Annotated in this window: 42 protein-coding genes; 26 read left to right on the top strand and 16 right to left on the bottom strand. The window is 71.6% G+C overall.

Features of this window, described 5'->3' with window-relative positions; translation table 11 throughout:
* Window positions 1–1,133: AAA family ATPase (locus OO014_RS10200; RefSeq protein WP_272462205.1), on the bottom strand; the 1,133-nt coding region annotated here is incomplete at its 3' end.
* A gap of 1 nt (window position 1,134) precedes the next feature.
* Window positions 1,135–2,331 (bottom strand): exonuclease SbcCD subunit D, encoded by a 1,197-nt coding sequence (locus OO014_RS10195; protein WP_272462204.1) that lies wholly within the window; start codon window positions 2,329–2,331, stop codon window positions 1,135–1,137.
* Window positions 2,332–2,431: 100 nt separating this feature from the next.
* Here OO014_RS10195 and OO014_RS10190 point away from each other — a divergent pair, with 100 nt between their 5' ends.
* Entirely contained in the window at window positions 2,432–2,902 is a 471-nt protein-coding gene (locus tag OO014_RS10190; protein ID WP_272462203.1) for a VOC family protein, read from the top strand.
* 211 nt (window positions 2,903–3,113) lie between these two features.
* Here OO014_RS10190 and OO014_RS10185 read toward each other — a convergent pair whose 3' ends face one another.
* Both OO014_RS10185 and OO014_RS10180 read right to left on the bottom strand, forming a co-directional pair.
* Entirely contained in the window at window positions 3,114–3,497 is a 384-nt protein-coding gene (locus tag OO014_RS10185; protein WP_272462202.1) for a phage holin family protein, read from the bottom strand.
* A gap of 5 nt (window positions 3,498–3,502) precedes the next feature.
* Entirely contained in the window at window positions 3,503–4,591 is a 1,089-nt protein-coding gene (locus OO014_RS10180; protein WP_272462201.1) for a 6-phosphofructokinase, read from the bottom strand.
* Between the two features lie 162 nt (window positions 4,592–4,753).
* On the opposite strand from OO014_RS10180, the gene hisC reads away from it, so the two are divergent.
* Together hisC and OO014_RS10170 are read left to right on the top strand one after the other, a co-directional pair.
* Complete coding sequence (gene hisC, locus OO014_RS10175; protein ID WP_272462200.1) at window positions 4,754–5,860, top strand: histidinol-phosphate transaminase; 1,107 nt, start codon at window positions 4,754–4,756, stop codon at window positions 5,858–5,860.
* A 26-nt stretch (window positions 5,861–5,886) separates the two neighbouring features.
* Window positions 5,887–6,648, top strand: a complete 762-nt coding sequence (locus OO014_RS10170) for a hypothetical protein (protein ID WP_272462199.1) — start codon at window positions 5,887–5,889, stop codon at window positions 6,646–6,648.
* Between the two features lie 39 nt (window positions 6,649–6,687).
* Here the strand turns inward: OO014_RS10170 and OO014_RS10165 are convergent, their stop codons facing one another.
* On the bottom strand, window positions 6,688–7,131 hold the full coding sequence (locus OO014_RS10165; RefSeq protein ID WP_272462198.1) for a nitroreductase family deazaflavin-dependent oxidoreductase: 444 nt from the start codon (window positions 7,129–7,131) through the stop codon (window positions 6,688–6,690).
* Between the two features lie 85 nt (window positions 7,132–7,216).
* Entirely contained in the window at window positions 7,217–7,726 is a 510-nt protein-coding gene (locus tag OO014_RS10160; RefSeq protein WP_272462197.1) for an SRPBCC family protein, read from the bottom strand.
* A gap of 94 nt (window positions 7,727–7,820) precedes the next feature.
* On the opposite strand from OO014_RS10160, the gene OO014_RS10155 reads away from it, so the two are divergent.
* The 4 genes from OO014_RS10155 to OO014_RS10140 all read left to right on the top strand — a co-directional run bounded on the left by OO014_RS10155 (window position 7,821) and on the right by OO014_RS10140 (window position 12,078).
* The gene (locus tag OO014_RS10155) at window positions 7,821–8,306 is read left to right on the top strand and encodes a winged helix-turn-helix transcriptional regulator (RefSeq protein ID WP_272462196.1); all 486 of its coding nucleotides are present in this window, start codon (window positions 7,821–7,823) and stop codon (window positions 8,304–8,306) included.
* A 187-nt stretch (window positions 8,307–8,493) separates the two neighbouring features.
* On the top strand, window positions 8,494–9,648 hold the full coding sequence (gene pdhA / locus OO014_RS10150) for a pyruvate dehydrogenase (acetyl-transferring) E1 component subunit alpha (RefSeq protein WP_272462195.1): 1,155 nt from the start codon (window positions 8,494–8,496) through the stop codon (window positions 9,646–9,648).
* Entirely contained in the window at window positions 9,648–10,634 is a 987-nt protein-coding gene (locus tag OO014_RS10145) for an alpha-ketoacid dehydrogenase subunit beta (RefSeq protein WP_272462194.1), read from the top strand. Before pdhA ends, OO014_RS10145 begins: the two co-directional genes overlap by 1 nt.
* 25 nt (window positions 10,635–10,659) lie before the next feature.
* A complete protein-coding gene (locus tag OO014_RS10140) occupies window positions 10,660–12,078 on the top strand; it encodes a dihydrolipoamide acetyltransferase family protein (RefSeq protein WP_272462193.1) in 1,419 nt (472 codons plus the stop codon).
* Between the two features lie 28 nt (window positions 12,079–12,106).
* Here the strand turns inward: OO014_RS10140 and OO014_RS10135 are convergent, their stop codons facing one another.
* Window positions 12,107–13,345 (bottom strand): glycosyltransferase 87 family protein, encoded by a 1,239-nt coding sequence (locus tag OO014_RS10135; RefSeq protein WP_272462192.1) that lies wholly within the window; start codon window positions 13,343–13,345, stop codon window positions 12,107–12,109.
* Window positions 13,346–13,496: 151 nt separating this feature from the next.
* Window positions 13,497–15,575 (bottom strand): MDR family MFS transporter, encoded by a 2,079-nt coding sequence (locus tag OO014_RS10130; protein WP_272462191.1) that lies wholly within the window; start codon window positions 15,573–15,575, stop codon window positions 13,497–13,499.
* Window positions 15,576–15,649: 74 nt separating this feature from the next.
* On the opposite strand from OO014_RS10130, the gene OO014_RS10125 reads away from it, so the two are divergent.
* On the top strand, window positions 15,650–16,243 hold the full coding sequence (locus tag OO014_RS10125) for a TetR family transcriptional regulator (RefSeq protein WP_272462190.1): 594 nt from the start codon (window positions 15,650–15,652) through the stop codon (window positions 16,241–16,243).
* 13 nt (window positions 16,244–16,256) lie between these two features.
* Here OO014_RS10125 and OO014_RS10120 read toward each other — a convergent pair whose 3' ends face one another.
* Window positions 16,257–16,607 (bottom strand): TraR/DksA family transcriptional regulator, encoded by a 351-nt coding sequence (locus tag OO014_RS10120; RefSeq protein ID WP_272462189.1) that lies wholly within the window; start codon window positions 16,605–16,607, stop codon window positions 16,257–16,259.
* 124 nt (window positions 16,608–16,731) lie between these two features.
* Between OO014_RS10120 and OO014_RS10115 the strand changes: the two genes are divergently transcribed.
* On the top strand, window positions 16,732–18,189 hold the full coding sequence (locus tag OO014_RS10115) for a hypothetical protein (RefSeq protein ID WP_272462188.1): 1,458 nt from the start codon (window positions 16,732–16,734) through the stop codon (window positions 18,187–18,189).
* Window positions 18,190–18,226: 37 nt separating this feature from the next.
* Window positions 18,227–19,492: an Nramp family divalent metal transporter gene (locus OO014_RS10110; protein WP_272462187.1), complete on the top strand. Its 1,266-nt coding sequence runs from the start codon at window positions 18,227–18,229 to the stop codon at window positions 19,490–19,492.
* A gap of 3 nt (window positions 19,493–19,495) precedes the next feature.
* Here the strand turns inward: OO014_RS10110 and OO014_RS10105 are convergent, their stop codons facing one another.
* On the bottom strand, window positions 19,496–20,086 hold the full coding sequence (locus OO014_RS10105; RefSeq protein ID WP_272462186.1) for a TetR family transcriptional regulator: 591 nt from the start codon (window positions 20,084–20,086) through the stop codon (window positions 19,496–19,498).
* 90 nt (window positions 20,087–20,176) lie between these two features.
* Here OO014_RS10105 and OO014_RS10100 point away from each other — a divergent pair, with 90 nt between their 5' ends.
* From OO014_RS10100 to OO014_RS10075, 6 genes are all read left to right on the top strand, one after another.
* Window positions 20,177–21,244, top strand: coding sequence for an ABC transporter permease (locus OO014_RS10100; protein ID WP_272462185.1), 1,068 nt, complete (start codon window positions 20,177–20,179; stop codon window positions 21,242–21,244).
* A 73-nt stretch (window positions 21,245–21,317) separates the two neighbouring features.
* On the top strand, window positions 21,318–22,478 hold the full coding sequence (locus OO014_RS10095; protein ID WP_272462184.1) for an acyl-CoA dehydrogenase family protein: 1,161 nt from the start codon (window positions 21,318–21,320) through the stop codon (window positions 22,476–22,478).
* Entirely contained in the window at window positions 22,478–23,536 is a 1,059-nt protein-coding gene (locus OO014_RS10090; protein WP_272462183.1) for an acyl-CoA dehydrogenase family protein, read from the top strand. Before OO014_RS10095 ends, OO014_RS10090 begins: the two co-directional genes overlap by 1 nt.
* Window positions 23,537–23,597: 61 nt before the next feature.
* Window positions 23,598–24,380 (top strand): enoyl-CoA hydratase-related protein, encoded by a 783-nt coding sequence (locus tag OO014_RS10085; RefSeq protein ID WP_272462182.1) that lies wholly within the window; start codon window positions 23,598–23,600, stop codon window positions 24,378–24,380.
* 155 nt (window positions 24,381–24,535) lie between these two features.
* Window positions 24,536–25,672: an MFS transporter gene (locus OO014_RS10080; protein WP_272462181.1), complete on the top strand. Its 1,137-nt coding sequence runs from the start codon at window positions 24,536–24,538 to the stop codon at window positions 25,670–25,672.
* Between the two features lie 158 nt (window positions 25,673–25,830).
* A complete protein-coding gene (locus OO014_RS10075) occupies window positions 25,831–26,568 on the top strand; it encodes a GAF and ANTAR domain-containing protein (RefSeq protein ID WP_272462180.1) in 738 nt (245 codons plus the stop codon).
* 21 nt (window positions 26,569–26,589) lie between these two features.
* On the opposite strand, the gene OO014_RS10070 is transcribed toward OO014_RS10075, so the two are convergent.
* Window positions 26,590–27,396, bottom strand: coding sequence for a sigma-70 family RNA polymerase sigma factor (locus OO014_RS10070; RefSeq protein ID WP_272462179.1), 807 nt, complete (start codon window positions 27,394–27,396; stop codon window positions 26,590–26,592).
* 117 nt (window positions 27,397–27,513) lie between these two features.
* Window positions 27,514–28,386, bottom strand: a complete 873-nt coding sequence (locus OO014_RS10065; protein ID WP_272462178.1) for a maleylpyruvate isomerase family mycothiol-dependent enzyme — start codon at window positions 28,384–28,386, stop codon at window positions 27,514–27,516.
* Window positions 28,387–28,412: 26 nt separating this feature from the next.
* Here OO014_RS10065 and OO014_RS10060 point away from each other — a divergent pair, with 26 nt between their 5' ends.
* From OO014_RS10060 to OO014_RS10030, 7 genes are all read left to right on the top strand, one after another.
* A complete protein-coding gene (locus OO014_RS10060) occupies window positions 28,413–30,443 on the top strand; it encodes a cytochrome c oxidase assembly protein (protein ID WP_272462177.1) in 2,031 nt (676 codons plus the stop codon).
* Between the two features lie 123 nt (window positions 30,444–30,566).
* Window positions 30,567–30,752 (top strand): DUF6767 domain-containing protein, encoded by a 186-nt coding sequence (locus tag OO014_RS10055; protein ID WP_272462176.1) that lies wholly within the window; start codon window positions 30,567–30,569, stop codon window positions 30,750–30,752.
* 42 nt (window positions 30,753–30,794) lie between these two features.
* A complete protein-coding gene (locus OO014_RS10050) occupies window positions 30,795–31,610 on the top strand; it encodes a carbon-nitrogen family hydrolase (protein WP_272462175.1) in 816 nt (271 codons plus the stop codon).
* Window positions 31,607–33,460 (top strand): NHL domain-containing thioredoxin family protein, encoded by a 1,854-nt coding sequence (locus OO014_RS10045; protein WP_272462174.1) that lies wholly within the window; start codon window positions 31,607–31,609, stop codon window positions 33,458–33,460. Before OO014_RS10050 ends, OO014_RS10045 begins: the two co-directional genes overlap by 4 nt.
* Window position 33,461: 1 nt before the next feature.
* Window positions 33,462–34,325, top strand: coding sequence for a hypothetical protein (locus tag OO014_RS10040; RefSeq protein ID WP_272462173.1), 864 nt, complete (start codon window positions 33,462–33,464; stop codon window positions 34,323–34,325).
* A 47-nt stretch (window positions 34,326–34,372) separates the two neighbouring features.
* Complete coding sequence (locus OO014_RS10035) at window positions 34,373–34,630, top strand: DUF6458 family protein (RefSeq protein WP_272462172.1); 258 nt, start codon at window positions 34,373–34,375, stop codon at window positions 34,628–34,630.
* An 85-nt stretch (window positions 34,631–34,715) separates the two neighbouring features.
* Window positions 34,716–36,104, top strand: coding sequence for an acyltransferase family protein (locus OO014_RS10030; RefSeq protein ID WP_272462171.1), 1,389 nt, complete (start codon window positions 34,716–34,718; stop codon window positions 36,102–36,104).
* Between the two features lie 7 nt (window positions 36,105–36,111).
* Here OO014_RS10030 and OO014_RS10025 read toward each other — a convergent pair whose 3' ends face one another.
* A complete protein-coding gene (locus OO014_RS10025) occupies window positions 36,112–37,116 on the bottom strand; it encodes a GNAT family N-acetyltransferase (protein ID WP_272462170.1) in 1,005 nt (334 codons plus the stop codon).
* 66 nt (window positions 37,117–37,182) lie between these two features.
* A complete protein-coding gene (locus tag OO014_RS10020; RefSeq protein ID WP_272462169.1) occupies window positions 37,183–39,045 on the bottom strand; it encodes an acyl-CoA dehydrogenase in 1,863 nt (620 codons plus the stop codon).
* 301 nt (window positions 39,046–39,346) lie between these two features.
* On the opposite strand from OO014_RS10020, the gene OO014_RS10015 reads away from it, so the two are divergent.
* Together OO014_RS10015 and OO014_RS10010 are read left to right on the top strand one after the other, a co-directional pair.
* Window positions 39,347–39,607, top strand: coding sequence for a hypothetical protein (locus OO014_RS10015; protein WP_272462168.1), 261 nt, complete (start codon window positions 39,347–39,349; stop codon window positions 39,605–39,607).
* A 94-nt stretch (window positions 39,608–39,701) separates the two neighbouring features.
* Window positions 39,702–42,425, top strand: coding sequence for an AAA family ATPase (locus OO014_RS10010; protein WP_272462167.1), 2,724 nt, complete (start codon window positions 39,702–39,704; stop codon window positions 42,423–42,425).
* On the opposite strand, the gene OO014_RS10005 is transcribed toward OO014_RS10010, so the two are convergent.
* Both OO014_RS10005 and OO014_RS10000 read right to left on the bottom strand, forming a co-directional pair.
* Window positions 42,412–43,056 (bottom strand): alpha/beta hydrolase, encoded by a 645-nt coding sequence (locus OO014_RS10005; RefSeq protein WP_272462166.1) that lies wholly within the window; start codon window positions 43,054–43,056, stop codon window positions 42,412–42,414. The genes OO014_RS10010 and OO014_RS10005 overlap by 14 nt on opposite strands.
* The gene (locus tag OO014_RS10000; RefSeq protein WP_272462165.1) at window positions 43,053–43,688 is read right to left on the bottom strand and encodes an NADPH-dependent F420 reductase; all 636 of its coding nucleotides are present in this window, start codon (window positions 43,686–43,688) and stop codon (window positions 43,053–43,055) included. Before OO014_RS10000 ends, OO014_RS10005 begins: the two co-directional genes overlap by 4 nt.
* 87 nt (window positions 43,689–43,775) lie before the next feature.
* Here OO014_RS10000 and OO014_RS09995 point away from each other — a divergent pair, with 87 nt between their 5' ends.
* A complete protein-coding gene (locus OO014_RS09995) occupies window positions 43,776–44,228 on the top strand; it encodes a MarR family winged helix-turn-helix transcriptional regulator (protein WP_272462164.1) in 453 nt (150 codons plus the stop codon).
* The last annotated feature ends 91 nt before the right edge of the window (window positions 44,229–44,319 follow it).

Raw genomic sequence — 44,319 nt, 5'->3', positions numbered from 1 at the left:
ATCTCGCGGGTCGTCGACGCGGCGACGCGCAGCTCCGCGGCGGTGAGCTCACGGTGCTCCGGGTGCAGGCGCGACCGGGCCGTTGTGACGGCTGCCTCGGCCCGCTTGAGGGCGGCCTCGCTCTGGGCGAGGGTGCGGACGGCTCCGGCGACCGGTCGGGCCTGACGGGCCCGGGCCACGGCTGCCCGCAGTCGCTCGAACTCCACCGCTCGGGCACCGAGCGACTCGTCCTCGCGCTGCAGCTCGAGGAGCCGCTGACGCCGCTGGCGGCGCAGCTTGGCGGCACTGACCATGTCGGCCATCTGCTGGTGTGCCTCGATCGCCTCGCGGCTGGCCTTGGCCGCGTGGCGCTCGCGCGTGGCCAGCTCGTCCACGACCTGGGCCAGTTCCTCGTCGAGGTCGGCCGGTGCGGCCTGCGCGAGGGCGACCAGGGCGTCGCGCTGCTCGGCGTCGATGCCGGCGGAGACGGAGAAGGCGTGGATGCAGTCGCGGATCTCCGCGACCGCGCCCTGGCGGCGCGCCTGCGCGAGGCGGCCCGCCTCGACGATCTCGTCCTGGACCCGGCGGAAGAAGGCCGTGCCGAAGACCTTCTCGAGGAGCTTGCCCTTCTCCTCGGACTTGGCCCTCAGGAACGTCGCGAACTCGCCCTGGGGGAGGATCACCGTCTGGACGAACTGGTCCCGGGTCAGGCCGACCGCGCGGGTGATCTCGTCGTCGCAGTCGCCGATGTTGGTCGAGAGCAGCTCGCCCCCGTCGAGGTCGTCCGGGCTCGCGATCCGCCACAGCTTCACCGAGGGCTGCTGCACGGTGAGGCCGGTGCCGCGGGACTTGGGCCGCTCGAAGCGGGGCGTGCGGCGCACGCGGTAGAGGCCCGACTGGGTCTCGAAGACGAGGGTCACCACCGGGATCTCACGGGGGTCGGCGTGGTGTGAGTGGATCCGCTCGACGTCCGCGGACTGCTGCGCCACCTTGCCGTAGAGCGCGAAGGTGATCGCGTCGATGATCGTCGACTTGCCGGACCCGGTCGGGCCCTCGAGCAGGAAGAGGCCGGCGCGACCGACGGCGCCGAAGTCGATGACCTCGGTGCCGGCAAACGGCCCGATGGCGGTCATCTCCAGGCGGTGCAGCTGCATCTCAGGCCACCTCCTGCGCCTCGGCCAGCGCCTGGGCCTTGACGGCCGCCTCGTAACCCTCGACGAAGCGCGTGATCTCGCCCTCGCTGGCCTCGGCCTTGGTGACGTAGGCGATGAAGTCGGAGCCGAGCTCCCGCGGGTCGCGCTCGCTGACGGCGGTGGTGCCGCGGACGCCGCGCTCGACCTTGGCGTCGGGCTCGTGGAACACCTGCAGGACGTGCGGGAAGCGGGACTTGAGCCGGTCCATCAGGGAGTCGGGCCGGACGCGGTCGGTGAGGGTCGCACGGACCCAGGCATCCTCGTGCGGAGCGTGGGCCGGGTCGGCGAGCAGGTCGTCGAGGGTGCCGCGCAGGGTCGCCATCGCCCGCGGCTGCTGGATCTCGATCGGTGTGACGACGGCTGGACCCGTCGCAGGGAGGTCGACGAGGAGCACGCACTTGGTGTGGTCCTGCTCGGAGAACGAGTAGCGCAGCGGGGAACCGGAGTAGCGCACGACCGACCCCTCGGCGCACTCCGGAGCCTGGGGCCCGTGCAGGTGGCCGAGCGCGGCGTAGTCGATGCCTTCGAAGACGGTGCCCGCCACGCGGTCGACCCCGCCGACCGCGATCGATCGCTCGGAGTCGCTCGGCTCGGCGCCGGCGACGAAGGCGTGGGCGACGACGAGGGACCGGACTCCCGGACGCGCGGCGAGGTCCTCGCGGATCCGCTCGCACGCCGCCCCGACGACGGCCTGGTGCGACCGGGGGAGGAGGTCGCCGCCCCGGGCCAGGGCGGACCGGGCGTGGTCGACGTCGAGGTAGGGGATCCCGTAGATCGCGGCCCGGACACCGTCCGAGCCGTCGAGGAGGACGGGCAGGTCGATCATCGAGATGTCGGTGATCATCCGGATGGTGTCGCGGAACAGGCCCGCGCCGTAGCCGAGCCGGATCGCCGAGTCGTGGTTGCCGGACGTGACGACGACGGTGGTGACCTGGGACAGCCGTGACAGCGTCCACTCGAAGAGCTGGACCGACTCGACGGGCGGCACGCCGCGGTCGTAGACGTCGCCGGCGACGACCACCGCGTCGACCGGCACCCCGTCCGGCGGGTCCTCGACGAGCTCGCAGATCCGCTCGAGCACGGCGGACTGCGCCTCGTGGAGGTTCACGCCGTGAAGGGTGCGCCCGAGGTGCCAGTCCGACGTGTGCAGCAACCGCATGCCACGAAGGTAGGACGCAGCGCCGACAGCCTCCTCCCGGACACGCCATGGACACGCCACGGACCCGCGTTGTCGGTGGTCGGGGGCAGCATGGGTGAGCATGAGCCGAGAGTTCCAGGTGACCTTCGACGCGGCTGACCCGATCAGCCTGAGCCTCTTCTGGGCGCAGGCCCTCGACTACGTCGTGCAGCCGCCGCCCGGCAGCGACCTGCCGCCGGAGACGCCGGCCCCCGACGTGCTGGACGCGTGGACCGCCTTCCTCACCGCGACCGGCGTGCCACCCGAGCGGCACCGCTCGGCCTCGGCGATCGTCGACCCGACGGGCGAGCGACCCCGGGTCTTCTTCCAGCAGGTCCCCGAGCCCAAGACCGCCAAGAACCGGGTGCACCTGGACGTGCGGGTGGCGCCCGGCCTGGAGGGAGACGCGCGAATGGCCGCCCTCGAGGCCGAGTGCGAGCGGCTGGTTGCCCTGGGCGCCAGTCGGACCCGTCGCTTCGAGCCGGCGCCGCCGATGTCGGCCGGGTTCATCGTCATGGCCGACCCCGAGGGCAACGAGTTCTGCCTCGACTGATGGAAACTGACGGACCGCGAGCGCCCGGCGCGGGACGACCGTTGCTCGTGGTTGGCCGCGTCCAAGCGCCATGCCGTGCGAGCGGTTGCCGGGTGCTCCGCATCAGGGCGAGAAACGGTCGTTCGGAGCCCGGCCGCCCAGCCCGCCACGTGCGTGAGCCCGCCTCCTCGTGCGGAGGCGGGCTCAGCGGCATACGGCGGAAGGGGCTTGCTCAGTCCTTGGGGTTGAAGAAGCCCAGGATCATCGACACGAAGGTGATGATGAGCGAGCCGAGGATCGCGTCCCAGAAGAAGCTCTCCACGTGGAAGGCGAGGTCGAACTTGTCGGCCAGCCACGAGGTGAGCTGCAGCATCAGGGCGTTGATGATGAAGACGAACAGTCCGAGCGTCAGGATGATGAAGGGCATCGAGACGAGCTTCGCGATCGGCCGGACGAACGTGTTGAGCACCCCGAAGATCAGCGCCACGAGCAGGACCGTGCGCACGATCGACGCGGTGTCGGCCGAGTCCCCGAAGGTGATCCCGTCCACGAGGAGGGCGGCGATCCACAGCGCGACGCCGTTGATGACGGTCTTGATCACGAAGTTCAGCAGCATGGCGGTCAGTCTTCCACGCGCTCAAGCCGATCGGCGGTGATGCCGGGGTACTCGTCGCCGGGGATCCTCGGCTGGAACATCGTGTTGAGGCGCAGCATGTCGCTGTCGACCATCTTGAGCTGCCCGACGGCCTCCTTGATCGGCACCCGCACGATGTGTCCCTGCTGCAGGGCGACCATCTCGCCCCATGCGCTGTCGAGGGCCGCCTCGACCGCGGCCACGCCGAACCGCGTCCCGAGGACCCGGTCGAAGGCCACCGGCGAGCCGCCGCGCTGGATGTGCCCGAGCGCGGTCATCCGGCTCTCGATGCCGGTCCGGCCCTGGATCTCGCGGGCGAGGATCGAGCCGATGCCACCGAGGATCTGGTGGCCGTACTTGTCCATCTCCGGCTCGGGCAGCTCCATCGTGCCGGGCTTGGGCAGGGCACCCTCGGCGACGACGATGATCGTCGCGAAGCGGCCCTTGCGGTGCCGGTGGACGATGCGCTCGCAGACCTCGCCGATGTCGAACGGCTCCTCGGGCACCAGCGTGATCGCGGCGCCGCCGGCGAGGCCGGACCAGATGGCGATGTGCCCGACGTGGCGGCCCATCACCTCGACGACGAGGACGCGGTGGTGCGACTCGGCCGTGGTGTGGAGCCGGTCGATCGCGTCGGTGCAGATCTGCACGGCGGTCTGGAAGCCGAACGTCATCTCGGTCAGGGAGATGTCGTTGTCGATGGTCTTGGGCACGCCGACGACGGGGAAGCCGTTCTCGTGGAGCCGGGCGAGCACGCTCATCGAGCCCTCGCCGCCGATGCCGATGATCGCGTCGAGGCCGTGCCGGTCGTAGGCCTTGCGGACCTTCTTCAGGCCGTCCTCGAACGCGAACGGCTGGTCGCGGCTCGTCCCGAGGATGGTGCCGCCGAGGGGGAGGATGCCGCGGCAGCGGTCGACGTCGAGGAGCTCGAAGTCGTTGTCCATCACGCCGCGCCAGGCGTTGCGGAAGCCGACGACCGTGCTGTCGTAGGTCACCTCGGCGGCGCGGACCGCGCCCCGGATGACGGCATTGAGGCCGGGACAGTCCCCGCCCCCCGTGAAGATGCCGATGCGCATGTGCAGCGTCCTTCGTGTGTGGGCATGCAAATGAGTCGAGGCGGCGTTGGCGCGACAGTGTGAGCCTAGCCACACCAAGCCGTATGCCGCTGCGCTGGGTCCACGGGTCGGGACCCCGCCGCTCCTCCCACCCTCTCTCGGCCGTTCTCTAGAGTGGGCCGCATGAGCGACGACGCTGTGCTGCCCGCTGCTGCCTCCCCGACCGTGCGGCTGCGCCAGGTCCTCGGGCAGATGCCCGACTACAAGCCGGGCAAGCCGGCCGCGGCGGCCGCCGGGGTGACGCCGTACAAGCTGTCGTCCAACGAGAACCCCTACGGCCCCCTGCCGTCCGTGCTCACCGCGATCACCGAGGCCGCCATGTCGGTGAACCGCTACCCGGACATGGCCGTGGTCGGTCTGCGCGAGCGCCTGGGCCGGGCGCTCAGCGTCTCCTCGGACTGCATCGCCACGGGCACCGGCTCGGTGGCCGTGCTCGCTCAGATCGTCCAGGCCGCGTGTGACGCCGGGGACGAGGTCATCTTCGCGTGGCGGTCCTTCGAGGCCTACCCGATCGTGACCCAGCTCGCCGGTGCGACGCCGGTGATGGTGCCGCTCGACGACCAGGCCCGCCACCGCCTCGACGCCATGGCCGACGCCATCACCGAGCGGACCCGAGTCGTGCTCGTGTGCACGCCGAACAACCCGACGGGTCCGACGGTGCATCGCGCCGAGCTCGACGCCTTCCTCGACCGGGTGCCGAGCGACGTCATCGTCGTCATCGACGAGGCCTATGTGGAGTTCGTCCGTGACCCGGAGGCGGTGCGGGGGCTCGAGGTGTGGCGCGAGCGGCCCAACGTCGTCGTCCTGCGCACCTTCTCCAAGGCGTACGGCCTCGCCGGGCTGCGGGTCGGCTTCGCGGTGGCGCACCCCGAGGTCGCGGCGGCGATCCGCAAGACGGCGACGCCGTTCGGGGTCAACTCGCTGGCCCAGGTCGCCGCGGTCGCCTCGCTCGACGCCTTCGACGAGCTCAACGAGCGGGTCGAGTCGATCGTCGCCGAGCGGGAGCGCGTCATCCGGGCCCTGCAGGACCAGGGCTGGAAGCTGCCCGAGTCGGACGCGAACTTCGTGTGGTTCCCGCTGGGGGCCGACTCGACGGCCTTCTCCGAGGCGTGCGAGGCCGCCGGCCTGATGGTGCGCCAGTACGGCGACGACGGGGTGCGCGTCACCATCGGTGAGGCGGAGGCCAACACGCGCCTCCTCGAGGTGGCCGAGCAGTTCGGGGCGCGCTAGACCGGAGACCCGACGAGGAGGGTGTCATGGCCGGGCTGGTCCGAGGCAGGGTCCTGGGCGGCACCCTGGCGCTGGCAGGGGTCCTCGCGCTCGTCCCGTCGGTGTTCTGGCCCACCTCCAGCTACACCCAGCCGGGAATCACACTCGGCGACGGGGTGACCCGGGATCTGGTCAACCTGGAGTGGAGCTGGGGCAAGTACGCGTTCCTCGGCGCCCCAGAGGAGATGCTGTCGTCCGAGATGAGCAGTCCGTGGGGCCTCGCCTACCTCGTGCTCATGCTCCTGATCGGACTGAGCGGTGCCGTGGGGTGGCTCGTCCTGCATGGCGGCGCCGGCCGCCTCATCGGCGTGGCCGGGACCGCCGTGGTCGCGTCATACGCGGCTCATGTCCTCGCCGACCGAGCGATCGAGCAGGCGATGTTCTACCGGCCCGATGATGTGGTGATCCGCGGGACCCCGGTCGCTGGGCGGTTCGAGCAGGCCGCGCTCGTCCTGCTGATCCTCGCCGTGGTCGCGATGCTCTGGCACCCGCTGTCGAGCCTGGCTGGGTCGGCGTGGGCCGTGGCCTCCAGGCGGGCCGCCGCGGCCCGGCTCGCCGAGGCGGCCGTCCTGCAGCCCACCGATGGCGAGGGCCGGGGCGGTGTCATCCTGCACGGCGAGCGGCGAGGTGACAGCCCCTTCAGTCGCCGCCCTGGGGACCGGACGCCGCCCGAGTCAGTCGGTTTCACCGATCCCGGGCCGGACGAACGGGACGCGCCCACCCGTCCTGGCGGCTCCTCGTCGGACTGAGGCGGGCAGCGACTCTCACCCGCTGACCCGTCGGGAGAGTCAGTGGGTGAGTGGGGAGGACGTGGGGTGCAGGTGCGCGACCGGGATGGTCCTGCCCGCCTTCGCCGCGTACTTGGCGACCGTCGGCGCCTGCGCGAGGATGACTTCGCGCCACACGGCGTCCCGCTCCTGCCCGCGCAGTTCCTGCGGCACCACGGTCTGGCCACGGGTCCCGATCTCGACCGCGGCACTGCCGGCGCGGCGCAGGTTGCGGAACCAGTCGGGGTCCGTCGGCGAGCCACTGCCCGTGCCCCAGACGAGGTAGCCCCCGTCATGGTCGAGGTAGCGCACCATCGTCGACCGGGGGCGACCGGTCCGGCGCCCCGGGACGGTCAGCATGAGCACGGTCTGGTCGCCGACGGCGTCGAACCTGCCCTTGAAGGCGCGGTGGCTCCACACCCCGATGGCGTTTCCCAGATGCATCATCCGTCGTCTGGACGACATGGCGACACCTCCGCTCTCAAGCGTCCGCCCGTCGGAGCCGCGCGTCAACGGCGCGTGGCAGCTGACCCGCGGCCCGGCCCCATGCTCAGGAGACGTCGGGGACCCGGACGGTCCCCGCGAGGGCTGCGTCGAGCGACTCCTGGTTGCTGAAATCCCCGGGCTGCCCGGAGCCCGACTGGATCAGGTCGCGCAGGCTGCCGAGCACGTACTGGCCCCAAGCGGTCTCGCACACGTCGAAGCACTCCATGTCGCTCGTGAGGCCGAGGTGAGTGAGCGTCAGGCGGGTCCGGCCCCGGGGGCCCTCGGCGCGGGTGATGTCGAAGCGGATCGTCGTGCCCGTCCACTCGTGCTGGTCAGCGAGGAAGTCGAGGTGACTGTCCACGACGAGCCACTCCACCCGCTCTCCGGGCTTGAGCACCGTGGTCCGCTGCTTCGAGAAGTGGATGTCGGGGGCCAGGTACACCCACTCGGCGTTGAGGGTCGCCGGGTCTCCGACGACGTTGTCCGACCACCAGTGCCGGACGTCGTTGATCGACTCGTAGACCTGCTCCGGTGACTGGTCGACGGTGAAGGAATGCGTGAGGTCCCTGCTCATGACTCGCCTCTCTGAATGGGTGCTTGCGTGATGCAAGTAGACGCTACTCCGCCCAACTTTCGTGATGCAAGTGAAATTCTCGTAGACTGCCGACATGCTCGGCAGGACCTACGACTCCCAGGTGTGCTCCATGGCGCGAGCGCTCGAGCTCGTCGGCGAACGCTGGAGCCTGCTGATCGTTCGAGATGCCTTGTTCGCGGGGGTGACCCGCTTCGGGGACTTCCAGCACAACCTCGGCATCGCGACGAACGTCCTCACGTCCCGTCTGGATGCCTTCGTGGCCTTGGGGATCATGGAGCGTCGCGAGGTCGCCGGCCAGCCGAGACAGGCGGACTACGTCCTGACCGACAAGGGTCGGGACCTCGGGCCGGCGATGGTCGCCCTCACCCACTGGGGCGACCGCTGGGCCGCCCCTGACGAGCCACCGATCGTCTACCTCCACCGAGGGTGCGGGGGGACGGTTCACGTGGAGACGGTGTGCGAGACCCACGGTGTAATACCTCCCGCGGAGGTCGGGGTGCGTCCGGGGCCCGGCATGCCCGCGGAATACCTCGTCAACCGGCGCCCGCACCGCGGCTGAAGGCGTCCTTACCACGGGTACCGTCCCGCATTGTGAGATTTCCCGGAGGCTCCGGTAAGTTCCGTGCCGAAGGCCTCATTGCGTCCACCGGCACCCTCGGCGGACCTGTGACACAGCCGTCGGGCGGGTGAACCCCGTGCGCGGCCCGACCAGAAATGCCGGAGTCCCCTCCGGTGAAGGAGCCCCCGTGAGCGACAAAGTAGTCGCCGAGCTGCACGAGCCGACCCCAGCGGTCGGCGATGGTGGCCCGGACATGATCCAGCTGCTGACCCCAGAGGGTGAGCGTGTCTCCCACCCCGACTACGACAAGTACGTCGCGGACCTCAAGCCCGAGGACCTCCGGTCCTTCTACCGCGACCTGGTGCTCATCCGGCGCCTCGACGCCGAGGGCTACGCGCTCCAGCGCCAGGGCGAGCTCGGTCTCTGGCCCAGCCTGCTCGGCCAGGAGGCCGCGCAGGTCGGCTCCGGCCGGGCGCTGAAGCCGCACGACATGTGCTTCCCGACCTACCGCGAGCACGGCGTCGGCTTCGTGCGCGGCATGGACCCGCAGAGCTCGCTGCAGCTCTTCCGGGGTGTCAGCCAGGGCGGCTGGGACCCGAAGGAGCACAACTTCCACCTCTACACGATCGTCATCGGCGCCCAGACCCTGCACGCCACGGGCTACGCCATGGGCGTCAAGATGGACGGCAACGTCGGCACCGGAGACCCCGAGCGCGACACCGCCGTCATCTGCTACTTCGGCGACGGCGCCTCCTCGCAGGGCGACGTCAACGAGGCGTTCGTCTACGCCGCGTCCTTCGACGCCCCGGTGGTCTTCTTCTGCCAGAACAACCAGTGGGCGATCTCCGAGCCGGTCTCCAAGCAGACCCGCATCCCGCTCTTCCAGCGCGCCCACGGCTTCGGGTTCCCGGGCGTGCGGGTCGACGGCAACGACGTCCTCGCGACGTACGCCGTGACCCAGCACTGCCTCGAGGAGGCGCGCAACGGCAACGGCCCGCTCCTCATCGAGGCCTTCACCTACCGGATGGGCGCCCACACCACGGCCGACGACCCGACGAAGTACCGCGTCTCTGCCGAGGTCGAGCAGTGGAAGTTCCGCGACCCGATCCTGCGCCTCAAGACCTACCTCTCGCGTGAGGGTTGGGCCGACGAGTCCTTCTTCAGCCAGATCGACGAGGAGGCCGACCAGTTCGCGGCCGAGCTGCGCCACGGCTGCATCACGATGGAGACGATGGCCGGCGAGACGATGTGGGACCACATCTACGCCGAGGACCACCCGGTGATGGAGGCCGAGCGCGCGGCGTTCCAGGCCTACCAGGCGAGCTTCGAGGAGGCGAAGTGATGGCACTCGAGAAGGTCACCCTCGGCAAGAGCATCACCAGTGGTCTCCGGCGGGCCATGGAGCGGGACCCCAAGGTCGTGCTCATCGGTGAGGACATCGGCAAGCTCGGCGGCGTCTTCCGGATCACCGAGGGCCTGCAGAAGGACTTCGGCGAGGACCGCGTCATCGACTCCCCGCTCGCCGAGTCCGGCATCGTCGGCACCGCGGTCGGGATGGCCCTGCGCGGCTACCGCCCCGTGTGCGAGATCCAGTTCGACGGCTTCGTCTACCCGGCGTTCGACCAGATCGTCAGCCAGGTCGCGAAGATGCACGCCCGCTCGCTCGGCACGGTCAAGATGCCGATCGTCATCCGTATCCCGTTCGGCGGCGGCATCGGCTCTCCCGAGCACCACTCGGAGAGCCCGGAGGCCTACTTCGCCCACACGGCGGGCCTGCGCGTCGTCGCCTGCTCGAACCCCGAGGACGCCCACTGGATGATCCAGCAGGCGATCGAGTGCGACGACCCGGTGATCTTCTTCGAGCCGAAGCGCCGCTACCACGACCGCGGTGAGTACGACACGGCCGCGACCGAGGCCCCCCGCGGCCTGTTCGAGGCCCACATCGTCCGCGAGGGCAGCGACGTCACGCTCGTCGGCTACGGCCCGGTCGTCAAGACGATGGTCGAGTCGGCCGCAGCCGCCGAGGCAGAGGGGACGTCGATCGAGGTCATCGACCTGCGCTCGCTCTCGCCGCTGCCGATCGACACGATCGTGCAGTCGGTCCGCAAGACCGGCCGGCTCGTCGTCGTGCACGAGGCGAGCAGCTTCCTCGGCATGGCGTCGGAGATCTCCGCCCAGGTGACGGAGCAGTGCTTCTATGAGCTCGAGGCCCCGGTCATCCGGGTCAACGGCGCCAACATCCCGTATCCGCCGAGCCGGATGGAAGAGGAGTTCCTCCCCGACCTCGACCGGATCCTCGACGGCGTCGACCGCGCCCTGTCCTTCTAGATCGAGCGCTGAGAGGCTTCCGATAGTGGCAATTCGCACGTTCAACCTGCCTGATCCCGGCGAGGGTCTCGTCGAGGCCGAGATCGTCGAGTGGAAGGTCGCCCCGGGCGACACCGTCAAGGTCAACGACATGGTCCTCGAGATCGAGACGGCCAAGTCCCTCGTCGAGCTGCCGATCCCGTGGTCGGGCACCGTCAAGGAGCTGCTCGTCAACGTCGGTGACACCGTCGACGTCGGCACGCCGATCATCAGTATCGACGACGGTCAGGGTGGCGACGCGGCCCCCGCCGCGGCTGCTGCCCCGCAGGCGGAGCAGCAGGAGGCGATCCTCGTCGGCTACGGCGCCAAGGCGGGCGCGACCGCTCGCCGGGCTCGCAAGCAAGCCAACGGTATGCCGCTGAGCTCGGTCCCCGAGGCCGCGCCGGCTCCCGCTCCGGCTGAGCCCACCCCGGCTCCCGCCCCGGCCGCCCCGGCCCCGGCGCCCGCCCCGGTGGCGCGTGAGGGCCGGCCCAAGGCCAAGCCGCCGGTCCGCAAGCTCGCCAAGGATCTCGGCATCGACCTCTGGTCCGTGCAGGGGTCGGGGCCGGACGGCATCATCACCCGCGACGACGTCCAGGCCCACGTCGCCGGTGGCGTCAACGGTGCTCCCACGCCTGCGGAGCAGGCTGTCGGGGGGTCAGGGGGGCGGAGCCCCCATGGGTCGGCATACGGCATGCCGTTCGGCTCGGGTGAGCGCGAGGTGCGCACCCCCATCAAGGGCGTGCGCAAGATGACGGCGCAGGCGATGGTCGGTTCGGCGTTCACCGCGCCGCACGTCACCGAGTGGGTCACGGTCGACGTGACGAAGACGATGGAGCTCGTCGACCGGCTCAAGCGGTCCCGCGAGTTCCGCGACGTCAAGGTGACGCCGCTGCTCGTCCTCGCCAAGGCGATGGTGCTCGCGATCCGTCGCAACCCCGGCGTCAACGCGACGTGGGACGAGGCGGCGCAGGAGATCGTCCAGAAGAACTACGTCAACCTCGGCATCGCCGCGGCGACCCCGCGCGGGCTGATCGTCCCGAACATCAAGGACGCCCACGGCATGTCGATGCTCCAGCTCGCTGAGGCGATCGGTGAGCTGACGGCAACCGCTCGGGACGGCCGCACGCAGCCGGCGGAGATGTCCGGGGGGACGATCACGATCACCAACGTCGGCGTCTTCGGCGTCGACAGCGGCACGCCGATCATCAACCCCGGCGAGTCGGCGATCGTGGCGTTCGGCGCGGTCCGCAAGATGCCGTGGGTCGTCGAAGGACCTGATGGTGACGAGATCGCGATCCGGCACGTGACCCAGCTGGCGATGAGCTTCGACCACCGGCTCATCGACGGCGAGCTCGGCTCGAGGTTCCTCGCGGACCTCGCGGCGATCATGGCGGACCCGAGCCAGGCCCTCGTCTGGGGCTGACCCGCCCTTCCCCACGCAACACGCCCGCTTACCGCGTGGCTGCCCCTGCTGCTTCAGGGGGCAGCACCTGGGAAGCGGGCGTGTTGCGTTGGGGCCTGGTGGTCACGAGGACAGCGGTCACGGCGACGAGCGAGACGACGCCCAGGAGCACGTAGGCGTCGGACAGGAGCGTGGCCGGGAGCGACGCCGAGAGCTCACGCCCGTCGCCCGAGGGCGCGAGCCAGATGACGCGCGTGGCGAGGACGACCAGCCAGGCAGCTGCGAGTCCGACGAGCAGGGGCCGGTGGCGGCCCGCCTCGGCTCGGTGGGGGGCGAGGAGCCAGAGCACCAGCGGGACGCTCCACACCCAGTGGTGCACCCACGAGATCGGCGAGACGAGCAGGCCGCACAGGGCGACCACGACGGTGGCCGCGAGCGGGTCCCGCTCCCAGCCGCACCGGACCGCGACGATGGCGACGAGGACGAGGATGACGGTGAGGACGGCCGTCAGTGCCGGGATGCCGTCGAGCCCGGCAGCACGGGACACCGCACCCGTCAGGGACTGGTTGGCGAGGAACTCGACCCCACCCACGCGGTCGGGGTCCCAGACGGCCCGCGTCCAGAAGTCCAGCCAGGACGCCGGCATGGCGATCGCCGGGAGGAGAGTCAGGGCGGCACCGGCGGCCGCGACTCGCGCGAGGGCGCGCCAGTCGCGGCGCACCAAGGGCACGAGCAGGAAGATGGCGGGCGTGAGCTTGATGCTGATGGCGGCGGCCAGCAGCAGGCCCGCCGCACGGCGGTGCTGGGGCATGAGCACGAGCAGGTCGACCAGGACCAGGGCGGCCAGGACGAGGTTGACCTGACCGAAGCGGACCGTCTCCGCGACTGGCTCCGTCAGCGCCGCCAGCAGCACGATGGGCAGCCCAAGGCGGCGGTCGATGCCCAGGTGCCTGATGCTCAGGACCACGATCGTCGACAGGCTGGCGTACGAGACGGCGGCGATGACGAAGGTGGCCAGGCCCGCCGGGATCAGGGCCAACCGCGTGAACAGGACCGCCGCGAACGGTGGATAGGTGAACGGCAACAGCCCGTCCGCGCCCCGGTAGAGCTGGTCTCCCCCGCCCAGGACGGCCTCGCCGGCCCGGCGGTACACCTCCAGGTCGATCGGCGTGCCGGGAGAGGTGGCGACATGGGCTGCCGCCAGCAGCAAGGCCCCGGCGAGGTGAGGGACCAGCAGCGGGCCGCGTTCTCGCGCCGAGATGTGCCTGCGTTGCCCCGACCTGTCCACGTGCTCAGCCCCCTGCGCCGACGTGAGTGAGCAGCCGACCGTGGCCCCCCGGCGCGCAAGTCTAGGGGGCATGCACGTGCGGGCGGTTGCGGGCCCGCTGGAGCGACAAGGGCGCTCAGTCGGGGAGCGAGCCCAGCGGCATACGGCAGGGTCAGCCGCGGGCCCGGCTCGCGTCGACCAGGTAGGCGGCCGTCAGGTCGTCGCCGACGCGCTCGAGCAGCTGGATGTCGACGGCCTCGTAGCGCTCCGCAACCGTTGGCTCGACGGTCGTCATGACCGTCCGGGCATCCCGCTCCGCCACGGCCGTCGCCAGCTCGCGCTTGAGCTCCTGGGTCAGCGGCCCCGACTGGCGGGCCACCTCGGCGACCTCCACGGCGTATCGCTCGGTCTCAGCGGCGATCCCGTTGTCCTCGGTCGTCAGCATGCGGGAGGTGCGCTGCAGCAGCGCAGCCCCGCGCTGGAGGTCACCCGCTCCGACCTCGGCGACGGCCCGCGACAGCAGCGGCCGGTCCCCGGAGAGCGCGGCGTCGGCGAGCAGGCCGAGCCGCAGGCCGAGGAGGCGCTCCTTGGTCCGCGTGTTGCCGGCGTCGCGGCCGAGGGGCACGACCAGCTCGTCGTCCGGTGCCGTCTGGGCCATGGTGTCGAGCAGCTCGCGGCCCGCCTCGTCCGCGGTGTGCACCGTGTTGCGCAGCGGCAGCTCCTTGATGAAGAGCGTCGCGACGAGCGCGATGGCGAAGGGCACGAGGCCCCAGAGGAAGACGGCGTGGAGCGAGTCGGCCAGGCCCTGCTGCACGCCGGTGACCACCTTCGGGGGGAGTCCCGCCAGGGTCGAGGGGTCCAGCACCGATCCGGCGTCGACCTGCTGGCCCGCCGTGGCGAGGCGCTCGGCCGCCCCCGCCGGCAGGTGCGAGGCGATGTTGACGGCGAGGCCACTCGACATGATGGTGCCGAAGACGGCGATGCCGACGGTCGAGCCGACGTTGCGGAAGAACTGCGTGGACGCGGTGGCGACGCCGAGGTCCCGGCGGCGGGCGGCGTTCTGCACGATGAGGGTGTAGACCTGCATGGCGATGCCGAGCCCGATGCCGAAGACGACCATGGCGAGCGTCAGGTCGAGCTCGGTCGCCGAGTAGTCCATCCGGATGAGCATCCAGAACCCGGCGCCCATGATGAGGATCCCGATGAGGGTCTGCAGCTTGTAGCGTCCCGTCCGGGTGATGACGAGCCCCGCCACGATGGACAGGCCGATCATCGCCACCGACATCGGCATGAGGATGAGGCCGGAGTTGGTCGCCGAGACGCCGAGGACCCCCTGCGCATAGACCGGCAGGTAGATCATCGCGCCGAACATCATCACCGACACCATGAAGCTGGCGATGTTGGACAGGGTGAAGACCGAGCTGCGGAAGAGGCGCAGCGGGATCACCGGCTCGACGGCGTGCCGCTCGACGGCGATGAAAGCGGCGAGCGCGACGAACCCGGCAGCGAACAGCCCCAGGGTGACCGGCGAGCTCCAGGCCAGCGTGGTGCCGCCGAGCGAGGTGGGCACGAGCAGGAGGACGAGGGCGAGCGAGAGCAGCGCGATGCCGGCCTTGTCGATCACGGTCTCGCGGTGGTCGTGCTCGAGGTGCAGGAAGCGGGCGATCCCGAAGTAGGCGACGACCCCGATCGGCAGGCTGATGAAGAAGAGCCACCGCCAGCCCCAGTTGTCGGTGACGAACCCGCCAGCGAGGGGGCCGAGGATCGACGACAGCCCGAAGACGCCGCCCATCAGGCCCTGGTACTTGCCGCGCTGCCGAGGCGGGATGATGTCGCCGATGATCGTCTGGGAGAGCGGCATGAGCGTGCCCATCCCGACGCCCTGCAGCGCCCGGGCGCCGATGAGCCACCAGAAGTTCTGCGCGAAGCCCGACAGGACCGAGCCGACCATGAAGACGACGAGACCGCCGAGGTAGAACCCGCGCCGGCCGTAGATGTCGGACAGCTTGCCGACGATGGGCACGGTGATGGCGCTGACGAGCATGGCCGCCGTCGCGAGCCACGAGTAGTGGTCCATCCCGCCGAGCTCGGCGACGATGCGCGGCATGGCCGGCCCGACGATCGTCTGGCTGATCGAAGCCACCAGCATCCCGAGCATGAGCGCGATGAAGATCTGCCGTGCCCGGGGGTCGAGGCCGGTCGAGACGTCATCGGGCTCAGAGGTCCGGGCGGGGGCAGGGGAGGACGGCATGGCAGCCACGATACGACAATTCTTGCACTCGCTGCAAAATTGCGCGCGCTGCACGAATTTTCTATGCTGGCCGTATGAGCGACGAGGACTGTGGGCTGCGCGAGCGCAAGAAGCGTGAGACTCGCCTCGCCCTGCATCGAGCCGCGCTCGACCTCGTCGAAGAGTCGGGTTTCGATGCGGTGACCACTGACCAGATCGCCGCACGGGCCGGAGTCAGCTCGCGCACGCTCTTCAACTACTTCCCCAACAAGGAGAGCGCCGTGCTCGGCGCGACCCCCGCGGACCCCGACGAGATGCGGGCCCTGCTCGACGCCCGCCCCGCAAGCGAGCCGATCCTGCGCTCACTCCGCGCCATCGTGGAGACCAGGCTCTCCCCGACGACGTACGATCCGCAGCTGCGGGCCCAGCGCCGCCGGGTCATCCTCAGCGAGTCGTCGCTCGGGCCGGCCTTGGTGGGCAACAACATTCGCGTCGAGAACATCCTCACGGAGCTCGTCGCCGAGCGGCTGGGGCTCGATCCGGCGGAGTCCGTGCGTCCGCGCGTCACCGTGGCCAGCGCGCTGGCGGCGGTCCGCGCGTGCATCGAGCACCAGCACACCGGGGGCAGGGGCACCGTCGAGGAGACGGTCGACGAGGCCTTCGCCCTGCTCGAGCACGGCTTCGCCTGACGGCCCCCGCGGCTCAGCCCTTGCCCGCGTGCTCCACGCACGTCCGGGCGGTCGGCCGGGCCTCGAGCCGCTCCTCCGGGATCTCGCGGCCACACACGACGCACTTGCCGTAGGTGCCCTCGGCCAGCCGGTCGAGAGCCGCGTCGATGTCGACGAGGTGCTGCTCCGCCTGATCGATGAGGGCAGCGACCTGGGACCGTTCGTAGGCGATCGTGGCGCCCTCCGGGTCGTGCTCGTCGTCCGAGTTGGAGTCCACCGTGGCCTCGACGACCTGCCCGAACTCCCGCCGGAGTCCCTCGAGCCGGTCGGCGGTGGTCTGGCGTTCCTCGGCCAGCCGCGTGCTGTGCGTCGTCGTGTCGGTCACCCGGTCCTCCTCGCGTCGTCCTCGATCCGAAGTTCCCCACATTGTCCCCCCGTCAAGCCGCCGGTGGACGTGTGTGGCCCGTCACGCCGTTCACGCCCGGGCCGGAGCAGGCAGGATGGGCCCCATGAGCGAGCACACGGGCGTGGTCTTCCCCGTCGACGAGGCGTCGGGGCGGCGCAGCACGGCCGCGTTGGGGCGGGCGGTCGTCGCCGACGCGCTGCGCCCGGTGGACCCGGTCGGCGCCGGCTCGGCTGCGCGCGAGACGAACTGGCGGCAGGGCTACCTCGAGCACTTCCGGCGCCTCATCGAGGCGGGCCTGCCCAGCGCCGAGGTCGCCCACACCATCGCCCGCGAGGGGCTGGCCTCCCATCACACGCGGATGCGTTGGCACGTGCCGTCCGGGGAAGGCCCGCTGAGCTCGGCCTTCGAGGCTTCGCCCAGCGCGCTGGGCTCCGAGACGATCCGCGGTGAGGGCGTCCCGGACCGCACCATCTCCTTGCCGTATGCCGCTGAGCGCGCTTCCGGGGACCGGCTCCGTCGCGTCGTGGCGGGGTGGGTCGAGCGCGGGGTCGTGGAGCCGAGCTGTGCCGAGGCGGTCGAGCGGGTCCTGGCCAACCCGGACTGGCTCGACCTGTCCGACCGGACCGTCGTCGTCCTCGGGGCGGCCGCCGAGATGGGCCCACTCCGGTCGCTGCTCCGCTGGGGCGCAGACGTCGTGGCGGTCGACCTGCCGCGCAAGGACCTCTGGCACCGGCTCCTCGCCGACACGCGCAAGCTGGCAGGCTCGCTGACGGTCCCGGTGCAGCCCGGCCGCGGCCCGGTCGAGGACCGGCTCGGTGGCGACCTCGTGCACGACCTCGCCTCGGTCACCCAGTGGGTCGCCTCGCAGGACGGGCCGCTCGTCCTCGGCAACTACGTCTACGCCGACGGCGCGACCAACGTGCGCGTCGCCACCGCCGTCGACGCCCTGACGGAGACAGTCGTGGCCGAACGCGGGCGGGACGACGTGGCGCTCGCCTTCCTCGCCACGCCGACCGACGTGTTCGCGGTGCCCGGGGGCGCGGTGGCCAGGTCTGTCGAGAACTACGCCCAGCGGCATACGTCAAGGGTCTTGCGGGTGCCGCTGCGCACCCTCAGCGGGGGCCGGCTGCTCCGACGCAACTACGTGCCCGGCGCCGACCCCGGCATCAACGACTCCGTCGTGCTGCAGCAGGGCCCGAACTACCTGCTCGCCAAGCGACTCCAGCGGTGGCGGGCCACGACCCACCGCGCCGACGGAGGACTGGTCTCGCTCAACGTCGCCCCGCCGACCCGGACGCGCTCGGTCGTCAAGAACCGGGCGCTCGCCGCCGCCTACGCGGGCGCGCACCGCTTCGGGGTCGAGGTCTTCGAGCCCGGCACCGCCAACACCCTCATGGCGATCCTCCTCGTCCACGACCTGCGCACGGGTGCGCCCGCCCTCGAGCATCCGTGGCAGGACGAGGCATTCGCCGCAGTCCACGGCGGGCTGTGGACCTCGGCCTACGCGCCGCGGAGCGCGCTCGGGATCGCGGCGCTGCTCGGCGTGGCGTCCGCCCGCTGAGTTGGCGGATGCGCCGTGCAGGCCCCATCCTCTGAGGATGGCTGACGGAACGGGACGCATGGTGCGGCCGCGAGTGGACGACCGGTCTCCCGAGCACGGGCTCGGCGGGACGTTCAGCGCGCCCCGCACCCTCGTGCCGGCCCTCCTCGCGGCGATCGCCTACGTCGACCCGGGCAACTTCGGGGTCAACATCAGCTCCGGTGCCGAGCACGGCTATGCGCTCGTGTGGGTCGTGGTGTTCGCCAGCTGCTCCGCGATGGTGATCCAGTACCTCGCGGCCAAGCTCGGCATGGTCACCGGCCTGAGCCTCGCCGAGCACAGTGCGCGGCGCTACCCCGGCATCGGCCGCATCCTGCTCTGGACCCAGGCCGAGATCGTCGTCATCATGACCGACCTCGCCGAGATCGTCGGCGGGGCCATCGCGCTCTACCTGCTCTTCGGCATGCCGCTGATGTGGGGCGCCGTGGCGGTGACAGCGTTCAGCCTCGTCGTGCTCTATCTCAAGGTCCACGGGCGCAGCCACTTCGAGTCGGTCGTGCTCGTCCTGCTCGCCGTGATCATCGGGTCCCTGCTGTGGCAGGTCCTCATCGCCGACGTCGACCGGGTGGAGCTGCTGCGCTCCGCGGTGCCCGGACCCCTCGACTCGTCGGCCGCGCTGCTCGCCGTGGGCATCGTCGGGGCGACCGTGATGCCGCACGCCCTGCACTTCCACTCGGCCGCGTCGCGGGCCCGGGACGACGGCACCGTCGAGCCGTCGCAGGACACACGCCTGCGGATCGGGCGGCGGACCGTGCGATCGGTCGTCATCGCGATGACCGTCGCGGGTGCAGCCAACATCAGCCTCGTCGTCTTCTCCGCTGCCCTGCCGAGCGAGGCAGGGGCGAGCATCGAGACCGCCTACGCGGCCCTCGGCGCCGAGGCCGGCCAGATCGCGGCGACCATGCTGGCGGTCGCGTTGCTCGCCTCGGGGCTGGCGTCGACGCTCGTCGGGGTGCAGACCGGCGACGTCGTGATGACCGGTTTCGGCAAGCGGCCCATCCCGGCGCTGCTGCGACGCACCCTCGCCGTGGTGCCGGCCCTGGTCATCCTCGGGTTCGGTGTCGAGCCGACCCTGGCGCTCGTGTGGAGCCAGGTCGTCCTGTCGTTCGCGCTGCCCGGGACCCTGATCCCGCTGCTGCTCTTCACGCACGACCGGCGGCTGATGGGCGCGATGGCCAACCACCGGCTCACGACGGTCGTCGCCTGGGTCATCACTGCAGTGATCGTCGGGCTGGTCGGGTTCCTGCTCGTCAGCGGCGCCTGACAGTCAGGTCAGGTCGCCGGCGAGGTAGCGCTGGAGCGTCGGCCCCACGTGGGCAGCCAGCTCGTCGGTGCTCATGCTGGCGACCGGCTCGATCCGCAGGACCCGCCGCGCGAGGACCATGCCGACGATCTGCGTGGCGGCGAGGGAGGCGCGGGCCCGGGCATCCGGCCGCCCCAGTTGCCGGGCATATGAGCCGATGATGACGTTGTCGATGAAATCCCGCACCACGTCGTGTCCGGTGCCCTCCGTCAGGGCTGAGCGCATGAGTCCGAGCAGCGCGGGCCCGGTGGTGGGGTCGTCGAGGACGCCGGCCACGACCCGGACGATGCGCTCGCCGATGCCGTCGATCCCCTCGGCGAAGACCTCCTCGATCTTCTGGTGCGGATCGACGGGCAGCTCGAGGGCCGCGGCGAAGAGCCCGTCCTTGTTGCCGAAGTAGTACGGCACCAGGGCGACGTCGACGCCGGCGCTCTCGGCCACGGCGCGCATCGTCGTGCCCTTGAAGCCCTTGTGGGCGAAGAGCTCTCGTGCTGCCGTCAGGATGTCGCCCCGTGCGTCGGCCCGGTCGGAGCGGGGGCCGGGGCGTCGTGACACGACCTCAGCATAACGCGTCCTTCATCAAGTGTTGAAATTCCGTGGACAGCGGCCCTATGGTGGTTTCAACAACCGTTGAAAGGAGTTCGGATGTCCTCCCGCATCGACCATGAAGCCCCCCTCGACCCCCGGCCGGAGGTCAGCGCCCACACAGCCGGCGCCGCCCCCTCCGGCAGCGGAGCGCCCGTCGGAGTCGGCCACGCCCCGCCCGGTGGTGCGGCCGGCGTGATCCTGGCGCTGACCATCCTCATCGGGTTGGTGCTCACGGCCTTCGCCCTGCCCGCGATCCACAGCGAGCCGCGAGGGGTCCCGATCGGGGTTGCCGGCCCGGCCCCGGCCGTCCAGCAGGTCGTCGGCGGCCTCACGGCCAACGCGCCCGACGCCTTCGAGGCCGAGACCTTTGCGGACGAGGCGGCCCTGGCCCAGGCGATCCGCGACCGTGAGGTCTACGGCGGCATCGCCGTCGGGCCGACCGGTCCCACCGTCCTGACTGCTCCCGCCGCGAGCCCCGCCGTGGCCCAGGGTCTCTCGGCCCTCGCCGCGCAGCTGGGCCAGCAGCAGGGCCAGCCGGTCCCGGTCAAGGAGATCGTGGGACTGCCGGCCCAGGACAGCAGGGGAGCGGGCCTGGCCACGGCGCTCCTGCCGCTCTTCATCGGCGCGGTCGCACCGGTCCTCATCTTGAACCGCGTGGTGCGAGGCAACGGCTGGGCCAAGCTCGCCGCCATCCTGTCGTTCGCCATCGTGCTCGGCGCCGCGCTGGCGGGACTGCTCCACTGGTACGGCGTCTTCGAGGGCAGCTGGCTGCTCGAGGCCGCCGCGATGGCCTCGGTGATCGCCGCGATGTCGACAGCGCTGCTCGGCCTGCTCCTCCTCCTCGGGATGCCCGGCCTCGGTCTCGGTGCGGCGCTCTTCCTGCTCGTCGGCAACCCGCTGTCCGGGGTCGCGACGGCGCCGGAGTTCCTCGCCGAACCGTGGCGCAGCATCGGCGCGTGGCTGCCACCGGGCGCCGGGGGCCAGGTCCTGCGCAGCGCCACCTACTTCGACGGAGCCGGGGCGGCACCGCACCTGCTCGTGCTCGGCTCGTGGTTCCTGCTCGGGCTCGTCCTCGTGGGCCTCGCCTCCACCAGGACCCGCCGCCACGCCGGGGTCGCCGGTTGACCCGACCGACCGGGAGGGCGGCGTGCTGTGGCAGGCTGGCCCCGAGAGCCAGCCAGCACGCCGAGGAGGTGGAATGGCCCGGGAGCCCCGTCCGCCCGTCGTCCCTCCCGTCGTCGTCGAGGGCGAGACCCTGCGGCGGCTGCGCGAAGAGGTGCGCGAGTTCCTCGCGGAGCAGATCGAGGCCGGACGCTTCACGCCGCACGTCGACACGTGGCTGACCCGCTGGGACCGCGACTTCACCCGTGACCTGGCCCAGCGGGGCTGGCTCGGCATGGTCATCCCGACGGAGTACGGCGGGCAGGGGCGGACCTACCTCGAGCGGTTCGTCGTCACGGAGGAGCTGCTCGTCGTGGGCGCCCCGGTCGCCGCGCACTGGGTCGCCGAACGGCAGATCGGGCCGTCGCTGCTGCGCTACGGCACCGAGGGGCAGAAGCGTCACTTCCTGCCGAGGATCAGCCGCGGCGACATCGTCTTCGGCATCGGCATGAGCGAGCCGGACTCGGGCTCCGACCTCGCCAGCGTCCGCACCCGCGCCGAGCGGGTCGACGGCGGGTGGCGGCTCTCCGGCACGAAGGTCTGGACGTCCGGCGCGCACGAGGCGGATGCCTTCTTCGCCCTGGCCCGGTCGGCCCCTCTCGACCCCGCCCACCGTCACCAGGGTCTGAGCCAGTTCATCGTCGACCTGCACGCCTCCGGAGTCGAGATCCGCCCGATCATCTCGATGGGCGGCGACCACCACTTCAACGAGGTGCACCTCGACGGGGTCCTCATCCCCGACGACCGCGTCCTCGGCGCGATCGGCGAGGGGTGGCAGCAGGTCACCTCCGAGCTCGGGTTCGAGCGCAGCGGCCCCGAGCGCTACCTCTCGACGTTCCAGCTCCTCGCGGCGGCGGCGGAGGCGATGGAAGAGGGCAGCCTGCCACTCGACCCGGGCCTCGGCCGCCACGTCGCGCGCGTCGCGGCGCTCCACCAGATGTCCTTCGCCGTCTCCACCGCCCTCGAGGCGCACGCCGACGCCGACACGGCGGCCGCGGCCGTCAAGGTCCTGGGCACGACCACGGAGGGCGACATCGCGGACTACGTCGACACGCTCACGGCGAGCGGCTGGATCGAGGACGAGGAGCTCTACACGCTGCTCCACGCGGCGATCCTCCAGCGGCCGGGTTTCACCCTGCGCGGCGGCACCAACGAGATCCTGCGCGGCGTCATCGCGCGCGGACTGGGGTTGCGCTGATGGCCGATCTCGAGCGCCTCGCCGTGTCAACACGTCCCGACCCCGACCTCGTCGGGATGCTGGCCGACCTCTTCGAGGCCTACCGGTCGACGCGACCGGCTCCCACCGAGCGCGTCGAGTTCGACCCGGCGCTCTGGGCCCACCTCGACGAGCTCGGCCTGACCCGACTGACCGCCTCGGAGAGCAGCGGTGGCAGCGGCGCGAGCTGGGTCGAGGGAGCCGCCCTGCTCGGGCTGGCGGCGGCCGCAGGAGCGCCGGTCCCGCTCGCCGAGCACGGGGTGCTCGGCGCCTGGCTCCTCGAGGAGGCGGGGCTGCCCAACGACGGTGCGCTGCGCACCGTGTGCCGCCCTGACCCGTCCGGGCGAGCCCTCAACGTCACCTTCGCCCGGGACGCCGCCGCGATCGTGGCGCTCTGGGAGGACGGTGACTGCTGGCGCGTCGCGGACGTCCCCACCGAGCGGACCCGCCTCACCGAGCGGCGCAACCTCGCCGGTGAGCCCTGCGACACCGTCCAGTTCGAGCTCGCCGACCTGGAGGCGGCGCCCCTCGTCGCCGACACGGTCGGCCACCAGTTCCACCTCCGGGGCGCCCTGGCCCGGTCGGCCCAGGTGTGTGGAGCGATGGAGCGGGTCCTCGAGGTCGTGCTCACCCATGCCCGAGAGCGGGAGCAGTTCGGCCGCCCGATCGGGAAGTTCCAGGCCATCCAGCACCTCGTGGCCGACATCGCCACCGAGTCGTCACTCGCCCGCGCGGCGACGGACACGGCGGTCGCGCGGGCCGCCACGACGAACTGGCAGGACCCCGGGATGCTCTTCACCGTGGGAGTCGCCAAGTCGTGCGTCGGCCACGCCGCCTCAGTGGTCGTCCGCAACGCCCACCAGGTGCTCGGAGCCATCGGCACCACCCTCGAGCACGAGCTGCACGTGCTGACCAAGCCGATCCTCGTCCGACGCAGCGAGTACGGCTCGGTCCACGAGTGGGACGAGACGCTCGCCGAGCTCGCCGCCTCCGCCGGTCGCGACCGGCTGTGGCCCCTCATCCTCACGGGCCGGCGCTGAGCCCCCTACCCGGCCCCTGCACGGCCCCTCACACGGCCCGATCCAGACGAAGGAGACCGCAATGAGCGAAGTGACCTATGCCGTCGAGGACGGCGTCGCGACGATCACCCTGTCCGCACCGGAGCGGCGCAACGCCCTCTCGGTCGAGATGTCCCGTGAGCTGATCGACGCCGCACGAGCCGCCGAGGACGACCACACCGTCGGCGCCATCGTCGTCACCGGGGGCCAGCACTTCTGCGCCGGCGCCGTCCGCGCGGTCCTCGCCGACACCGGGCTCGACCCCGTCGAGGACGAGGCCTACCGCAACCTCGAGACCGTCTACCGCGCCTTCACGACGATCGGGGACATCGGCGTCCCGACGATCGCTGCGGTGCGAGGCGCCGCCGTCGGCGCGGGCCTCAACCTGGCGCTCGCCACGGACCTGCGCATCGTCTCGCGCACGGCACGGCTGCTGCCGGGCTTCGCCCAGATCGGCATCCACCCGGGCGGGGGGCACTTCACCCTGCTCAACCGCGTCGCCGGACGGGAGGCCGCCGCCGCGCTGGGCCTCTTCGGCACGGAGGTGGACGGCGAGCGCGCCGTGCAGCTCGGCCTCGCCTGGGCGGCCCACGACGACGCGGACGTCGAGCCGGAGGCGCACGCCTTGGCCGCTCGAGTGGCCGGTGACCCCGAGCTCGCCCGGCGCCTCGTGCGCAGCTTCCGCCGCGAGACCGTCCCGGGTGGCGTCGCCTGGGACGTCGCCGTCGAGCTCGAGCGGTCGCCCCAGATGTGGTCGCTGCGCCGCAAGCACGGCCCCGCCGCAGGCGAGCGGGGCGGGTCACCGGCTGATCCGTCCGGTCGTTGACGCACGCGGCCCGAGACCGTGCCACTATGTCTCGGGCGGACCCATCCACTGTCCACCTGACCAGCCCTCCACCCGACACCCAGGATCTCGTTTTGCTGTCGTCGTACCGCCCTCTCCTCGAGGTGCCGGGGGCTCGCACCTTCATCATCGGGGGAATGACCGCGCGCTCGGCCGGGGCGATGTTCGCCGTGGCGACCGTGGCCATGGTCGCCGCGCGTCGCGGGTCCTACGAGCTGGCCGGCGCGGTGATGGCGACCGGGCTCGTCGCGCTCGCCGTGGCGGCGCCGATCCTCGGCCGGCTCGTGGACCGCTACGGCCAGAGCCGGGTCGCCGTGCCCTTCTTCATCTGGTCGGGGTTCTGGGCTGCGGTCACGATGGTCGCCTCGTGGCGCGGCTGGCCCTCGTGGGTCCTCTTCATCACCTTCCCGCTCTGCGCGGTCATCCCCAACCTCGGCACCATGGCCCGCGCGCGGTGGTCGCACATCTTCGCCCACGACCCCCGCAGCCTGCACACGGCGATGTCGTTCGAGCAGGTCATGGAGGAGGTCACCTTCGTCATCGGTCCGGTGCTGGCGATCTGGCTGTCGACGACCTTCTTCCCGGAGGCAGGGTTCCTCTTCGCGTCGGTCTGCTACGCCGTCGGGGTCCTCGTCTTCGTGTCGGCCCGCTCGACGGAGCCACCCATCGTCCCGCACCACGAGCGGCCGCACGGGCACGCGTACCACAACCCGGGCCTCATCCCGCTGGCGTTCATCATGGTGATGACGGGCGCGATCTTCGGGGTCAACGAGGTCGTCACGCTCGCCGTCGCCGAGGACGCCGGCCACCACAACGCCGCCGGCCTGATCCTCGCGCTCTTCGCGGTGGGCTCGGCCGCGTCGGGCCTCGTCTTCGGGCAGGTGTCGCACGGGCGCAACCTGCTCAAGCTGCTCATCGTCGGGACGCTGGGGATGATGGTCCTCGAGGCGCCGGTCCTGCTCGCGGGCAACCTGTGGGTCCTCGCGGGGATCATGCTCGTCGCCGGCATGGCGACGGCGCCGACGCTCATCACGACGATGAACCTCATCGAGCGGATCGTCCCGCGGGCGCAGATCAACGAGGGCATGACCTTGGTCCTCACCGGTCTGATCATCGGCATCGCAGCCGGCTCGGCGGTCTCCGGGGCCGTGATCGACCGCATCGGCGCGCAGCACGGCTACTGGGTGGCCGTCATCGCCGGTGGTGCTGCCTTCCTCATGGCGCTCGCGACGCGCACCTTCCTCTCGCGCCGGGACATGCACAACCTGCGCTGAGCGCGGGTGCCCGCCCAGCGGCATACGGCTGCCGTATGCCGCTGGGCTCGCTCCCGCTCCCTCCTGACGCGGGTGCCCCGTCCGAAATGCCGTCCCGCGTGCGAGGATGTGGCGAGCGGCGGATGTGCCACGGGGCGCCGCCCGGACCAAGGACAGGGATGACGCAAGACCTTCCAGACGACGAGGGCATGCGCGAGGTCTTCGTGCGTCTCTCCGGGCTCATCTACGCGGGGGCGGACGAGTCCGACATCCACCAGGCGATCGTCGACGCCGCGGTCCGGCTCGTCGACGGATGTGAGCACGCCTCGATCATGCTGCGTCGCAACGACCGGTTCTCCACGGCGGCCGGCACCGACGAGGTCGCCCGGAGGGCGGATGCCATCGAGCGCGAGGTGCGTGAGGGGCCGTGCTTCGACGCCGTCACGGAGGAGTCGTTCCAGCACGACGCCGACCTGACCGACGGTTCGAGCCCGTGGCCGCGCTTCACCGAGCGCGTCCTCGCGGAGACGCCGGTGCGGTCGGCGATCGGCTACCGGATCCTCCTCGACGGCGACAAGGTCGGCGCGCTCAACCTCTTCGCCGACCGGCCGGGGGCCCTGACCGAGCAGTCCGCCGACCAGGGGGCGGTGCTGGCCTCGTTCGCGTCGGTGGCCCTGATGGCCCTGAAGGCCCGCGAGGAGGCCGCGACGCTCCGGCTCGGACTGCGCAGCAACCGTGAGATCGGCAAGGCGGTCGGGCTGCTCATGGCGGCGCACCACATGAATGCCGAGCAGGCGTTCCAGGTCCTGCGGCGCACGTCGCAGGAGCTCAACATGAAGCTCACCCAGGTCGCCGAGCAGGTGGTGCGGGGCCAGGAGCAGCAGTTCGGGCCTGGCTCCCGGCGCGACGGCTCCTGAGGCAGACCAGCCGGTGGGACCTCAGTCGGGCGCAGCGCCCGACTGGAGCTCGTCGCGCAACATCCCGAGCACCCGGCGCAGGGTGCGGCTGACCTGCATCGGAGTCATGCCCATGGCCTCCGCGATCTCCGCCTGGCTGAGCCCGGTGTCGAAGCGGAGCGCCACCATGGCCCGCTCCCGGGGCGGGAGCGCGGCGATCGCCATGCGCACCACGATGGCATCCTCCATGGCGGGCTCGGCGCTGGCGCGTTGGCCGGTCTGGCGCCGCCCCGCCTCGCCCGTCTGGCCATCGTCATCCGCGGTGGCGTCGAGCGAGGCCGGCCGGAGGTTCTCCGCTGCGACGAGGGCCTCCCGGACCTCCTCGACGCCGATTCCCAGGTCGGCCGCCAGCTCCGTCTCGTCGGGCTCATGGCCCAGGAGCTGGGTCAGCCGGGACTGGGCTGCGGCGACGAGCTGACGACGCTCCTGCAGCTCCCGGGGTGGGCGCACCAGCCAGCCGTGGTCGCGGAAGTGACGGCGCAGCTCACCGGTGATCGTCGGTGTGGCGTAGGCACCGAACTCCGTGGCCTGCGCCAGGTCGAACCGGTGGACCGCCTTGAGCAGGGCCAGGAAGGCCACCTGCTCGAGGTCCTCCCGCTCCAGCCCCCGGCCCGCGTAGCGACGGGCGAGCGCCCGCGCCAGCGGCATGTGCAGCCGGGCGGCCTCGTCGAGGGCGGCCTGGCGCTCGGCCGAGCTGGACGAGGAGAGGACCGTGGCGATGAGCTCGCGGGTGCGGGCGTCCGCTCGGGGTGGGGACGGATCGCGCGACGGGAGGGTCGGATCGGGCAACAGCTGCTCCAGGCCGGGTCGAACGACGCGGCACTGGCTTCACCGACGCCCTGACCGTAAGCGTTGCCTCCGTTCTTGGCAAACAGGGCCCGCGATGCGCACCCGGGCGCCGTCCCCTCAGCCGGGCGGGAGTGGCGCGAGCTGCTCGAGTGCGTCGAGGAGGCGGCGGCCCGCCGCATCGTCCCCGAGCACGCTGAAGCGGATCTCGTCCGTGCTGCGGCGGGCGGCGGCCCGGCGGGTCAGGGCCTCCGTCGTCAGCTGGATGGTGGTCACGTCGAGCTGCTCACCGCCCTCGGGGTCCTGGCCGCTGAACAGCCGCTCGCCGACGGGCTGGCCGTCGGCTCCCTCCACCACACGGGCCCCACCCCGGGCGAGCACGGGTCCGGTGACGTCGAGGACCACGGCGTGACCGGGCTCGATGGCGGCATCGCGGACGGCGAGCACGGGAAGGGCGTCGAGGACCATGGCCGTGAAGACGGCAGCTGCAGGCGAGTCGAGGTCGCCGGGTCGGTCGAGGGCCGTGCGGACGTCCTGCTCGTGCACCCAGGTCTCGGTGATCTGGGCGCGGAGCTGGTCGCCGAAGGTCGTGCGGTCGCCGAAGAAGCCCGCGATCTCGGTGTCGAGATCGACGTCGAGGGCCCGGAGCTGGGACATCCGGTGCTGGTGGAAGTCGGCGAGCTCGGAGACGACGCTCCTGCCGGTCCAGTGCCGACGTGCGGCCACCTCGAGGTCGACGATCCGGTTGAACTCGTTGCGGACCGCGGCCGGGTTGGGTGGCCCGTGCGGCTCACGTGGCAGCGCGGCGAAGGCCTTCTCCGTCGCCACCACCTTGACGATGTGGTCCTTGACGGTCCAGCCCGGGCATTCGGTCGGCTTCTCGAAGTCGTCCTCGCGGCAGGCCCAGCCCAGGTCGACGATCGCCTGGACCACCTGCTCGAAGGCGTCGAGGAGGCCGCCTTGGTCATCGGGGGCAGCCGGGTGCAGAGGCATGGCCCCACACTACTTAGGCTTGAGCCATGCCCTCAGCAGCCCGTGCCGCAGCCGTGGGTCGCTCCACGGTGCTGTGGGCCGTCGCCCTCGTCATCGTCGCTGGTCTCGGCGCTGCCGTCCTCGCCGCGGCCTTCGCTGGTGCAGCCAGTGCCCCGCCCTCGGGGATCACTGACGCCGGCCCGGTCGTCCGGTGGGGGCTCCCCGTGGTCCGGCTCGTGCACGACGTGGCCGCAGCGCTCACCGTCGGGTCACTCCTGCTGGCCGCCACGATGATCCCCGGAGTGAACAGGCAGGCGTCGGCGGCGATCGATGAGCCGCGGCGTGCCGCGGCCCTCCGGGTCGCGACCGCGGCCGCCTTCGTGTGGGCGATCGCCGGCGCGGTGGGGGTCGCGCTCACCTTCGCCGACGCCGCCGGCCTGCCCCTCGACCACCCGCTCTTCGCCGGCCAGCTGCTCAGCTCGGTGTGGGCCATCGACACGCTCCGCGTCGGTCTCATCTCCACGATCGCGGCGTTCGTCGTCGCGTCGTTCGCGTCGCTCGCGCGGGCCCGCTCGGTCGCGGTCGCGCTCCTGGTCGTGGCGATCTTCGGCGTCGTCGTCCTGGGTCTGACCGGGCACTCGGGCGGGTCGGCGGACCATGAGACGGCGGTGAATGCCCTTGCGGTGCACCTGCTCAGCGCGACGCTCTGGACCGGCGGACTGCTGGCCCTCGTGCTCCTGCGCCCGACGCTCGGTGACGCGCTCGCGGCCGTCGCGAGGCGCTACTCGACGGTGGCGCTCTGGTCCTTCGTCGCTCTCGGCGTCTCCGGGGTCATGGCCGCCTCGACCCGGTTTGACCGGCCCGAGGACCTGACGACCGGCTACGGCGTCCTCGTCCTGCTCAAGGTCGCGGCGCTCATCGCCCTCGGTGTCGCCGGCTGGTGGCACCGGCGGGTCACCATCGCCGCGATCGAGGTGCGTGGGCCCGGCTCGGGGCGCGGTTTCCTGCGACTGGCCGTCGGCGAGGTCGTCGTCATGGGCCTCGCCTTCGGCATCGCCACGGCCCTGGCCCGCACGCAGCCGCCTGTCCCAGAGACGGTCGCCAACCCCAGTGCCGCCCTGGCCCTGACGGGTTTCCCCGAGCCGGCGTCCCCGACCGCGCTGTCCTGGGTGACGGCCTGGCGCGTGGAGTGGCTCTTCCTCGCGACGGCTCTGCTCGCCATCGGGCTCTACCTCGCCGGTGTCGTCCGACTGGCCCGGCGCGGCGATCACTGGCCGGTCCTGCGCACCGTGAGCTGGGTCGTCGGCTGGCTCCTCTTCATCTGGGCGACCAACGGCGTGCTCGGCATCTACGGCCGGGTCGCCTTCTCGTGGCACATGACGCTGCACATGATCGAGGCGATGGTCGTGCCGATCTTCCTCGTGCTGGGTGCGCCCGTGACGCTCGCCCTGCGCACCCTCCGGGCTCGGCAGGACGGCACGCTCGGCCCGCGCGAGCTGCTCCTCGGACTGGTCCACTCTCCCTACCTCAAGGTGGTGGGCAACCCGATCTTCGCGGCGGCGTTCTTCTTCATGAGCCTCGTCGTCTTCTACTGGACCGACCTGTTCTACTTGGCCCTGACCACGCACACCGGGCACCTGATCATGACCGCGCACTTCGTCATCGCCGGTTACCTCTTCGCGTGGGTGCTCGTCGGCTCCGACCCGGGCCCGCCGAAGTGGAGCCCCGCGCTGCGGCTCATCGTCCTCTTCGCGACGATCGCCTTCCACGCCTTCTTCGGCGTCGCGATGATCAGCGGCACGGCGGTGCTCGCCCCCGACTTCTTCACGACGATCGACGTGTCCTGGGTGGACGATCCTCTGGCGGACCAGCGCAACGGCGGTGCCGTGGCCTGGGCGATCGGCGAGCTGCCGTCGCTCGTGCTCGCCCTCATCGTCGCCGCCCAGTGGTTCCGATCCGACAACGTGGAGGGACGTCGCCGCGACCGGCACGCCGACCGTGACGGCGACGCCGAGCTGGCCGCCTACAACGAGCACCTGGCTCGCCTCGCCAGGCACGACGAGCGGCCGGGCCGCTGAGCCGGCCGCCACGGCGGGAGGGCTGGGAGGTCGGTGACGTCGGGACCGAGCTCAGCGGCATACGTCGAAGTAGTTTCGCGTTGAACTACTACGAGACGTAGAATTCGACGCAGGAGGTCTGCCATGGCCAGCGTGCCCACACCCAAGTGCCCCATCCGGGTCGGTGAGCCGTGCACGCTGTGCTTCCCCGGTGCGAGCGGCCCCCAGGACTGCGGCCTCGTCTACCTCGTGCAGTCGGACGACGAGTGGCGCGACCAGCTCGCCGACAAGCGCCGCGAGGTGCGGGCCCGCGGCACCCTCGCCGGCTGACACGACTCCGTCGGCCGCGCCGGCATGTGTGAGAGTTGGTCCATGAAGGTAGCCGTGATCCAGCTGGCCTACGGCGACGACGAGAGCGTCGCTGACCGCACCGCCCGGGTCGTCGAGCTCGTCCGCGCCCAGAAGGGCCACGACCTCGTCGTCCTGCCCGAGCTGTGGCCCGCGGGGGGCTTCGACTACCGCGCCTGGGACGAGCGTGCCGAGCCCATCGACGGGCCCGTCGCCCAGGCGCTCGCCGCAGCCGCGAAGGACGCGGGCGTCACCCTGCACGGCGGCAGCATCGTCGAGCGCGGCACGCCGACCGACGCAAACGCCCACGGCGTGTGGAACACCTCCCTCGTCTTCTCGCCCGCCGGTGAGCTCATCGCCACCTACCGCAAGATCCACCGGTTCGGCTTCGGCGAGGGTGAGCCCAAGCTGATGGACCCCGGTGCCGACCTCGTCGTCATCGACGTGCCCGTGCCGTCGGCCGGGCCCGATGCGTCGGTGCGGGTCGGCCTCTCGACCTGCTACGACCTGCGCTTCCCCGAGCTCTATCGCGCGTTGCTGGACCAGAGGGCGGAGGTGTTCGTCGTGCCCGCGGCGTGGCCCGCCAAGCGCGTCTCCCACTGGACGCTGCTCGGGCAGGCGCGCGCCGTCGAGGACCAGTGCGTCGTCGTCCAGTGCAACACGGCCGGAACCCATGCGGGCCACGAGATGGGCGGCCGCTCGCAGGTCGTGGACGCCCAGGGCAACGTGCTGGCCACGGCCGGACACCACGAGGAGGTCCTCAGCGTGGAGTTCGACCCGGCCGAGACGCGCGCCTGGCGCTCCGCCTTCCCGGTGCTGGCCGACCGGCGGCTCCAGTGACCACGCAGTCCTCGGCGCGCGCCCGCGTCAGGGTCCGAGCCCCCGAGCTCGTCGGGCGCGGCTGGCTCAACACCGGCGGACGGTCGCTGTCGCTCGCCGACCTGCGCGGTCGCGTTACGGTGTTGGACTTCTGGACTTTTTGCTGTGTCAACTGCCTCCACGTCCTCGACGAGCTGCGGCCCGTCGAGCAGCAGTACCCCGACGCCCTGACGATCGTCGGCGTCCACTCGCCGAAGTTCGAGCACGAGGCCGACCCCGACTCGCTCGCCGCGGCCGTGGAGCGCTACGCCGTCCACCATCCCGTGCTCGACGACCCCGAGCTGGTGACCTGGCGGGCCTATGCGGCTCGCGCGTGGCCCACCCTGGTCGTCGTCGACCCCGAGGGCTACGTCGTCGCCTCGATGTCGGGGGAGGGACACGGCCCCGGTCTCGCCGCGCTCGTCGGCGAGCTCATCGAGGAGCACTCAGCCAAGGGCACGCTCCAGCCGGGCGACGACCCCTATGTGCCGCCTCCGGCGCCGGACACCGCGCTCCGCTTCCCCGGCAAGGTCGTGGCCCTCGACGACGGCTCCTTCGTCGTCTCCGACACCGCCAACCACCAGGTCGTCCACCTCGAGGCCGACCTCGAGACGGAGCGCGCCCGCTGGGGTGGCCGTGGCGTCCTCAACGAGCCGCAGGGGCTGGTCCTCGCACCCGCGGCCGTCCGCGACACCCTCGGCGTCGACGTGCTCATCGCCGACTCCGTCAACCACCAGGTCAAGGGGCTCCACCTCGCCGACGGTCGGATCGTTGCCCTGGCCGGCACCGGCCGCCAGCTGCGCGAGCGGTCCGGAGGGGGACCGGCCCTGGAGCAGGACCTCTCCACGCCCTGGGACCTGGCCTGGCTCGGCGACCGGCTCCTCATCGCCATGGCCGGCACGCACCAGCTGTGGGCGTGGACTCCTGCCGCCACCCCGGAGCAGGGACGCGTCGAGGTCGTCGGCGGCACGACGAACGAGGGGCTGCGCGACGGGCCCGCCGCCGAGGCGTGGTTCGCGCAACCCTCGGGCCTGGCCACATCGGCCGACTGCGCCCGGGTGTGGATCGCGGACTCCGAGACGTCCGCCCTGCGCTCGCTGTCGACGGACGGCGGGCTCACCGTCGAGACCCACGTGGGGGCGGGCCTCTTCGACTTCGGCCACCGCGACGGGCCCGCCGCGCAGGCCCTCCTCCAGCACCCCCTCGGCGTCACCGAGCTGCCCGATGGGTCGGTCGCCATCAGCGACACCTACAACGGGGCGGTCCGCCGCTACGACCCGGCGACCGGCGAGGTGACCACCCTGGCCCGCGGCCTCGCCGAGCCGAGCGACGCCGTGGTCGAGCGCGACCCGGACACCGGCGAGACCCGCCTCGTCGTCGTCGAGTCGGCCGCCCACCGCCTCACCCGCGTCGCTCTTCCGCAGGACGCCCAGCGCGTCGACGGCCCCGCCCGCCGGACCCAGCGGCCGGCGACCGAGCTCGCGCCCGGCCAGGTCGAGCTCGAGGTCACCTTCGTGCCGCCCAAGGGGCAGAAGCTCGACGACCGGTGGGGCGACCCCACCATGCTCGACGTGTCCGCCTCACCCGAGGGGCTCCTCGTCGACGGAGGCGGCAGGGCGCGGGGGCTCCGTCGCACGCTGACCCTGGCGAGCGGCATACGGTCGGGGACGCTGCACGTGTCGGTGCAGGCTGCCGCCTGCGACGGCGACCCCGAGACCGGCGAGGTGCCCGAGCACGCCGCCTGCCACCTCTTCCAGCAGGACTGGGGCATCCCGCTCACCCTCGTCGAGGGAGGGCCGGCGCAGCTCACCCTGGACCTGAGGGGCGCCTAGGGTGCGCTCGCTGCTCTCCGGCCTGGCCGGACTGATCGCCGTCGTCCTCCTGCCGGTGGCGCTCGTCGTCGGCTGGGTCGCGTCGGTGGGGACCGACACGGACGCGTTCGTCGCGCAGATGCGACCGGTCGCCTCCTCCCCGGAGGTCCGCGAGGCCCTCACAGAGCGGGTCATCGACGCCATCCAGGCCGAGCTCGCGCTGCCCGAGCCGCTGGCACGCGAGCTCGAGGACCCGCTCGGCGAGCTCGTCGGGGTTGTCCTCCAGCGGCCTGAGGTGGCCCGGGCCTGGGACTCCGGGCTCCGCGGCGCGCACCGCGAGTTCGTGGCGGTGATGAAGGGTGACCGCCCGGCCAACCTCGACGCCACCGGCCACGTCGTGATGCCGCTGACCATCGAGATCACCGGCGTCGAGCAGGTGGTCCGCAGCCTCGGCGTCCCCGTGACCGGCGGACTCGACCTCGCCCCGGAGGTCCCCATCACGCTCTTCTCCGTCGATGACCTCACCACGGCCCGCCGCGTCTACTCCGTCGGCGAGGCCGCCGGTTCGTCGGCGCCCTGGGTGGTGGTGGTGCTCGCGCTGCTGGCCCTGCTGCTGGCGCGCAACCGCGTCGTCGCGCTCGTCCTCCTCGGGCTGGGCGGCGCGCTGTCGGCCGGTGCCTTCGCGGGTGCCGTCGTGCTGGGACGCGAGGCGTCGATCGGCGTCGTTCCGGATCCCGTGGGGGCGGCCGTCATCGCCGCTGCCTACCGGCACGCAGAGGACGGGCTGCTGGGGGCGGCCGCGCTGGCCCTCTGGGTCTCGGCCGGTTTGCTCGCGATGGCGGTGATTGTCGCCCTGACGCGTGTGATTCTGCGCCGTCGCGGGTAAGTGAGGTCCGAGGCGGGCGCGTGGCCTGCCACGGAGAAGGAGACGACATGGGTATCGGACTCGGTATCACGTTGCTGGTTCTCGGGGCGATCCTGACGTTCACCGGACTCGACGAGAGCATCCTCAACACCGACCTCGACACCGTGGGGATCATCCTCATGCTCGGCGGCGCCCTCGCCCTGATCATGGGTGTGATCCAGAATGCCCAGCGCACCCGGCACACGACGGTCACGGAGCACCGCGGTGGGCCCGAGGTCGTCGAGCGTCACGACGAGATCATCGACCGCCGCGACGAGCGATACTGACCACAGCCGGACCCTCACCGGCTCGCGCGGGCGGGTTGGGCGCGAAGTGACGCGCCCGACCCGCCCTTCGTAGTTCCATGGGAGGGTGACGACCCGGCCCTCGAAGGCCCCAGGCGACCGCGCCGCGCAGATCGTCGACGCGACGCCGGCCGACCGTGACCGCTGGGCGGACGCGCTGCGCGCCGGGTCCCTGCTGGTCGTCGTCCTGGGGCACTGGCTCATGGTGGGCCTGTCCGCAGAGGGGCAGATCACCAACGCCCTCACCGTCGTGCCGTCCCTGCAGCCCCTCACCTGGGTGCTCCAGGTGATGCCGCTCTTCTTCCTCGTCGGCGGCGTCGCTCACTCCTACGCCCTCGACTCCCTCGACCGGCGCGTGCCACCGGGCACGCCGGGCCGCTACGGCGCCTTCTTCCGGGGCCGGGCGGTGCGGCTGCTCCGCCCGTCGCTCGCCTTCCTCGCCGTGTGGGTCGGCGTGGGCGTCGTCGCGCACCTGAGCGGCCTCACCGGTCGGCCGGGCGTCGTCGGGCGATTTGCCCGCGACGCCTTGGTCGCCGTGCCGCAGCTGCTGTGGTTCGTCGGCATCTACGTGGGCGCGTGCGCGCTGGCACCCCTCATGCGGGCCTTCCACCACCACTGGGGGCCGTATGCCGCTGGGCTCCTGGTCGGGTCCGCTCTCCTCGTCGACGCGGTCCGGTTCACTGCCGTGGAGTTCGTCGGCAACCTCAACTTCGCCCTGGTGTGGCTGGCCTTCCACCAGCTCGGCTTCCTGTGGCGTGACGGTCGGCTGACGCCGCGGGTGGGCTGGCTCATGGTCGCCGGCGGCTATGGCTCGATGGCGCTCGCGATCACGGTGGGGCCCTATCCGACCTCCATGGTGGGGCTGCCCGGTGAGGCGGTGTCCAACATGGCGCCGCCGACGGCCGCCCTGCTGGCGCAAGGTGTCGGGATCTGCGGACTCGCGGTCGTCGCCCGGCCGCTGATGACGCGTGTCCTGCAGCGGCGGCGGGCCTGGCTGGCCGTGGTCCGGGCTGCACCGTTCGCGATGACGGCCTTCCTGTGGCACCTGACGGGGCTGATGCTCGTGCTGCTGACGCTCTGGTGGCTCGGGGTCGACCAGCCGCCGGTGGCCTCGTGGGCCTGGTGGCTGACCCGGCCGCTGTTGTTCGCCGGGCTCGGGGTGGTGACGGGCGTGCTCGTCGGCGTGTTCCTGCGCTGGGACCGGGGGCCGCGGACCGCGGCGACCGTCCCGGCGGTGCGCAATCATCTGCCCGACGCGGCCGCCGCTCTCTCAGCGCTCGTCATCTTCTTCGGGATCCTGATGGTCTCGATCGTCGGCGTCGACGTCCTCGGCAACCGGCCCGTCTTCTTCCTCGTGGCGAACGTGACCCCCGTCGTCGCCCTGGGCGTGCTCGGCGCAGGCGTGGCGCTGCTGCTCGCCGCCACCCGGCAGCGGCCTCCCCGCCGCTCCGGGTGACGGCGCCTCAGGACAGCTTGCGCTGGTAGGCCGGGCAGAGCTCGACGACCCGGAACCCGAGGGCCTCGTTGATGCTGACCATCCAGGAGTTCGTGCCGTCGTTGCCGGTCGCGACCCGGCGGCGCTCGGGGTGCGTGGCCTGGAGGTGGCGGAGGTTCTCGACCTTGACGGCCATCCCGAGCCGCTTGCCCCGGTGCTCCCGGTGGACGTACGTGCCCCACTGGAACACCGTCGTCGGCATGCCGGACGGCATGACGAGGTCGGTGTAGGCCACCACGTCGCCGGTGTCGTCGATCGCGACCGTGGTGATGCGCTCACGCGACATGCGCCGCTCGACGTCGATCTGCTCCGCGTAGCGCTCGGGCGTCATCGACTCCGGCTCGAACTCGATGTCGCCGGTCGGGGCGTCGACGATGAGCTGGTTCATCACGTCGCAGAGCGACTGCTGGAGCGGTGCTGGCACCCCGTTGACGTGGGTCTCGAGGCGGTAGTCGCCGCTCCACCGGAGCCTGCTCTCCGCGTCGAGCCGGTCGAGGTGCGCGTCGGCGACGGGCAGTTCGAGGTGTCGGATCACCTCGGTGTTGTTGAGCGCGTAGCCGCGCCGTTCGACGAAGCGGCGGTACTCGTGGCCCGGCGCGTCGACCGGGACCTTGAACTCGGTGATCAACGAGGTGCGCCGGGCCTTCGCCGCGCGCTCGGCCATGCGTTCCATGAGCTCTGACCCGTGCCCGCGTCGGCGGTGGTCGGGGTGGACGTGCAGGTCGAACCACGCCAGCCAGGTGTTGTCCTCCATCGGCAGGTAGAGCGTGGCGACGCCGGCGATCTGGCCCCCATCCTCGGCGACCCAGATCTCCTTGGGCTCCGCCTTGTCCTCGTACCGCCAGTCGATCGCCGTCTCCTCGAATGACGGCGGCTCGTACCACGGCCGGCCGAAGACGCGGCTCGCGGCGAGCGCCTGGTGGGCCTGGCGGGTGCGCGCGTCGTCGGTGACGTCCAGCTGAAGTGTCCCCATGCGACGACGGTAGGTACTCGCACGCAGCGGGTGCCACCGAGTTTCCCTCCCGCTGTTGCCCGGGGGTCAGAAGGCCGACTCGGGCACGTCCATCAGGTCGTTGTCGGTGGCCTCGGCGATGGCGCGCTCGGCGGCCAGCTTGGGCAGGACGTTCTTGGCGTAGAAGGAGGCCGCAGCCACCTTGCCGCGGTAGAAGTCCGCGTCCTTGCCGGCCGCGCCGCCGTCGATGGCGGCCTGGGCGATGGCCGCCTGCCGCAGGAGGAGCCAGCCGACGATGAGGTCGCCGGCCGCGAGGAGCAGGCGGGAGGTGTTCTGGCCGACCTTGTAGAGGTTGGTGATTTCACCGCCGACGCGCGGGTCGCTCTTCATCAGGTCGTTGATCATGTGGCCGACGATCCCCTGGACGTCCTCGAGCGCCTTGCCGAGTAGCTCGCGCTCGGTGTCGAGCGATCCGCCGAGGTCCTTGGCGAACTCCTGGATCTGACCGGCGACGTGCTGCAGGGCCTGGCCCTTGTCGCGGACGATCTTGCGGAAGAAGAAGTCGAGGCCCTGGATCGCCGTGGTGCCCTCGTAGAGGGTGTCGATCTTGGCGTCCCGGACGTACTGCTCGATCGGGTAGTCCTGGAGGAAGCCGGACCCGCCCAGGGTCTGCAGGGACTCGGTGCCGAGCAGCACCCAGGCCCGCTCCGAGCCGAGGCCCTTGACGATGGGCAGGAGCAGGTCGCTGACCCGGCTGGCCAGCTCCGCGTCGGAGCCCTTCTCGACCTCGGCCGTCCGGTTGCCGTTCTGCGCCTGCGCGACCGTGTCGAGCTGCGTGGCGGTGTACATGACGAGAGCGCGCAGGCCCTCGGCGTAGGACTTCTGCAGCATGAGCGAGCGGCGCACGTCCGGGTGGTGCGTGATCGTGACGCGGGGCGCGGTCTTGTCGGTCATCTGCGTCAGGTCGGCACCCTGGACCCGCTGCTTGGCGTACTCGAGCGCGTTGAGGTAGCCGGTCGACAGGGTCGCGATGGCCTTGGTGCCGACGAACATGCGGGCGTTCTCGATGACGTGGAACATCTGGGCGATGCCGTCGTGGACGTCGCCGAGGAGCGTGCCGACGGCCGGCTCCTTCTCGCCGAAGGTGACCTCGCACGTCGTGCTGACCTTGAGGCCCATCTTGTGCTCGACGTTGGTGACGTAGGCGCCGTTGCGCTCGCCGAGCTCCCCGGTCTCGAGGTCGACGTGGAACTTCGGCACGATGAAGAGCGAGAGCCCCTTCGTGCCGGGACCGGCGCCCTCGGGGCGGGCCAGGACGAAGTGGACGACGTTGTCGACGAGGTCCGACTCGGCCGACGTGATGAAGCGCTTGACGCCTTCGATGTGCCACGTGCCGTCCGGCTGCTGGATGGCCTTGGCGCGGCCGGCGCCGACGTCGGAGCCGGCGTCGGGCTCGGTCAGGACCATCGTCGTGTGCCACGCCTTGTCGACGATGTGCTTGGCGAGCTTCTGCTGGTCGTCGGTGCCGAGGCGGTAGAGGAGGTTCGCGAAGGAGTAGCTTGCCGTGAACATGTGGATGGCGGGGTTGGCGCCGCACACCATCTCGGCGGTCGCCCAGCGGAGCGACGGCGGGATGACCATGCCGCCGAGCTCGGCGGGGACGTCGAGGTTGCCCCAGTCGCCGTCGACGTAGGCCTGGAACGACTTCTTGAAGGACTCGGGCATCGTCACCGAGTGGGTGGCCGGGTCATAGACCGGCGGGTTGCGGTCGGAGTCGAGCAGGCTCTCGGCGAGCTCGTTCTCGGAGAGGCGGGCCACCTCGCGCAGGATGTCCTTGGCGGCGTCGACGTCGACGTCGCTGTAGAGGCCCTGACCGAGGATGTCCCCTCGGCCGAAGACTTCGAAGAGGTTGAACTCTAGGTCGCGTACGTTGCTCTTGTAGTGGCCCATGGGGTCCTCCACTCGCTCTCGTCAGGAAAGATGACGCCCTTCGGGCGCACGCCAAGTTACTGGCGGGTCACTTCCATGATGCTACTGCCGAGTAGTCAAAGCAAGAGGAGCGTCTCGTCAGGGCGTGGCGCGGATGAGCTCGTATGCCGCTGGGCTGGCTCGGCAGCGCCCACCACCGGCAGCGCCCCGACGTCCTCGTTGCTAGGGATTTCCCCGGTGTGGGCGCGCCTGACGCTTCCTAACGTGGGAGTTCCAACAGCCGACCGGGACCGAGCGTCGCGGCCTCGTGAAAGGAACCTCCATGCCACATCTGATCCGCCACGGCATCGCTGTCCTGGCGACCTCGTGCGGCCTCCTCGTCCTCGCAGGAGCTGGTGCGCAGGCTGCGGGGCCGCAGGAGCTCCCCGCTGCCGCGTGCAACACCGGGGTCGCCACGGCTTCCTCACATGCGCCGACGCGGACGTCGGCAGAAGCAATTCCCCACGTCGAGCACAGCTACCCGATCCCCGTCCCGTACTGCCACCACTTCAACCCCACCGCATCACCTCCGCCGGCGCCCTGACGCATCGGTCCCCGCCGCTCCGGACGCGGTGCGGAGCGGCGGCGGGCCTTGCGGCTGACCACGAACCAGAGTCGCTGCCGCGTACCGTTGAGGTGTGACGCAGGCCATCATCGGGCGTGAGGCGGAGCTGGAGACGCTGCGCGCGCTGGTGAATGACGCGTGCGCCGGCTCGGGCGGCTCGGTGCTCATCGTCGGTCACGCGGGCGTGGGCAAGTCCACGCTGCTCGACGCCTCGGCTGCGGAGGCCTTCGCGGGTGGCGGCGTGAGTGTCATTCGCGTCGTCGGCGTCGAGGCGGAGCGGGACCTCCCCTTTGCCGGACTGTCCATGCTGGTCACTCCCCTGCTCCAGCACCGTGCCGCGCTGACCCCCGCTCAACAGTGCGCCCTGGACACTGCGCTGGGGCTGGCCGAGGGTCCGCCTCCGGGACGGATGGTTCTCGGGGGCGCGCTGCTGGGGCTCGTGTCCGCACGCGCGGACGGCCAGCCCCTCCTTGTCGTGGTTGATGACCTGCAGTGGGTGGACCTCGCCTCAGCAGAGATCATCGTGTTCGCTGCCCGCCGCCTCCAGGCCGAACGGGTCGCCGTGATCGCCGCGTCGCGGCCCCTCGACCATCTCGACGGGGAGGGGTTGGGGCGAGTCCTGCGCTCGCTGCCGACCCTGGATGTGACCGGGCTGCCCGTCGCTGAGTGTTACCGGCTCCTGCCCCATGCCGCGCCGGGAGTGACGGCTGCGCTCGCAGCGGGGACCGGTGGCAACCCGTTGGCCATGCTGGAGGCTGCGGCCTTGCTGGATGCCGACGTCCGCGCCGGGAGCTGGCCCATGGTGGTGGACCTTCCACCGACCTCGGCCGCCGACACCTACCGGGAGGTCCTGTCCACGTTGAGTCCCGGCGCCCGCGAGGCGGGCAGAGTGCTGGCTCACGCCGGGCGTGCGCCAGCCCACGTCGTGCATCGCGCCCTGACCGTGCTCTCGATCACCGCGCCCGAGCTCGAGGCCTTCGAGCGCACCGGTCTCGGACGACTCTCGAACGGGCGCGTCTCGTGGCGTCACCCCTTGGCGCGGAGTGCGTCGGCGGAGGGACCGGCCGAGCGGACCCGTCGGGTTCACGCGGTCCTTGCCGAGTGTTGGGCGTCGGTCCCGCAGGGCCGGCCGCAATGGGCCTGGCACATGTCCGAGGCCGTTTCCGGGCCCGACCCCATGGTGGCCGAGGCGTTGGCGGAGGTCGCACAGCTGAGTGCCGCCAGGGACGCGTCCATCGAGGCGGCTGATGCGTGGGAGCGCGCGGCCGAGCTCACCGTGGACGCGGGTCGGCGTCGAGAGCTGCTCGGGCTGGCCGCGCGGGCCGCCTTCCGCGGCGGCTCCGCGGTCCGTGCTGCGCGACTGTATGACGGCGCGCTGACCCCATCTGCCGAGGCCGGGCACGAGGACGAGCGATCAGTCCTGCTGCACGAGCGAGGGCGCGTGGAGCACGGTCTCGGACGCCCCTCCACCGCCTACTCACTCCTCATGGACGCTGCGCGTGCCGGAGCAGGCCAGCGCCGGGTCTGGGCGGCTTCCGAGGCCGTACTCGCGGCCATGTACGCCCGCCGGGCAGACCTGGCGACGGCCGCCGCTGCCGCGGCAGTCGCGGCGCACGACATCACGGATCCGGTGCAGGTGTTCCTGGCCCAGCACGCCGAGGGCGCTACCGCCGGTCTCGCCGGCGACGCCACCCGGGCGCACGAGCTGATGGAGGCGGCGCGATCGCTGCTCCTGGACCAGCGGCTGCTGGACGACAACCCCGAACTCGTCCTGTGGGCGGTGAATTCCGACCTCTTCGAGGGAGGGCCGGTCCCGCCGCTGCCGCAGTATGTCGAGGGCGCCGTCGCCGCCCTGCGTGAGACGGGCGAGCTGATGTGGTCGCCGCGCGTCGTGCGGCTCGTCGGCCTGCGAGACCATGCGCGTGGTGCCTGGGATCGCGCGTATGCCTCGTTCGTGGAGGCTACCGAGCTCTCCCGGCTGTCCGGCCAGCGCACGCAGGTCGCCGAGGGGCTGTTGCACCAGGCCTGGATCGAGGCCGCTCGAGGACGTCGCAGTCCCTGCTGGGAGCACACGGAGGAAGCCGCGCAGATCGTCAACGACCTGGAGGTGAGGTGGTTGACCGACGACGTCTGGGCGATCCGCGGTCTGCTGTTCCTGACCCTCGACGAGCCGCAGTCGGCGGCAGAGTCTCTCAGCCTCTGTCGCGAATGGTCCCCCGACGTCGTCGTGGCGCGGGTGGAGGCTCTGGTTCGGTCCGGACGGGAGGACGAGGCTCGAGCGGTCCTCACCGATCAGCCCGGCGACGTGACCACCCCTGCCCTCGCCGCCGCCCGGTGCCTCCTCGATCGGGATGGCCCGGCCGCCCGTCGCCTGCTGCAGGTGGTCGACGCCGCCCCGAGCACCTTCGATGCGGCGCGCTGGCGACTCATCGCGGGATCGGTGCTGCGTCGCGCCGGCGCTCGCCGGGAGGCGCGCGAACAGCTTCGCCTGGCGCACGAGGTCTTCGAAGGCCTGGGAGCGACGGCGTGGTCCGCCCAGGCGCGGTCCGAGCTGCAGGCCTCAGGGGCCACCCTCCGTCGAGGACCCGAAGGGCCGGCCCTCACGGCCGGTGAGCTGCGGGTGGCGCAGCTCGTGGCCCAGGGGCGCTCGAACAAGGAGGCTGCGGCCGCCCTGTTCCTGAGCACCAAGACCGTGGAGTTCCACCTCGGTCGGGTCTACCAGAAGCTGGGCGTGACGAACCGGACTGCCCTGGGCGCCCGCCTTCGCGAGGCGCCCGGGACCCTCAGCCCTCGCTGATCGACGTGATCCAGTCCTTGAGCGCGGCTGCGGTCTCACCGGTGATGCCATGGCCGCCGGGGTCCCGCCGGGTGCGGGCGACCGCCCCCGACTCTCCCGTGACGTAGTCCCAGGTGCGGTCGAGCAGCTCGCGAGGGATGACGTGGTCCTGGTCGCCCTGCGCGACGAACACGTGCGACCCAGCCAGATGGCCCGCCGTCACCGGCACGCCGGCATCGAAGGGCAGGGTGCCGTAGAGGATGGCCGCGCCGGCGAACCGCTGCGGGTCGCCGAGCAGGAGGCCGCCGGCGAAGGCAGCGCCACCGCTGAAGCCGACGAGCACGACAGGACGTCCGGCAGGGGCGACGCCGTCGAGCCACTCGCGGAACCACGCCATGGTCGCCGCGAGCGACTCGGCCACGGGTCGGCCGATGCCACGGTTGGCGAACCAGGCGTAGCCGCCGCCTTCTGAGATGGGAGCCCGGACCGCGGCGTAGGCGGGGCCGGCAGGCAGGTGGGGCACCATCGACAGGATCGAGTGCTCGTCGGCGCCCCGGCCGTGCAGGAGCACGACCAGGGGCGCGGCCGGGTCGTCCGACCCGGCCCACGCGACCTGGGCGGGACCGAAGCCCTGCGTCACGGCGCCGCTCACTGGGCGTCCGTCGGGCCGACGAGCTTCCAGCCGCTCTGCCAGGTCCAGCTGTTGCCCGCGTTGAGGGAGATGTTGAGGAAGGCCATCTCCTCGAGGGCGCGCGCCATGCGGAGGCTGCCGGCGTCGATGACGCGGTAGCCGAGGGAGCCGGCGAGCTCGGATGCCTTGCCCTTGGCGTCTGCATCGTCACCGGCGATGTAGGCGTCGAGCGGCTGGCCGCTCTCGGTCGGGTTGCCGTGACGGCTGGCGAAGATCGTGTTGAAGGCCTTGACGACGGGCACGCCGGGGATGCGTTCCTGCAGCTCCTCGGCGGCGGAGCGGTCGGTGGTCGTCGTGTCGCTGAAGCTCTCGTTGAGCGGGTTCGTCGAGTCGATGACGACCTTGCCCTGGAGGGCGTCCCGCAGCTCGTCGGCGACGGCTGGGACGGCGAGTCCGGGGATGGCGAGAACGACGACGTCGGCGTCACGAACTGCGTCCGCGTTGCTGCTGGCGGCGTTGGCGCCCGCGCGGCCCGCGACCTCGGCTGCGTGCTGGGGGTCCGCCGCGGCGAGGGTGACCGAGTGGCCCGCTGCGGTGGCGGCGCCGGCGAGCGCACCGCCGACGTTTCCTGAACCGATGATTGCCACGTGCATGATGACTCCTCACTAGATAGTTGACTCGTCAACTATCGTGCACCGATCGTGGGCCCGTGTCAAATAGTTGCGTGTTAAACTACTTTCATGAGCGCCCTGACCACCGACCACGACCTGGTCTCCACCTTCGGCCTTCTGATGGAGGCCTACAACTCCCTGGAGAGGCAGCTTGGCGACTCCCTGGAGCGCGAGGTCGGGGTGCCGCACACGTGGTTCGAGGTCCTGCTGCGTATCTCGCGCGCCGAGTCGGGCCTCGCTCCGATGGGCTGCCTGGCCGAGCAGGTGGCCCTCACCGGGGGTGGCGTCACCCGGATGATCGACCGGATGGTGGCGGCCGACCTCGTCGAGCGCGTGCCCTGTGCCAAGGATCGCCGGGTGGTCTACGCGGCCCTCACGCCCCAGGGGCGCGAGCTGCTGGACAAGGCGATCCTGGTCCACGACGACAACCTGCGACGCATCCTCGCCGACTTCTCGGCGGTGGAGCTGGACCAGCTCGAGACGACGCTTCGGCGCCTGCGCACCGCCCGCCTCGCTGGCTGACCCAGCGCCCCACCCAACGGGCCGTATGCCGCTGAGCCGGCTCAGCGGCATACGCCTCCTTGGGTGGGAGGTTGAGGAAAACGACGGAGGG

This window comes from Intrasporangium calvum, from assembly GCF_028446585.1.
Taxonomy (GTDB): Bacteria; Actinomycetota; Actinomycetes; order Actinomycetales; family Dermatophilaceae; genus Intrasporangium; species Intrasporangium calvum_A.
This window is presented reverse-complemented; position numbering and strand designations above follow the sequence as displayed.

Coding starts and splice junctions, on each gene's coding strand:
- OO014_RS10195 (WP_272462204.1), bottom strand. CDS start 2,331: ATGCGGTTGCTGCACACGTCGGACTGGCACCTCGGGCGCACCCTTCAC.
- OO014_RS10190 (WP_272462203.1), top strand. CDS start 2,432: ATGAGCCGAGAGTTCCAGGTGACCTTCGACGCGGCTGACCCGATCAGC.
- OO014_RS10185 (WP_272462202.1), bottom strand. CDS start 3,497: ATGCTGCTGAACTTCGTGATCAAGACCGTCATCAACGGCGTCGCGCTG.
- OO014_RS10180 (WP_272462201.1), bottom strand. CDS start 4,591: ATGCGCATCGGCATCTTCACGGGGGGCGGGGACTGTCCCGGCCTCAAT.
- hisC (WP_272462200.1), top strand. CDS start 4,754: ATGAGCGACGACGCTGTGCTGCCCGCTGCTGCCTCCCCGACCGTGCGG.
- OO014_RS10170 (WP_272462199.1), top strand. CDS start 5,887: ATGGCCGGGCTGGTCCGAGGCAGGGTCCTGGGCGGCACCCTGGCGCTG.
- OO014_RS10165 (WP_272462198.1), bottom strand. CDS start 7,131: ATGTCGTCCAGACGACGGATGATGCATCTGGGAAACGCCATCGGGGTG.
- OO014_RS10160 (WP_272462197.1), bottom strand. CDS start 7,726: ATGAGCAGGGACCTCACGCATTCCTTCACCGTCGACCAGTCACCGGAG.
- OO014_RS10155 (WP_272462196.1), top strand. CDS start 7,821: ATGCTCGGCAGGACCTACGACTCCCAGGTGTGCTCCATGGCGCGAGCG.
- OO014_RS10145 (WP_272462194.1), top strand. CDS start 9,648: ATGGCACTCGAGAAGGTCACCCTCGGCAAGAGCATCACCAGTGGTCTC.
- OO014_RS10130 (WP_272462191.1), bottom strand. CDS start 15,575: ATGCCGTCCTCCCCTGCCCCCGCCCGGACCTCTGAGCCCGATGACGTC.
- OO014_RS10125 (WP_272462190.1), top strand. CDS start 15,650: ATGAGCGACGAGGACTGTGGGCTGCGCGAGCGCAAGAAGCGTGAGACT.
- OO014_RS10115 (WP_272462188.1), top strand. CDS start 16,732: ATGAGCGAGCACACGGGCGTGGTCTTCCCCGTCGACGAGGCGTCGGGG.
- OO014_RS10110 (WP_272462187.1), top strand. CDS start 18,227: ATGGCTGACGGAACGGGACGCATGGTGCGGCCGCGAGTGGACGACCGG.
- OO014_RS10100 (WP_272462185.1), top strand. CDS start 20,177: ATGTCCTCCCGCATCGACCATGAAGCCCCCCTCGACCCCCGGCCGGAG.
- OO014_RS10095 (WP_272462184.1), top strand. CDS start 21,318: ATGGCCCGGGAGCCCCGTCCGCCCGTCGTCCCTCCCGTCGTCGTCGAG.
- OO014_RS10090 (WP_272462183.1), top strand. CDS start 22,478: ATGGCCGATCTCGAGCGCCTCGCCGTGTCAACACGTCCCGACCCCGAC.
- OO014_RS10085 (WP_272462182.1), top strand. CDS start 23,598: ATGAGCGAAGTGACCTATGCCGTCGAGGACGGCGTCGCGACGATCACC.
- OO014_RS10080 (WP_272462181.1), top strand. CDS start 24,536: ATGACCGCGCGCTCGGCCGGGGCGATGTTCGCCGTGGCGACCGTGGCC.
- OO014_RS10075 (WP_272462180.1), top strand. CDS start 25,831: ATGACGCAAGACCTTCCAGACGACGAGGGCATGCGCGAGGTCTTCGTG.
- OO014_RS10065 (WP_272462178.1), bottom strand. CDS start 28,386: ATGCCTCTGCACCCGGCTGCCCCCGATGACCAAGGCGGCCTCCTCGAC.
- OO014_RS10060 (WP_272462177.1), top strand. CDS start 28,413: ATGCCCTCAGCAGCCCGTGCCGCAGCCGTGGGTCGCTCCACGGTGCTG.
- OO014_RS10055 (WP_272462176.1), top strand. CDS start 30,567: ATGGCCAGCGTGCCCACACCCAAGTGCCCCATCCGGGTCGGTGAGCCG.
- OO014_RS10050 (WP_272462175.1), top strand. CDS start 30,795: ATGAAGGTAGCCGTGATCCAGCTGGCCTACGGCGACGACGAGAGCGTC.
- OO014_RS10035 (WP_272462172.1), top strand. CDS start 34,373: ATGGGTATCGGACTCGGTATCACGTTGCTGGTTCTCGGGGCGATCCTG.
- OO014_RS10025 (WP_272462170.1), bottom strand. CDS start 37,116: ATGGGGACACTTCAGCTGGACGTCACCGACGACGCGCGCACCCGCCAG.
- OO014_RS10020 (WP_272462169.1), bottom strand. CDS start 39,045: ATGGGCCACTACAAGAGCAACGTACGCGACCTAGAGTTCAACCTCTTC.
- OO014_RS10015 (WP_272462168.1), top strand. CDS start 39,347: ATGCCACATCTGATCCGCCACGGCATCGCTGTCCTGGCGACCTCGTGC.
- OO014_RS10000 (WP_272462165.1), bottom strand. CDS start 43,688: ATGCACGTGGCAATCATCGGTTCAGGAAACGTCGGCGGTGCGCTCGCC.
- OO014_RS09995 (WP_272462164.1), top strand. CDS start 43,776: ATGAGCGCCCTGACCACCGACCACGACCTGGTCTCCACCTTCGGCCTT.